Origin of the sequence: Sulfuricystis multivorans, assembly GCF_003966565.1 — a bacterium.
GTDB classification, from domain to species: domain Bacteria; phylum Pseudomonadota; class Gammaproteobacteria; order Burkholderiales; family Rhodocyclaceae; genus Sulfuricystis; species Sulfuricystis multivorans.
Genome location: NZ_AP018720.1, coordinates 1 through 53,702, shown reverse-complemented (window position 1 = coordinate 53,702; position 53,702 = coordinate 1). Strand labels below are relative to the sequence as shown.

The 53,702-nt window shown below is 56.7% G+C and carries 65 protein-coding genes, 2 pseudogenes and 1 CRISPR repeat array (1 of these 68 running past the window's edge); of the genes and pseudogenes, 11 read left to right on the top strand and 56 right to left on the bottom strand.

All coding sequences use genetic code 11. The features are described from left to right. The 9 genes from EL335_RS14400 to EL335_RS13960 all read right to left on the bottom strand — a co-directional run. Positions 1-146, bottom strand: the 5' portion of a protein-coding gene (locus EL335_RS14400; protein ID WP_172600138.1) for a hypothetical protein. 124 nt of this gene lie to the left of the window's left edge; 146 of the gene's 270 nt are visible here — the first part of the coding sequence; it begins with the start codon at positions 144-146; its stop codon lies off the left edge, out of view. Next, positions 146-643 carry a S26 family signal peptidase gene (locus tag EL335_RS13995; RefSeq protein WP_126448333.1) on the bottom strand — a complete coding sequence of 166 codons (498 nt, stop codon included), beginning with the start codon at positions 641-643 and terminating at the stop codon, positions 146-148. Before EL335_RS13995 ends, EL335_RS14400 begins: the two co-directional genes overlap by 1 nt. An 80-nt stretch (positions 644-723) precedes the next feature. Beyond that, positions 724-1,179, bottom strand: a complete 456-nt coding sequence (locus EL335_RS13990) for a FlhC family transcriptional regulator (RefSeq protein WP_284155524.1) — start codon at positions 1,177-1,179, stop codon at positions 724-726. A gap of 308 nt (positions 1,180-1,487) precedes the next feature. Continuing rightward, positions 1,488-3,590, bottom strand: coding sequence for a helicase C-terminal domain-containing protein (locus tag EL335_RS13985; RefSeq protein ID WP_126448329.1), 2,103 nt, complete (start codon positions 3,588-3,590; stop codon positions 1,488-1,490). 17 nt (positions 3,591-3,607) lie between these two features. Continuing rightward, positions 3,608-4,657: an RAMP superfamily CRISPR-associated protein gene (locus EL335_RS13980; protein WP_126448327.1), complete on the bottom strand. Its 1,050-nt coding sequence runs from the start codon at positions 4,655-4,657 to the stop codon at positions 3,608-3,610. A gap of 14 nt (positions 4,658-4,671) precedes the next feature. Beyond that, complete coding sequence (locus EL335_RS13975) at positions 4,672-5,340, bottom strand: hypothetical protein (protein WP_148103026.1); 669 nt, start codon at positions 5,338-5,340, stop codon at positions 4,672-4,674. Further along, positions 5,337-5,846 carry a hypothetical protein gene (locus EL335_RS13970; protein ID WP_126448323.1) on the bottom strand — a complete coding sequence of 170 codons (510 nt, stop codon included), beginning with the start codon at positions 5,844-5,846 and terminating at the stop codon, positions 5,337-5,339. The genes EL335_RS13975 and EL335_RS13970 overlap by 4 nt, the downstream gene beginning before the upstream one ends. After that, a complete protein-coding gene (locus EL335_RS13965; RefSeq protein ID WP_126448321.1) occupies positions 5,830-6,471 on the bottom strand; it encodes a hypothetical protein in 642 nt (213 codons plus the stop codon). The genes EL335_RS13970 and EL335_RS13965 overlap by 17 nt, the downstream gene beginning before the upstream one ends. 281 nt (positions 6,472-6,752) lie before the next feature. Next, positions 6,753-7,025 (bottom strand): hypothetical protein, encoded by a 273-nt coding sequence (locus tag EL335_RS13960; RefSeq protein WP_126448319.1) that lies wholly within the window; start codon positions 7,023-7,025, stop codon positions 6,753-6,755. Between the two features lie 87 nt (positions 7,026-7,112). Between EL335_RS13960 and EL335_RS13955 the strand changes: the two genes are divergently transcribed. Next, positions 7,113-7,517: a helix-turn-helix domain-containing protein gene (locus EL335_RS13955; protein ID WP_126448317.1), complete on the top strand. Its 405-nt coding sequence runs from the start codon at positions 7,113-7,115 to the stop codon at positions 7,515-7,517. Here EL335_RS13955 and EL335_RS13950 read toward each other — a convergent pair. The 4 genes from EL335_RS13950 to EL335_RS13935 form a co-directional block, all read right to left on the bottom strand. Then, the gene (locus EL335_RS13950) at positions 7,489-8,283 is read right to left on the bottom strand and encodes a nuclease-related domain-containing protein (RefSeq protein WP_284155522.1); all 795 of its coding nucleotides are present in this window, start codon (positions 8,281-8,283) and stop codon (positions 7,489-7,491) included. The genes EL335_RS13955 and EL335_RS13950 overlap by 29 nt on opposite strands. A 65-nt stretch (positions 8,284-8,348) precedes the next feature. Continuing rightward, positions 8,349-8,573, bottom strand: a complete 225-nt coding sequence (locus EL335_RS13945) for an antitoxin MazE family protein (RefSeq protein ID WP_126448315.1) — start codon at positions 8,571-8,573, stop codon at positions 8,349-8,351. Between the two features lie 21 nt (positions 8,574-8,594). Then, positions 8,595-9,050, bottom strand: a complete 456-nt coding sequence (locus EL335_RS13940; protein ID WP_126448313.1) for a hypothetical protein — start codon at positions 9,048-9,050, stop codon at positions 8,595-8,597. A 61-nt stretch (positions 9,051-9,111) separates the two neighbouring features. After that, positions 9,112-9,324 (bottom strand): hypothetical protein, encoded by a 213-nt coding sequence (locus EL335_RS13935; RefSeq protein ID WP_126448311.1) that lies wholly within the window; start codon positions 9,322-9,324, stop codon positions 9,112-9,114. Positions 9,325-9,635: 311 nt separating this feature from the next. On the opposite strand from EL335_RS13935, the gene EL335_RS13930 reads away from it, so the two are divergent. Both EL335_RS13930 and EL335_RS13925 read left to right on the top strand, forming a co-directional pair. Then, entirely contained in the window at positions 9,636-9,917 is a 282-nt protein-coding gene (locus EL335_RS13930) for a plasmid mobilization protein (protein ID WP_126448309.1), read from the top strand. After that, entirely contained in the window at positions 9,917-10,132 is a 216-nt protein-coding gene (locus tag EL335_RS13925; protein ID WP_126448308.1) for a hypothetical protein, read from the top strand. The genes EL335_RS13930 and EL335_RS13925 overlap by 1 nt, the downstream gene beginning before the upstream one ends. A 118-nt stretch (positions 10,133-10,250) precedes the next feature. Here the strand turns inward: EL335_RS13925 and EL335_RS13920 are convergent, their stop codons facing one another. Continuing rightward, positions 10,251-10,577, bottom strand: coding sequence for a type II toxin-antitoxin system PemK/MazF family toxin (locus EL335_RS13920; protein ID WP_126448306.1), 327 nt, complete (start codon positions 10,575-10,577; stop codon positions 10,251-10,253). Further along, positions 10,564-10,794, bottom strand: a complete 231-nt coding sequence (locus EL335_RS13915; protein WP_126448304.1) for a DUF8778 family protein — start codon at positions 10,792-10,794, stop codon at positions 10,564-10,566. Before EL335_RS13915 ends, EL335_RS13920 begins: the two co-directional genes overlap by 14 nt. A 570-nt stretch (positions 10,795-11,364) precedes the next feature. Between EL335_RS13915 and EL335_RS13910 the strand changes: the two genes are divergently transcribed. From EL335_RS13910 to EL335_RS13900, 3 genes are all read left to right on the top strand, one after another. Next, entirely contained in the window at positions 11,365-11,610 is a 246-nt protein-coding gene (locus EL335_RS13910) for a type II toxin-antitoxin system Phd/YefM family antitoxin (protein WP_126448302.1), read from the top strand. Next, entirely contained in the window at positions 11,607-11,993 is a 387-nt protein-coding gene (locus EL335_RS13905) for a type II toxin-antitoxin system VapC family toxin (RefSeq protein ID WP_172600136.1), read from the top strand. Before EL335_RS13910 ends, EL335_RS13905 begins: the two co-directional genes overlap by 4 nt. 121 nt (positions 11,994-12,114) lie before the next feature. Continuing rightward, positions 12,115-12,795, top strand: coding sequence for a hypothetical protein (locus EL335_RS13900; protein WP_126448300.1), 681 nt, complete (start codon positions 12,115-12,117; stop codon positions 12,793-12,795). Positions 12,796-12,797: 2 nt separating this feature from the next. On the opposite strand, the gene EL335_RS13895 is transcribed toward EL335_RS13900, so the two are convergent. The 36 genes from EL335_RS13895 to EL335_RS13725 all read right to left on the bottom strand — a co-directional run bounded on the left by EL335_RS13895 (position 12,798) and on the right by EL335_RS13725 (position 42,410). Further along, a complete protein-coding gene (locus tag EL335_RS13895) occupies positions 12,798-15,716 on the bottom strand; it encodes a conjugal transfer protein TraG N-terminal domain-containing protein (RefSeq protein ID WP_172600135.1) in 2,919 nt (972 codons plus the stop codon). Between the two features lie 12 nt (positions 15,717-15,728). Beyond that, complete coding sequence (locus tag EL335_RS13890; protein ID WP_126448297.1) at positions 15,729-17,159, bottom strand: conjugal transfer protein TraH; 1,431 nt, start codon at positions 17,157-17,159, stop codon at positions 15,729-15,731. 87 nt (positions 17,160-17,246) lie between these two features. Beyond that, positions 17,247-18,074, bottom strand: a complete 828-nt coding sequence (locus EL335_RS13885) for a conjugal transfer protein TraF (RefSeq protein ID WP_126448295.1) — start codon at positions 18,072-18,074, stop codon at positions 17,247-17,249. Then, complete coding sequence (locus tag EL335_RS13880) at positions 18,041-18,394, bottom strand: hypothetical protein (RefSeq protein WP_126448293.1); 354 nt, start codon at positions 18,392-18,394, stop codon at positions 18,041-18,043. Before EL335_RS13880 ends, EL335_RS13885 begins: the two co-directional genes overlap by 34 nt. Further along, positions 18,391-20,958, bottom strand: a complete 2,568-nt coding sequence (traC, locus tag EL335_RS13875; RefSeq protein WP_126448291.1) for a type IV secretion system protein TraC — start codon at positions 20,956-20,958, stop codon at positions 18,391-18,393. Before traC ends, EL335_RS13880 begins: the two co-directional genes overlap by 4 nt. Before the next feature lie 2 nt (positions 20,959-20,960). After that, the gene (traV, locus tag EL335_RS13870) at positions 20,961-21,524 is read right to left on the bottom strand and encodes a type IV conjugative transfer system lipoprotein TraV (RefSeq protein WP_126448289.1); all 564 of its coding nucleotides are present in this window, start codon (positions 21,522-21,524) and stop codon (positions 20,961-20,963) included. A gap of 2 nt (positions 21,525-21,526) precedes the next feature. After that, on the bottom strand, positions 21,527-22,261 hold the full coding sequence (locus EL335_RS13865) for a DsbC family protein (RefSeq protein WP_126448287.1): 735 nt from the start codon (positions 22,259-22,261) through the stop codon (positions 21,527-21,529). 5 nt (positions 22,262-22,266) lie between these two features. Continuing rightward, positions 22,267-23,523, bottom strand: coding sequence for a TraB/VirB10 family protein (locus EL335_RS13860; RefSeq protein ID WP_126448285.1), 1,257 nt, complete (start codon positions 23,521-23,523; stop codon positions 22,267-22,269). After that, positions 23,520-24,221 (bottom strand): TraK domain-containing protein, encoded by a 702-nt coding sequence (locus tag EL335_RS13855; RefSeq protein WP_172600134.1) that lies wholly within the window; start codon positions 24,219-24,221, stop codon positions 23,520-23,522. Before EL335_RS13855 ends, EL335_RS13860 begins: the two co-directional genes overlap by 4 nt. Next, the gene (traE, locus tag EL335_RS13850; RefSeq protein WP_126448281.1) at positions 24,154-24,747 is read right to left on the bottom strand and encodes a type IV conjugative transfer system protein TraE; all 594 of its coding nucleotides are present in this window, start codon (positions 24,745-24,747) and stop codon (positions 24,154-24,156) included. Before traE ends, EL335_RS13855 begins: the two co-directional genes overlap by 68 nt. Continuing rightward, positions 24,747-25,031 (bottom strand): hypothetical protein, encoded by a 285-nt coding sequence (locus EL335_RS13845; protein ID WP_126448278.1) that lies wholly within the window; start codon positions 25,029-25,031, stop codon positions 24,747-24,749. The genes traE and EL335_RS13845 overlap by 1 nt, the downstream gene beginning before the upstream one ends. 9 nt (positions 25,032-25,040) lie before the next feature. Next, on the bottom strand, positions 25,041-25,337 hold the full coding sequence (gene traL / locus EL335_RS13840; RefSeq protein WP_126448276.1) for a type IV conjugative transfer system protein TraL: 297 nt from the start codon (positions 25,335-25,337) through the stop codon (positions 25,041-25,043). A 10-nt stretch (positions 25,338-25,347) separates the two neighbouring features. Then, positions 25,348-25,635, bottom strand: a complete 288-nt coding sequence (gene traA / locus EL335_RS13835) for a TraA family conjugative transfer protein (RefSeq protein ID WP_126448274.1) — start codon at positions 25,633-25,635, stop codon at positions 25,348-25,350. Continuing rightward, positions 25,625-25,822, bottom strand: coding sequence for a hypothetical protein (locus EL335_RS13830; RefSeq protein ID WP_126448272.1), 198 nt, complete (start codon positions 25,820-25,822; stop codon positions 25,625-25,627). The genes traA and EL335_RS13830 overlap by 11 nt, the downstream gene beginning before the upstream one ends. Then, positions 25,819-26,427 (bottom strand): OmpA family protein, encoded by a 609-nt coding sequence (locus EL335_RS13825; RefSeq protein ID WP_126448270.1) that lies wholly within the window; start codon positions 26,425-26,427, stop codon positions 25,819-25,821. The genes EL335_RS13830 and EL335_RS13825 overlap by 4 nt, the downstream gene beginning before the upstream one ends. Continuing rightward, entirely contained in the window at positions 26,424-26,849 is a 426-nt protein-coding gene (locus EL335_RS13820) for a lytic transglycosylase domain-containing protein (protein WP_126448268.1), read from the bottom strand. Before EL335_RS13820 ends, EL335_RS13825 begins: the two co-directional genes overlap by 4 nt. A 69-nt stretch (positions 26,850-26,918) precedes the next feature. Beyond that, positions 26,919-27,302: a hypothetical protein gene (locus tag EL335_RS13815; protein ID WP_126448266.1), complete on the bottom strand. Its 384-nt coding sequence runs from the start codon at positions 27,300-27,302 to the stop codon at positions 26,919-26,921. Beyond that, the gene (locus EL335_RS13810) at positions 27,295-27,810 is read right to left on the bottom strand and encodes a metal-dependent hydrolase (RefSeq protein WP_284155523.1); all 516 of its coding nucleotides are present in this window, start codon (positions 27,808-27,810) and stop codon (positions 27,295-27,297) included. Before EL335_RS13810 ends, EL335_RS13815 begins: the two co-directional genes overlap by 8 nt. Beyond that, a complete protein-coding gene (locus EL335_RS13805; protein ID WP_126448262.1) occupies positions 27,810-28,442 on the bottom strand; it encodes an EAL domain-containing protein in 633 nt (210 codons plus the stop codon). The genes EL335_RS13810 and EL335_RS13805 overlap by 1 nt, the downstream gene beginning before the upstream one ends. 129 nt (positions 28,443-28,571) lie before the next feature. Continuing rightward, on the bottom strand, positions 28,572-29,171 hold the full coding sequence (locus tag EL335_RS13800) for an IncC plasmid conjugative DNA transfer DtrJ family protein (protein ID WP_126448260.1): 600 nt from the start codon (positions 29,169-29,171) through the stop codon (positions 28,572-28,574). 3 nt (positions 29,172-29,174) lie between these two features. Then, positions 29,175-29,693, bottom strand: coding sequence for a phospholipase D family nuclease (locus tag EL335_RS13795; protein ID WP_126448258.1), 519 nt, complete (start codon positions 29,691-29,693; stop codon positions 29,175-29,177). A 9-nt stretch (positions 29,694-29,702) separates the two neighbouring features. Next, positions 29,703-31,493 (bottom strand): conjugative transfer system coupling protein TraD, encoded by a 1,791-nt coding sequence (traD, locus tag EL335_RS13790; RefSeq protein WP_126448256.1) that lies wholly within the window; start codon positions 31,491-31,493, stop codon positions 29,703-29,705. A gap of 3 nt (positions 31,494-31,496) precedes the next feature. Next, complete coding sequence (locus EL335_RS13785) at positions 31,497-31,835, bottom strand: hypothetical protein (RefSeq protein WP_126448254.1); 339 nt, start codon at positions 31,833-31,835, stop codon at positions 31,497-31,499. Positions 31,836-31,856: 21 nt separating this feature from the next. Continuing rightward, entirely contained in the window at positions 31,857-32,240 is a 384-nt protein-coding gene (locus tag EL335_RS13780) for a hypothetical protein (RefSeq protein WP_126448252.1), read from the bottom strand. Between the two features lie 27 nt (positions 32,241-32,267). Then, positions 32,268-33,608, bottom strand: a complete 1,341-nt coding sequence (locus EL335_RS13775) for an RNA-guided endonuclease InsQ/TnpB family protein (protein ID WP_126448250.1) — start codon at positions 33,606-33,608, stop codon at positions 32,268-32,270. Between the two features lie 3 nt (positions 33,609-33,611). Next, a complete protein-coding gene (locus tag EL335_RS13770) occupies positions 33,612-33,815 on the bottom strand; it encodes a hypothetical protein (protein ID WP_126448248.1) in 204 nt (67 codons plus the stop codon). A 387-nt stretch (positions 33,816-34,202) separates the two neighbouring features. After that, positions 34,203-35,153, bottom strand: a complete 951-nt coding sequence (locus EL335_RS13765) for a helix-turn-helix domain-containing protein (RefSeq protein ID WP_126448247.1) — start codon at positions 35,151-35,153, stop codon at positions 34,203-34,205. A 340-nt stretch (positions 35,154-35,493) separates the two neighbouring features. Continuing rightward, positions 35,494-36,495, bottom strand: a complete 1,002-nt coding sequence (locus tag EL335_RS13760) for a ParB/RepB/Spo0J family partition protein (RefSeq protein WP_126448245.1) — start codon at positions 36,493-36,495, stop codon at positions 35,494-35,496. Beyond that, positions 36,492-37,559: a ParA family protein gene (locus EL335_RS13755; protein ID WP_126448243.1), complete on the bottom strand. Its 1,068-nt coding sequence runs from the start codon at positions 37,557-37,559 to the stop codon at positions 36,492-36,494. The genes EL335_RS13760 and EL335_RS13755 overlap by 4 nt, the downstream gene beginning before the upstream one ends. A 240-nt stretch (positions 37,560-37,799) precedes the next feature. Then, positions 37,800-37,970: a WGR domain-containing protein gene (locus EL335_RS13750; RefSeq protein WP_126448241.1), complete on the bottom strand. Its 171-nt coding sequence runs from the start codon at positions 37,968-37,970 to the stop codon at positions 37,800-37,802. A 34-nt stretch (positions 37,971-38,004) separates the two neighbouring features. After that, positions 38,005-38,655 (bottom strand): uracil-DNA glycosylase, encoded by a 651-nt coding sequence (locus EL335_RS13745; RefSeq protein WP_126448239.1) that lies wholly within the window; start codon positions 38,653-38,655, stop codon positions 38,005-38,007. Then, positions 38,618-40,423 carry a site-specific integrase gene (locus EL335_RS13740; protein WP_284155521.1) on the bottom strand — a complete coding sequence of 602 codons (1,806 nt, stop codon included), beginning with the start codon at positions 40,421-40,423 and terminating at the stop codon, positions 38,618-38,620. Before EL335_RS13740 ends, EL335_RS13745 begins: the two co-directional genes overlap by 38 nt. An 86-nt stretch (positions 40,424-40,509) precedes the next feature. Continuing rightward, positions 40,510-40,821, bottom strand: a complete 312-nt coding sequence (locus tag EL335_RS13735) for a hypothetical protein (protein ID WP_126448235.1) — start codon at positions 40,819-40,821, stop codon at positions 40,510-40,512. Between the two features lie 7 nt (positions 40,822-40,828). Next, positions 40,829-41,176 carry a hypothetical protein gene (locus EL335_RS13730; protein ID WP_126448233.1) on the bottom strand — a complete coding sequence of 116 codons (348 nt, stop codon included), beginning with the start codon at positions 41,174-41,176 and terminating at the stop codon, positions 40,829-40,831. A 259-nt stretch (positions 41,177-41,435) separates the two neighbouring features. Beyond that, positions 41,436-41,660 carry a hypothetical protein gene (locus tag EL335_RS14530; RefSeq protein WP_348541433.1) on the bottom strand — a complete coding sequence of 75 codons (225 nt, stop codon included), beginning with the start codon at positions 41,658-41,660 and terminating at the stop codon, positions 41,436-41,438. Positions 41,661-41,681: 21 nt separating this feature from the next. Beyond that, positions 41,682-42,410 carry a ParM/StbA family protein gene (locus EL335_RS13725; RefSeq protein ID WP_284155519.1) on the bottom strand — a complete coding sequence of 243 codons (729 nt, stop codon included), beginning with the start codon at positions 42,408-42,410 and terminating at the stop codon, positions 41,682-41,684. Positions 42,411-43,091: 681 nt separating this feature from the next. Here EL335_RS13725 and mobI point away from each other — a divergent pair. The 5 genes and pseudogenes from mobI (at position 43,092) to EL335_RS13700 (ending at position 46,333) form a co-directional block, all read left to right on the top strand. Then, a complete protein-coding gene (mobI, locus tag EL335_RS13720; RefSeq protein ID WP_126448231.1) occupies positions 43,092-43,520 on the top strand; it encodes a conjugative transfer protein MobI(A/C) in 429 nt (142 codons plus the stop codon). A gap of 18 nt (positions 43,521-43,538) precedes the next feature. Further along, a complete protein-coding gene (gene relB / locus EL335_RS13715) occupies positions 43,539-43,769 on the top strand; it encodes a type II toxin-antitoxin system RelB family antitoxin (protein ID WP_126448228.1) in 231 nt (76 codons plus the stop codon). A gap of 77 nt (positions 43,770-43,846) precedes the next feature. Further along, positions 43,847-44,323, top strand: a pseudogene (locus EL335_RS13710) (protein NO VEIN domain-containing protein); the annotation flags it as partial. A gap of 206 nt (positions 44,324-44,529) precedes the next feature. Then, positions 44,530-45,290: pseudogene (locus EL335_RS13705) on the top strand (DUF8807 domain-containing protein); the annotation flags it as partial. Between the two features lie 14 nt (positions 45,291-45,304). Continuing rightward, positions 45,305-46,333, top strand: a complete 1,029-nt coding sequence (locus EL335_RS13700) for an AAA family ATPase (protein WP_126448226.1) — start codon at positions 45,305-45,307, stop codon at positions 46,331-46,333. A gap of 112 nt (positions 46,334-46,445) precedes the next feature. Here EL335_RS13700 and EL335_RS13695 read toward each other — a convergent pair whose 3' ends face one another. The 5 genes from EL335_RS13695 to EL335_RS13675 all read right to left on the bottom strand — a co-directional run bounded on the left by EL335_RS13695 (position 46,446) and on the right by EL335_RS13675 (position 52,753). Continuing rightward, positions 46,446-49,700: an Eco57I restriction-modification methylase domain-containing protein gene (locus EL335_RS13695; protein WP_126448224.1), complete on the bottom strand. Its 3,255-nt coding sequence runs from the start codon at positions 49,698-49,700 to the stop codon at positions 46,446-46,448. Between the two features lie 59 nt (positions 49,701-49,759). After that, the gene (locus tag EL335_RS13690) at positions 49,760-50,020 is read right to left on the bottom strand and encodes a hypothetical protein (RefSeq protein WP_126448222.1); all 261 of its coding nucleotides are present in this window, start codon (positions 50,018-50,020) and stop codon (positions 49,760-49,762) included. Further along, on the bottom strand, positions 50,020-50,580 hold the full coding sequence (locus tag EL335_RS13685; protein ID WP_126448220.1) for a DNA-binding protein: 561 nt from the start codon (positions 50,578-50,580) through the stop codon (positions 50,020-50,022). Before EL335_RS13685 ends, EL335_RS13690 begins: the two co-directional genes overlap by 1 nt. Next, on the bottom strand, positions 50,580-50,981 hold the full coding sequence (locus EL335_RS13680) for a hypothetical protein (RefSeq protein WP_126448218.1): 402 nt from the start codon (positions 50,979-50,981) through the stop codon (positions 50,580-50,582). Before EL335_RS13680 ends, EL335_RS13685 begins: the two co-directional genes overlap by 1 nt. Positions 50,982-51,496: 515 nt before the next feature. Next, entirely contained in the window at positions 51,497-52,753 is a 1,257-nt protein-coding gene (locus EL335_RS13675) for an RNA-guided endonuclease InsQ/TnpB family protein (protein WP_126448216.1), read from the bottom strand. A gap of 173 nt (positions 52,754-52,926) precedes the next feature. After that, positions 52,927-53,626: a CRISPR direct-repeat array (repeat unit 36 nt; unit sequence GTTGTAATCCCCTCTAAGAGGGGACAAAGCTCCAGC). Between the last annotated feature and the right edge of the window lie 76 nt (positions 53,627-53,702).

The following is a 53,702-nucleotide window of genomic DNA, read 5'->3' as shown; positions in this document are numbered from 1 at the left end:
GCGAAGCTCACACGACCCGACGGGATGCCACCGAACATCCACGCCAAGGCGGAATTTTGTTCCTCCTTATCCCCGGTTTCGACGTCGCGGATGGCTTGAATCAGAACCGCCGTCCAGAGCCGAAGAAAAGTCTGATTCTGGCTCATCAGAAAATCCTGATTCCCCGCCCAACAATCTGGCTGTCTCGGACCCACCCGACCAAGGCATAGCGAGAGTCGAGGCTGTCTGGGTTGGGCGCGGCCATGTAGTAATGCCCCTCTGGAATGAGCCCAACCGGGCCAGGCTTAAGTGGTTTGCCGGCCTTGGATAGTGGCTTTGCTCTGCCTACGAATTCGCCATCGACGAAATAATCCCGGTAGCCGTAGCCAACATCATGACTAGTCACCGTCGCCCCAGACATGCCCGCCACCCGTTTAAGGAATAAGCTACCCCGCTCATAAGGCCCACCGCCGTTGTACCGAAAAGCCGCCAGATCGCCTTTGCCTGGTTTCGCGCCTTTCTGGACAAGAAAGACCGTGCCAGGCAACGAGTCCGAGACGTTGATAGTCAGGGTGAAATACCGCCCGAACGCCACGAAGACAACCAGCATCCAGAGGTACATCGCAGCGCGGCGTGCAAGGTGGGAATAGATCGCTTCGAGCATGCCAGTATGGTACGCAGGCGGTGCCGGAAAATCGCCCCGAAAAGCGCACGGAGATGCGCTGTTTCGCTGCCACCATGCGATCAGGCTGCGATATTCGTTCCACAGAACGGGCAGCGATCAGTATGCCTGCTGCCCCTGTCGTAGATGAAACTGGCGCTGCATTGAGTGCAACGCGGAAACGCCACGATCCTGGCTTTCACGTCACGGGCTGCGAAATACGCCGCGTTGATGTCGATTGGGCAGCAGATATCCTGAAACTCTTGCCACGTCGAGAGCAGCGTTTCCGGCGTCAGTGTAGCCCCATACAATCGTCTGTGGATAGCGGCGAATGCGGATAGCCTGGCGGCCGAATCCTTGTCCTTTATAAAGGACAGGACGGACTCCGGCAGCTTGCCGTTGGACGGCCGCACACCGTGGATATCCTTCCACCATTGCCGCAGAGTGCGCGTCCCGATATCCGTCATGCTCCGGACAACCGCCAACCGTAGCCCCGCCTTGATGAGATCGCGGGCTAGACGAAGTCTATCAAGCTCCATTAGTTCAACCATAAGCAATCCTTCCTTGATCGGACTTACTGCTCGACCTAGCGGCATGACTGCGACACTAAGGCCGAATCCCCTCTCAGAGGGGACGAAGATCCAGCGGGCGGGGGCAAGCCCCCCCGCCAAGGTCGTGTTGTAATCCCCTCTAAGAGGGGACAAAGCTCCAGCACGACCCGCCCGGCCTTGCCGGGGCATCGAGTTGTAATCCCCTCTAAGAGGGGACAAAGATCCAGCAGACCAAACTAAACCCCGCGCACGGCCAGATATGCCATCGTCTTGCTGTGCGCGAGAGTTTTTTGAATCTAGCTCAAGAGCGTCCCGTCTTTCAGCAAGATGCGAGTTGGTACATCGCTGAATCTTTGCGGAATCGCCGACCTGAACTGGTTGTAGGTGCGGTTTACCGGGTCCGGGATGATGTCGTCCGTCTCGGTCACGCTTCCGAATACAGCGATTCTCGGGTCGCCCAACCAAAGAGAAAACTCATCCGTCTCAGACCGAATTCCGCGACCAATGCCTTGCTTCATTTTTCGGAAGGCAGAAGAGATGGAATCTCCGTACACGATGCCAAGCGCCTCTTCCCTGCTCTTTCCTTTGCTGATCAGGTAGTCCACGATCACTTTCCTATGCGCATCGTTACTAACAAGCGGAAGCTGACAGATGACAACGTTGTCCCATGAAAAACCGAAGCTACGAGCATCCAACCCTTCCCAGCCGGCCGGGGTGACGAGAACACCATTCCCCTTCGCAAGAAGCGCTTTCACGGCGCTATCGAGTCGAACGCCCCGATGCTTGAGGACGACGGGAACGGATACGCCGGATTTGTCCAGCTCGATCTTGATTTCTGAGGCAACTCGGTAGCTGTTAACCAGGGCGAGCGTGAAGCGGCCAGTATTTGCCGCAGATTTCACCATCCTGGCAATGTAGCCCAACCACTCTTCGTTTACCTTGACATCCTGTTCCCCATCGTCCGCGATGTCCGAGCCGTCATAGGGTTTGTGGACGCTTGGATCGGCCAGGACGATCTGCTTCAGCTTACCGAATTCGCGTGGCGAAAAAGCCTTATGCAGATCGGCACACGGGTTGACGGTATCGAAAATGCCCAGCTTGTTTGAGATTTCCCAGAATTTGCTCTTTTGATTTGCACCCTGGAGAGTGGCCGACGTCACAATGAAAGCTGCGCAACCACTTGTCATGCGATCATCTGCATCGCGCCATCTTTTGATGGCGCGACTCACGACCCGCGCCGGGTAGATCGGCACGACTTCAATTGACGGGAAGTGCCTTTCTGGTGAGTAGCTCAAAACACCCTCCGCCGGAACCGGCAAAGACTTCTCTCCTGTCACCATGGCAAGCGTACTGATATAGCTTTCGATATCGAGACAGATGCTAGAAAGAGAAGCCGACATCTTGAGCGACTTCCATTCTTTCGAGGCAAAGATTTCCTTGACCGAGTGGTAGTACTCCTTTACCTTTTCTTTGAGCTGCTCCCCGACATCGGAATACATGATCGCGTCACCATCCAGCCTGTGCTTGAGCCCATGGTAGCTTTCGCAGAGATAGTCGTAGATATCCTGCGTTAGATTGGACAGGGACGATGGCCCGCCAAGATTTTCTGCTTTTTGCGAGAGAGTCAGGATTCTCCGAAACGGAGCTGAAGAAACAACGATATTTTTTGCAGCATCCGTTAGGCGATCCCCTTCATCCGCAATGACGGCACGGATCGGCGTCTGGTTTTCTTTGCCGTGAAACAGTTCCTCGATGTCCCACGCCGCCGCCATGCAAAGCATGGCGTGATTCGTGATGATTACGTCCGCATCAATGACGGATTCGACCATCTTTGAATGTTTAACGGAAGTCGTTGCCGCGTCAGCGCAAACCGAAGACTTGCTTACACCTTCCGGAAGGCGGCCGTTCTCTTCGAGATAGTCGTCGATCTCGCCGGAAGTGCTCAAATCATTGAGCCAGTCGATCAAAGCATCCCATTCTTTGACGACGTCATCCGGCTTCCCGCTCATGGCAGCAGCATCACGATACTCGATGACGCGATCGATATCGAAAAAGTTGCCCCTGCCAATGAAGCGGGCCACCTTGAGACGCTTCCCCGTCACCTTCTCGATGCCGTCTGCAACAATGGCGGCGTCAGCCTCGACCTGCTTTTGCAATGACTTCGTGTAGGTCGAGACAATTACCCGACCGTTCTGGGTAGCTGCCGTCAGCATGGCTGGGATCAGGTAACCAATGGTTTTCCCGACCCCGGTACTTGCCTCGATCAGCACTTCCCCGCCGTTTCTTTCCGCCGAGCACTCGATAGACCGCAGGACATGCCTGGAATAGTCGATCTGCACCTGCGTTGGCGGCCGCAGACCATCGCAGGCCGCAAAGACTTCCTCGATACTGATTCCCATATCCAGTCACCCCCTTTTTACTTAACGGCCTTGCGCAGCGCCTCGTAACTGAAATCAAGAACACCAAAGTCGATGGGCTTTTCGAGCCATTCCTTGGCTTTTTCGGTTGCCGTCAATGACAAAGAAAAGGCATCCCACCCAAAAGTGCCGACGTTTTTGATCGGCTGGCCGGGTCGTTCGCAGGTAGACACGACGAACTCGCCTGAAACCAGACCATTTCCGGCTGCCTTTCGGCCGCCAAACACGGGATTGAAGGCCAACCGCTCAAATGCTTTCATGAGCAGCGCTATTTCCACATCGGACGCCCGCTGCATGCGCATGAAGACAGCCAGATTCGTTCCTGGCGCGATGGCGTCGTAACCAAGCGCCGGATTGGAGATGGAAACCGGTTTCTTGTTCAACTCCTCGTCTATCTTCTTGATCTCTTCGCGAATTGCTTGCGCTTCTTCGGCAGAAGAGGCCTTTTTGATACGCTTATGAAGGTCATCTTTTTGCTTCTTGAGTTCAGAGCCGCGTCGTTGAAGCGTGCTTTGCCGATGGTATTCCTCAAAAAAGTCCTCAGACACGAGCTCATAGGTCTCTGCGGGTGAAACGCGGGCATCGTCCGTTCGACATGGTTCGATGCGGCACTTGACTTTCAAGGGATCGCCAACGGCAATGGCATGCGACACGATCAACTTCGAGGCGATCGCTACCGGCGACCCAGGTCCACAACCGAAGATAGAGATGAGCGGATTGATCTTTTGCGCAGCCATCGCGTAGTCGATGGCCTGGGATTCGAGATTCTCGCCGGCACTGTTTTCTTCCTCTTCCTTGGATTCCTTGGAGGCCTTGCCCTTGCCCTCGTTGTTGAGGCCACCCACGGACAGGAAGTAGAAGTCGAGGAAGTTCAGCTTTTTCCCGGTCGCGTCGACGATGTAATCGCGCATGTGGCGACGCAACTTGCCACGAATGGCAGAGGAAGGCAGATACGGCTGCCCGCCGATAGTCGGCAAGCCTTCGAGGTTCGGAGCGGTGTAGGTCAGAGGAGTTTCGGTTTTGAGATGACCATTGATGATGATGTCCATGACTTTTCCTTTCTTCAATTAGGGATTTGTGAAAAACGAAGAACTTTCGCGGTAGGCACCACGCATTCCACCTGCTTGGAAGACCAGTATGGGTACCTGATGGCGCAATACCGCCGTTGCTGTGGCCGGCCTTGCCACATCTCCACAGGAATCGGCCGCGCAGCGTTGCCATGAAGAACGAACGATGCGTCTTCTTGCAGCGTCGTGATCGACACGTTTTCGTGATCTACGCTTCCCCAACCCATGCCAATCTTTCGCCCAATGCCCTGAACGTGACCGAGAAGATCGAGCGTCTTGTCGGGGTCGCCAAAGCAAAACCACATCACGAATGGAGTATTGACGGTCTGGAAAGACCCCTTCGGGGCTTTCATCTCTCCGCTAGCCGATTCATAGGTATAGCGCCCCCCTCTCTTGGGAAGGGCTCTTTCAGGAAGGGAGCGAAGCTCGTCGTGTTGCAGCCTGCCGTAAAGGGTCAGATTGCCATATGCAAGATCCTGCAACGGAAAGAAGCAGGCGCTTGCGTGAAATACCTCGCCTTCCTTCGCGAAAGGCATCTCGTCATCAGACAGAAGCCTTCCGGTAGACCGGAAATAGGCATCCTGGATAATGCCGTCCAGCGTCAAATAGCCCCCGGTACGGAGAACTGGGGTAAGCACCGGCACCTTAAGCATGAATGGAATCACAGCGCCTCCAACTCGATCATGCCAAATCCAAATCGCTTGCTCTTGCCAACGCCATGCCAAAATGCCTCCTCGGCAAGCTTGCCATCCTTGACAAACACATCTCCGGTTGCCAGGAAGGGCAGCATGTAAACCTCTTGCAGACCTGGCTTACCCAAGGGGATGGGGTCGCAGTAGGCGCCGTCGATCTTTTCGACCTCGAACCCGCGCTTTTCGAGCGACTGCCTGATCTTCTCGATCGCCTTTTCTCTCACCGAGATACGCTTGAGCCTCTTTCCGTCCGTTGTGACGGGATCGAAGAGGATGTCGAGCCTGTACTTCTTGCCTGCTTCGGGAACGATAGGTTTGCGGCCGATCTCGAACGAGACAGACCGAACCTTCATCAGGTCATCGACTACCCTGAAGACGAATCTGTCGTCCCCATTGTTCCTGCGAATGATGTCCCACGCGATCTGGTGGGCCTGGTAAAGGCTTTGCGGCTTTGCCCTGAGCTTAGCCAGCAGCTCCATTTTTTCCTCCTGTGAGATATTTGACGCAGTCGATCAACCCACCAGGCGCATCGACGATTTCCGGGTAGTGTCTGATCAGGTTATTGATCTGCCGCAAGGCTTTTTTTTGCGACAGCGATGCCTTGGGATCGTTCGCGCCCTTGATGGCCGATACAATGAGTTTTCCAGCCTCGATCTTCTTGTCACTAAACGCTTCGAGAAGAATCCCCGCGACATTCTGGGCCAGCGATTTCGACCACCAGATTTCCTGGCGACCAGAATCGTCATATAAGACCAGCATATCGCCAGCACCATTGACGGGTTTTCCAGGCAAAGCCTTGGCAGGATCAAAGTTGCTGAGCCTGACGTATACCCAATTCGTGTCACCTGCCATGTCGAAAGCCATGGCACGGAGACCAGGGCTGTGCCCCCAGGTGATGTGCGACGGGAGATTCTCCGGCCGTCTGAGCTTGGTGCTAACGAATACGGCACCATCGGTCACCAGCAAAGAATTCTTTGCTGGCCCACGAAGACCGGAAACGGTTACCCCGGCCTCGTTGGTGAATTTGGCTGTCATTGCCCAGCCGAATTTCTCGTGAGACAGATGTCTGCCGAGCATTTCGTAAATAAAATCTGATGCGTCCATTGGCTCTCCTTATTCTTGCCCACCCATTCGCGGCCGCCCACGCGGGCGCTTAGCTATGACTTCAGCATCATAAGATGCCGATGTCGTTTTGAAATTCCGGCGGGATTCGACCCAAGCCTCAATGTCTGCGACCCACCAGGTCAATCGCGGCCGGGTTGATGCAGGTGCCGGCAGGCCTTCCAAGAGGGGGTGGGGTTTGACGGAGCACCTGTGTTGCCGGATTGCGTGTGGGCGAACACCCAGAGCCTCGGCAAGCTCTTGAATATCGATTGTGAGTTTTTTCATCCACCCTCCTTCAAAGCGACTACCGATAGCGAATACGCCATTCTCTGCCTCATAGCTAGCAGCCGATCCAGCTCGGCTTCGTTGAGCCTGAGGGTGATGAGACTGACCCCCACCTCTTGAGCTATCGCCTCGATCTGTTCAAGGCTTAGGGCGGCCAGCTTGTCCAGCACAGGCCTGGGCAGCCCGGTGATGACCTCACCAGCCTGGGACTTCGCCGCCTCCCGCGCCATAATGAGGAACTGCCTGTTGATCGAAATGATGTCGTTCATGTAGCTTTTCCAACATACCTAATGAGCACAGTATATACCGTTTTCGGTTACTGTCAAGAGAAAAGATAACCAAAAGGAGCTATTTCAATGTCGGCCATTGGAGAACGATTAAGGAAGTGGAGAAAGCATCTTGGGCTCACCCAGGAAGAGTTCTCCAGCCTGACCGGATTGCATATTGGTGTTATTCGTAAGTACGAGCTCGGAATCAACGTCCCTGGCGGGGAAGCGCTTGTCGCCATCGGACAGACTGGCGTCAACCTGAACTGGCTCCTTCTGGGACAAGGAGACATGTGTGCGGAGGCAGAAGCCAAGTCCTCCGCCCTTGATGATGCCTATCTTCGGAGACTTGAAGCAGTGAAAGGGCTACTCGACGGACTGGGCGAGGATAGGCGGAGCGCCGTTCTTGAGGAGATTTTTTCTCGCGTTCAGGAGGCGAAACGAGTAGCCGGCCTGGAAGAGCTCGTCAGGGAGATGGCGAGAAAGCTTGGTTGAGCGGCTCGTCGTCGCGCCTTGCGGACTGCTTTTCTTTGCGTTCGAACCACTCGTGGTGGCGGCGGATGGTCGTGGCGATCTTGCGTGCCTGATCAGCTGACAGCGGCGCTCCGCGTGAGAGCACTCGCTGCATGTATAAGTCTTGGACTCGCGCCAACAGATGGATGTTCAGTCGGCTGATGTTGCCAAGCCTGGCTCTTGGGTGTGTAAGCACGACGATACGTACGACTGCCGCGTCGTGTCCATTTCCCTTGAGCAGTCGTTCCAGAGCATCCGCAGCGTCGTTGATCTGTCGCGAGGGGCTTCTTCCGCCGTTGTCCGCAATAGGAACATCTCGCTCGATGATGTTGCCGCGCCGGTCGGTCTTGTCGCGCCACCAGCGGTCGCCGTCGCAGTGGATGATTCCGCCCACGTTCTTGACCTCGAAGGCGAACACGCCTTTCGGCCCAACCAGGATGCGATCGATCTCGCCTTCATGGGCGCGGTAGCCGGCAATGATCGTCCATGTGTCGTCGAGACGGCTGCGGAGAAAATCGTCCAACCTTGACTCCCCTTCCAGCCCAGACCGGATCTTGGCTTCCTCGACCGCGATCTCTTCCAGCGCGGCTTGGTGTTTGCGGATCGCCTCTTCGGATGCTTGCCGCTTGCGTTCTACTTCTGCAAGCAGGTGTGTTCCGTAATTCGATAGCGCCATCACGCTCGGTGAAGGCCTTTCTGGGTAATGCTCCGCTTGTTTGTTCGCTGTCGGCGCACGCTTGCGCTGCAAACGCTCGGCAATGATCGCGGCGATGGCGAACAGGCCGGCTAGCGCGAATAGGATGACAACTACCTTCACTCCGTCCAGCCGTCCTCTTCTGCCAAGGCTTCATCCATGAACTGCTGCATGGCGGTATCGGCACTGTCGGCCTGAGCAACAAGCAGGCATTGGCGGCGACACTCCTCCTCAAAGCCCGGGCGACGCGTGTCAGGCACCCAGAGTTGAACCGGACGAAGCCCAGCCCTGCGCAGCGCATCACGGTGTTTTTGAACGCGCTGATTAACGTGTGTAGTTGGCATTTCCGAACCCCATGGCTCCCTTTACGGGCAGACTCTCGGTTGCCCGTTATCGACCATTAGGTCGCCATAGGTCACGGTGACATCCACGGTGCCGCAGCCGTCACGGCCGGACCAGCCCACTCGCCTGGCCTCGATGACGTAACCTTCGAATCGCCCTATGGCTGCGCCCGCCAGGAGCGCCTGCCTGCCGACGGCAACGACCGTACGCCGGTAGTTCGGATCATCGGTTGGCGCTGATGGCTCGACATCTTGCCTCTGCTCGATCACGCCGTCGCATACGCGGTAATGCTCACGACTTCGCTTGTCGCTGCTCTCGACAGCCACATTGCCGCAACCGCCCGAGTCGCCCAGATAGTAAGCCGTGACGCGACGCAGGTTGTTGGCGGCATAGGCTCTTTGGTGGAATTGGACGGCATCCATGATGGCCTGGGAGACGAGATTGTCGATGGCATATGCCTGGGCGGCTACGAATGCCATCCCAATGAGCATTACACCGGGCCATACCTGACTGCAGCTGACGTGCTGCCGGATTCCGGCTTCAAACGTCCGCGTATTCACGGCGCATTTCACGCACGCGGCTCATCAGCGCCTCACGGGCCGCCTGGTATTCCTCCACGAGAAAATCCAGCAGCTCGCGCACCCCGTCCGGGTCACGGACTTCTTCGTTGGGATCCAAAAGACCAATCGCGGCCTGGAAGCACTTGAAGATGCGTTCCTCGCGATCAAGGAGATCGAGTTCGTCTTGGCTCATTTTTACGCTCCTATCTAGTCATTACCCACGAACGACCGTGGGCGGCCGGGTGCTCGTAACCGCTGCAAGGCGGCGGGCGTATTCCCCCGAAGGGTCTTTTATTAGCCGCACACCCGGCCATCGACTCGACCCGGAACCCGCCCAAGGAGGCGGCAGGCGGATTACGGGCGTAAAAATACCGCGAACTATCGGGCGCGGAGAACCGCTTGCAGAGGTGTTACGAGCACCTGATGCGCTTTGTACAGCACTTGATAGTTCCTGTCAAGCGCCTATAATGTGCATGTGCAGGTTATGTGTATACAGGAAGCAACATGGCTACCGCAACCCAACGAATCCATGTCCTGGTTACCCGGCAGGAAAAGGCGTTCATCACGAAAGCCGCGAAGTCGGCCGGCATTTCAGTCGGCGAATTCCTTCGCCGTGCCGCCGCTTCGTTCAATCCGTCCGAGAACGATGCGCTCCTGGAAGGTCTGATCGACCAGATGGTTAAAACTACGGCGCAAGCAAGCGCTGCTATCGATGACGCCTTGGCGTTCGTCGAGGCATCGAACCAACGCATCGCAGCCCTCGAATCGAAAAGGGAGGCAGTCTGATGGGGGTCACTGACAAAATGTGGGATGCCATCACCACGGTTATCAAGATGAATGACAAAGTAGAGCGTATGGCCGAAACCATCAAACTGCAACAGCAAAGGATCGAATTGCTGACGGAGCGCGTCATTCGCCTGGAAACGGTGTTAGGAATCGGCCTGGTACGTGGAGACCATGCCAACCCGCAACTGCTCAAGGAGATTGGCGATGGCAGTTAAGCTCTCTACGCTCTGGCTGCACGCGCAAGCCCGAGAAACGGAGCGCGAAGCCCAGACTGCAGCCCCGGCTTAGTCGTGGGAGGATTCACGTCGCACACCTGGTCGATCTATTTGGCCGTTACCTCGGTAGCGCCAAATGCACTTTGATCGCATCCTCAACGGCCAACATATCCGCTTTAGATAGCACACCGAGCTGACTCTTGAGCCGCGACTTGTCTGCGGCCATGATCTGGTCGGCCATAGCTTTGCTGCTCTGCCCGCCAACGGTTACAACGGCCTCACCGGGGTACTGCCTTCCGGTGTTGCTGGTCACAGGCACCACCACTACCCGCGACAGGTTCCTGTTGGCCGCATCGTTGCTCACGATCACCGCCGGGCGCGTCTTGCGGATTTCGCTACCCACAGCATGGTCGAATTCCACCCACCACACTTCACCGCGCCGCATCGGCCATGTCTCCGGCAAGGGCGTTGCACCACTCCACTGCTTCAGCTTCTCTTTCCCTGTCAGCCGCCATTGCCCGGTAGCCGTCATCAAGCGACGTGTCGAGCACATGCGGACGTAGCAAGTCCTCGATGAACTGGCTCATCTTGCGTCGTCCGACCGTCCGGCAAAGCCCCTCGTAAACCGCCTCATCGAGCGTGATTGTCATTTTCCGGTGCATACCAACCCCTTATTTAACACTGATTACGTATTACATCATAACACAACTTGACCTGGTGCGCGGCAAGCTAAAGTGTGCACAAGTTCAGAAACCTTTGGCACTCCTTCGATGACGGAGGAATGCCATGCAAGTGCAGCACATTGGATACAGGGTCAGGGGGTTTTGACCTCCTAGCCAAACTGGGGCATCTTTGGGGGATGACCCCGAAAGAAGCCCAAGAACGACTCAAGATTCTCCGATTTTTCGACAAACACGGCCTGGCCGCCACGGTGGATGCCGTAGGCGTCCCGCCGCACCCTCTACCGCTGGAAAAAGGCCTTGAGGGAGAGCGGCGGCAACCCAGCGGCACTCATTCCCCGCTCCTCGGCGCCCAGACGCAGGCGAACACCCCGAACCGATCCTAGGCTCATCGCCTACAACACCGTGATCCCCCACCATCGCGCAGGCACGCTGCCTCCCGTAAAAGGCTTTTCACTCACCACCCAGATTGCCAAAGGTACTGGACGAATACATAGACTTGACTTGTCTACAAGACCAGACTAGACTAGGATTTGTCTTAGGAGAAACGCCATGCCGCACGTCAACATGCTACAAGCGAAGTCATCTTTGTCTCGTCTGGTGGAATCCATCGAGCAGGGGCAGGAGCGCGAGATCGTCATTGCCCGTAATGGGCGTCCTGCCGCCAAACTCGTGCCATTAGACACCATGCCGATCGGCAAGCGCATCGGCGTTGCCAAGGGTAAGTTCGAGGTGCCGGACAACATCGACACGCACAACGATGAGGTGGTCCGCATGTTTCTGGGGGGACGATCTTGAACCTGCTGCTCGATACGCACGTCGCCTTATGGGCGATCACGGACAGCCCGAAGCTGCCGAAGAAGGCGCGCGAGATGATCGAGTCACCCAAGTCGTCGGTGTGGATCAGCGCCGCGACCGTCTGGGAGATCGCCATCAAGCACAGCCTGGGGCGCGGCGACATGCCTGTGTCCAGTCAGGACGCACTACGCTATTTTCGTGAATCGGGCTACCGCTTCTTGCCAGTGGAGCCCGAGCATGCGGCAGCCGTCGAAGACCTGGCGGCGCACCATGCCGATCCGTTTGACCGCATCCTGGTCGCGCAGGCGCTTGTCGAGCCAATGCGGCTCATCACCCATGATCCGATGATGGCACGCTACAGCGATACAATCATTGAGATTTAAGCGGTTCCTGATTTGGATGCTGCGGAAGCTTTAGCACGTGGATGGACTTAGGGGCGAGCAAGGCAATTGACATCCCCCGCCTGAAGGCGGGTGATTCCTACGGCGACCTGGAGGGGGAAACGTGAATATCGAATCCGTACTGCTGTATTCAGCTTTTGCTGGCGACTTGCTGATGATCGGCTATGGCATCAAGAAACTCATCGACGCCATAGGAGATCTGCGCAATCGCCGCCTTTCGCCAGCCCTTTGGGGGCTTTCCAAGGCCTGCGCTCTGTTTGGTCTGGGGATGCTGCTGCCGAGCCTGCTGGTTTACGGTGCTCTTACCGGGGATAACCAATACAGAGAGCTGGGGAAAATGGCTATCGTTGTCAGCCTTCTTGCAATACCATCAATACCATTTCTTATCCTGAAAAAATGGTTCCGTTTGCAGGCGATCGTCTTGGCGTCGTTTGGATTGGTCACAGCCATCGCTTTCTCTGTAGATGGCAGCTTCTTATGGGCAGCGTTTTTTATCGTCGGTAGCATCGCCGCTCTATACGAAGGCCGTCAGAAGCCCATAGAGCAGCGCAAGCCAACCGTGGCGTGGATGGTCGTCCATGGCCTGTGGGATCAACTGGAGAAAGAAGGGCTGCCGGCCGACGAGATCGAGCGGCTCAAGAAGCTGACGCCGGAAGAACGGGAGCGGTTGATGGCGTTCATTCGGCGACCACAAATCAAGTCACAGAATACTATGCGACGCCGCTCAAGCGGCTATAGCATCTATGGTGACGATATCCCATCGCTGTACGATGGCAGGTGGTAGATTCAGCGGGCGCGCGGCGGCGGTGTATCGCCATTCTGTTGGCCGTCCGATCCCGCCGTGGGTTGCGGCTGCGTCGTCGTAGGTTGATCACCAGAACCCTGCACCGGCTGCTGAGCGGACGGCTGTTGAGGCGCATTTGGCGGTTGGTTGATTAGTTCCCGGGAAGTTTTTTCCCCTTCGCGCCATGAGCCACCAAGCGCTTTCCAGGCTCCTTTCGCCGTGTCCCTGACGGCCAGAGCCGCGCCTTTTCCTGCCCTGATCATGAGCGAGCCTGGGTTTTTCACGGTACCATTGACATCCTGCCGGAGCGGCTTGCCGCCGGCTTCGACCTGTCGTCCGCCATTATTGACGGCGTTACCGGTCTGTTCCAGACCTTTATTCACTTGCCCAGGCAGATTACTCGTGACTTGTTTGTCCGGATCTACGCCAGCACGGGCGGCATCCCCGTGGACTTTTCCGAGCCATTGCTCGCCTTGCGTAGCGACATCGCTATTCGTCTGCAAGCCTTCTTGGCCTTGTTTGAAGAACGCCCACACGTCCTTGGGCCGCTGAATCCCACCGTATTTTTCTTCAAGCGCTTTTGCTGTTTCTTCATCAGCAAGTCTTTCCAGCAGCGCCAGCATTTCGGGGTTGTTCAGACGCACCAGCGCATCGACATCTTCTCTCTTGAAGCCGTTATATTTCTGCCCGTCGATCGTTGCCCGCTCATTGGCAAGGCGATTCATAAGCCTAGTCGTCAGATCCACATCGAATGTCACAGACCCTTCACGCGCTTGCTTGGCATGTTCTTTATAGTCAAGCGATTTCTGATAGTTGGCCGATGCCAGTTCGGAATGGCGTTGCGCCTGATCCAGGCTGGCCCGGATGCCACGCATTGCCTTCGCTTCCGACGACTCGCCGGTATCGTATTTGGACTGGCGCGACACTTGATGCGCGCGCTCCATCGCGTCCTTGAAAGATTTGGCCAGTTTGAACGCCTCAGACATTTTCTTTTCGTTGGATAGCGTGGCTTCGCTGAAGCCGGCTGCTTTTAGGCTAGCTTCTACACCAACGCCCAATATTTTGCCCCCGCCGCTTACAGACAATTCCCCAAGCACACGAGCACCCGTCCCCTCCCTGAGCCCAAACTGCTTCTCGAAATTCTTTGCAATGTCCTGCGCTTGACTATAGGCCTGACTGATTTTTGCCATATCGTCTTCGCTAAAGCTGGTGCCCTTATTCGCGCCCTTGGCATGTGCCCGAACGAAGTCGGCCACTTGCTGGAATGCCGCCGCGGTTTCCGTGCCTGCCGATACCATATTGCCCACGGCCGCCGTTTCCGCCTGCTCGGACATTTGCTCAGCCACCCGTGATACCCTTCGAGCCGTTGAAACTTTGAAGCTGGCTCTGTCTATAGCGGAACCGACATCGAGTCTCTCGGAACCGTCCGCATTTGTGTACGTGACAGAGCCGTCCGGATTGACAAAGGCTCGCACCATGTTGCCTTGCCGGATAGTCATCGCCGCGTCCCAATGCCCAATTGTCTCGTTGCCCTTGGCGTTGGCTGCTGCCTGTTGCTCCGCTGTCTTCGGGGCGGACACAAGCCCGGCTACAGCCTGCAAGCCGACCTCTCCACCTTTGACCAACGCGGCAGCGATGGGTGGGATGACCACGACGAGCATACCCGCCACGGCCTGGTCTGATATTCCCATTTGCAACAAACTGGCTTGCCCTGCGAGGGTGTCGCCAAGCCCTGCCAGTTGGTTTGCATACTCAGGCAACCTCACGGTCTGGATGTAGTGGATCACCGCGTAGAGCGGCGCCCACAACTGAACCCACACCAGGCTCATGACGTAGGTCTTGAGCACCGGCAACCCCATGTGCCCGGCAACGATCGCGAATGCCAGTATGATCGGGAATACAGCATACTGGATCATTTCGATGGCGCTCTTCAACTTCGGCATCGAGCTTTCCGCGATCTTGGTAAGCACCTGGTAGGTGTAGTTCGTCTGGTGTGCCCCCATTGCGCTCGAATAGCACAGTGAAGCCTTGTTGGCATCCCCTAACTGTGCAAAAGTCTCACAATACGCCGTGATTCCGGCGTTGATGGACACCTGCTGCTTGACGATACTCTCTGCCGTGTTCGTTACACCAAGGCCGAAGGCATAGGCCTGCGTCAGCGCATTCTTGAGATTGGTCGCATTGGCGGGTTGTCCCGGGAAATACATGTCGGCTTGAAGCTGTATGACGGCAGGGATGACATTGGTATTGAGCCGGTTGGTCAAATCCGTATAGGCGGACGGGCAGTTCACCGTGCCGACAGTGGATAGCGTGACATACAACGCAGGGTTCGTATTGTTCAATTCACCCCAGAAATCATGCGAGTTGCGAAGCGTATCGATGGGCAGATAGTTAGAGGCTATGTCTGGCATCACGCATTCCCGCCAGAACTCCTGGAAATCGCGCATCCATCTGCCGTTCACTATCTCTGGTGTAAATTTGACGCTCTCCGTAAGCAGTCGGTGACCGAACATCAGGCCGTTTTTCTGGAACTGAAGGTCATTGGGGAGCGCGAAAACCGTCTCGTAGGCCCGCGTGAGCCAGTCGCCGATTTTGCTGGTGCCGTGCGCCAGCGCGGCGAGTCCGATCGGGACGTTGGCAACCACCCTGCTCGGCTGCGAGGATGTGCGATCGACGAGGATGACCGTCGCTTTTGGTACCAGGAGCATGCCGTTGATCAAGGCGAGCATGATGACCCAGCGCCAGAAGTCTTCGTGCCTCGCCCGGCCCGACAACACTGCCAGCACAAGCGAGATGATGGCTACCATCGCCAGCAGCCGTAGCAGGCCCGTAAAGTCCGAGGAGGCCGTCAGCGCGGCGATCGCATTGAATACCCCTTCGAGTTCCAGGATGTTCCAGTAGGAATAAACCTCGTAATTCAAGGCCAGATCCTCTTATTTGCCAGCCGTGTTGAACGCAAGCTTCTCCGTAAGGCCCGCTGCCCGCAGGGCGTTATACATTGTGCTTACAAACCATTGGATGTTTTCCTGCTGTTTGCTGACGGCTTGCGCCTTTCTTAACACCACACTGTATTCATTTTGTGACATGGTGAGCAAATCCTTGACGTTGTCCATCAGCTTGCGCGTGGCGGCCACGGCTTGTTCATCGAGAGATCCTTTGTTCGATGCTAGCCCCTTGTTCGTCTCGCGAGCTATTTCAGCGATGTAGGCATAAGCCAGTTGCGCGGCCACCACTTCCGCATAGAGGTCGTCATGTGTTGCCACCGAACCATTCACCGCGCTTGACGCCACAATCTTCCAGAGCGGAGTGGTGCTGTTTGCGTAGATGGCTTTGTCAACATTGTCGCTGAAATTCACGTTCGAGCGGCTCAGCACGGCGAAGCGGCCATCTTCCAGCAGTTTGCGGACACGGTAGTAAAACGAGTACAGGGTCGTATCGACCTGATCAACGCTCAGACACCCGTTGAGGGATGTGTCATTATCCATGCACCAGTAAATCTTCACTGGCGTGGCTGCCTGGTCTGGCTTGCCAACCAGTTGCGCATAGCTGATGGTCGCTGGCTTCTCTATTACCTCCGCTCTGCCTGATTGCGTCTTCGTAGAATCCAGCAGGATCACCGTCCCAGTCAAACTCATCATGAGTTCGATCATGTCTTGGCTCACATTGAGCTTGCGGAGCGCCATCCAGGCCACATTTTTTGATTCCAGCAAGTCTTTCATACCGGGATCAGCGTTTTTCATTGCCATCATGGCGTTTTTCTTGGCGTTGAGGTCATTCAGGAACTTGGTGCCTGCATCCAGCGCGTCCGTGAAAATGTTTGTCGTTCTGGCCGCCTCGGAACGCCCTGCCGAATTCTCCTTGGACATCATGCCCTTAACACTATCAACGGCGAGGTTGGCTAGCGCTTGCCCTGCTTCGCAGCTATTGATGTTCATGGCGTTTGCCGCCTGCGCGAATTGCTGTAGTGACTTCAGGATGCCGGCCAACTCTGGCGATACAGACTCTACAGCCATCATAAAAGCCGCACCAATGGCGACATTGCCGATATTCCTGAGCAGCGCAGTAAAAGCCTCCGAGTTAATGAAGGAGAACGAGCCTGCATGTAGATCGATGCCGCCGCATCCAGCACGAACCGTTGGCGGCTGGAACGCAAAGAGCTGGTAGTTTCTGACCGGTGTCCGCATGAAGAGCGACCCGCCGGTGAACGTCGTTCCCGTCTGGCCCTTGATCGCCTGCGGGCCCGTGATGTTGCCGTACACACCAATTTCGTCGAACCAGGATTGCATCTCCGAATAAACGGACGCATTGGCTGTGATGGTAAAGGTGATCCCCATCAATCCGGCAATGATGCGCTTCTTGAACATGGTTCGCCTCGCTTCTGATTTGTTGATCAAAATTAGCACGCTCAAGCGGCGACTCTGCTGTCAAAAGAGGCTATATCGCGCGCTTTTCTAATACAGATCGCCCGGCTTGGTCTGGGTCAGGACATAGATACGCTGGATCAAGTCGTCGATCGCAACTACCCCAGAGCCGACGATGATCATGCGGCGATCTTTGACGTTGCCAAGCACCATCGTTGGTACTTGAGTGATGCCGAGTGCCGAAGCAAGGCCGTTGTCTGGCTTTGCTTGTGGGTACTCAGGCAGGCCGCCTCCGTCAAGAGACACAGGGAAGACGGTGATGCCGTATAGCTCCGTCATCAGCTTGAGTGTCGTCGACATTCGGTGACAAAACGGGCAGTCTGACCGGAAAAAGAAAAATATCCCCCACTCGCGCGTCAGATCGTTGAGCGTCTTGATTTCCGCGCTCTTGCGCTCCTTCTTTAGGACCTCGATCCCCGCCGCATTCACCGGTCGCTTCAGCTCGTAGTTGAGATCAGGGCTCTGCCAGATCACGCGTCGCCATACATCCGAATAGACCGAAGCCGTCTGCATGAGCTTGTTTTGCTCCTTGATGTACTCCTTGACGTTTTCCGGTGTTGGTTCCATGATCGACAGAGCACGCTTGGCTTCCAGTTCGCGCTTCCATTGCTCAAGACGTTGTAGCGCCTGCTCCTCTTTCGTAAGAGGCTTCTTTGTCTTAGCAGCAGGATCGAGCTTCTGGTCCTCAGCAGGAGGCTCGACGACGCAATACCAGTTGAATTTGGTAGCGTCGCATTCCCAGGCCGATGGATAGTCAATGCCATTCGAAGTCGCCGCCCACGATGAGTGGGACACCCACCACGCGACGGCCATTGCCACCGCGATCAGCGCGCGGCAACAAGTTCTTTGACTCGCCATGTCAGATCTTGCACTTTCCCGCCATTGGCGACGACAGCGGCTGCGGTGAAGATTGTGCAGTCACATTCCTTTCCAACCTGCTCTGTCGCCAGCTTTACCCTTTCAACCATCTTCTCGGCCCTGCCGGCAATCTCACGTTTCTGCTGTTCGGTCATGTCCGGCTTGATTTCCTTGTCCAGCTTCAGGATTTCGTCTCGCAAAATTGATTCCAATTCCACCACTGCGATTTTCGTTGGCGAAGGATGCGTATAAACCCATGCAGCACCAATGATGCACGCTGACAACACCGATAACGTCCATGTGATGATGTGAGCTTTCAATGCACTCCCCTCTGTTTCAAGATCGTCTCGATCGCTTCGATCACGGTCATGCCTTGCTCCTTGAGCATTTTGATGGCCTGGAAGTCTTCCGCCCTCGTTGAGTACAGGAGCATCGAAAACGGATCGAGGATCAGCCGCCCGACACCCGACCCCATCGGCCCGTGCACAAAGATTTCCGAGTAGTAGCCGTGCTCGGTCGCCACGCTCGACAGTTGCCGTTTCATCCATTCATCAACATGGAGCTTGCCTTCCTTACCCAGCCGGTCGATGGATTCTGGTTTCTGCCTGAGCAGGAACAACCAGTCCGCGTTCTGGATCGCGGCCTTGGTCGCGTCGTTCTTGTAGTAGTCCTCGACGGACTGTGTGATGGTACCGAATGCACCACCATACTTACGCGCCCGCCGGTATCCGGCCTCGATGAATGAGGCACTCGAACCGCTGCCCATCAAGTCCCACGCCTCGTCGATGATGACGAGCTTCCGCCTGGAGCGGTCGAGATACATTTCCTGGGTGATACGGTACATCATCAACTGCATGACTACGGCCTGCAGGTCTTTCTTGCTCTTGAGCTCTTCGAGTTCGAGCGCAACCAGGTTCTTGTGGAACTGGATGTTGGCCTTACCCTCGAAGTAGCTTGCGTATACCCCGTACCTGGTATATGGCTCCAGCGCGGTGGCCAGGCGCGAAAGATCGCGCTCTTGCTCGCCTTCCTCGGACAAGCGGCCCGTCTTGAGCAGTTCATACACGTCTGTGATGGTCGCCTCCTTGCCTTTGGCGTCCCACACCCGCTTGATCGCCGCAGCGAGTGCCGAGTAGCCGTAGTTATCCAACGGTTCTCTCGGGCTTGCCATCTGGGCGACCAATGGCAGCAGCATCTCCATGTCATTGTTGATGTCCACGACCATCGAGAACGGATTAAGGCAGATCGTGTTGCTGCGTTCGTCCGAGAACTCGATGAACTCCCCGTCGAGAAGCTCGCACAGGTTGCGGTATGACCGGCCCACGTCGATGATCCAGACTTTGGTGCCCGCTCCGAGATAGCGGAACGCCATCTCATTGACGAATACCGACTTGCCGGAACCCGACAGCGCTGCCACCGCGAAGTTGTAGTTGCCGCCCTTGTTGTCGAACAGGTCGAATGTCATGATCTGCCCGCGCCGACCGAACAGGGTGAACACCGGAGTTTCCGTCCCCTTCCATTCGGCAATCAGCGGGGATGTCATGACGGCGTTGTCCGTCGTCTTGTTCCCGATACGGCCAAACATCTGCAAGTCCTTTTGCAGCGCCGGGGTCAGCGTGCACGGCATAGCCGCCGTGAGCGCCTGATGCTGGAGATAGACATCCTTCGCTAGGTCGAAACCCCGCGCCCGCCAGACGGAACGCACTGCATGTTCGCTCCTCGCTGCGTCTTCCAGCCGGGAGATCAGGACGATCTGATGGTACATCTGGACGACGTTGCGCCCATTGTCGAATGCTCGTAGCACCATGTCCCAGTCGCGCTTGCGGTCTTGCAGGTCGGGCTGGAAATGGGCCATGTAGGAACCAGCAGCCTGAGTCGCGCGTGCCGCCTTCATCTGGGCTTTGGCCCGCGCCGACTCGTAATCGAGGATGATGGCGCCCATCGTGACCAGAAATGGGCACGGGATAGAAAGAGCCATTTGGTAATAGTCCCCGATCAGGGCGCCCATATTCCCAAGGCGGTAGTACTTTGGGTACTGCCGCACGGAAAAACATTGCAGGGCGGTTTCTTCTCCGCTCCCCTTGCGGAACTTGATGAAGCTGTCGGCGACGCTCGACGCAATCTCCAGGTTCGATAGTTGAGAACGCAGAGGCCTCGACTCGTCGTATTCGATCGGCTTGTCTACCACCTTCCCGATTACCCGCTCGTGGTCGAAGAAATCAACCACGAAGTTGAGCAGGTCATTCGGGCCCCAATCCCAACCAGGAAGGTGGGCCGATCGCAGGGTCGCGTGGGCGCTTTCTCGGATGCGGATCGCCTCTTCCACATCCGCTGGGATCGAAGGGCTCAGGGGCATCGTGATGGAAATCACGCAACGGTAGTTGCGCAGCAGATAGACGTGGTGCGAGAACAGTGACTTCCCCGTGCCTTTCAGGTAGTAATCGATTCTCCGACGCGCCATTGCGCGAAAGATATTTTCGTTGCGCTTGTCCTTCCATCCCGCGTCGGCCTTGTCGCTATCGACGGGGAGCTGGTTTGCCTGATCCCGCAGCACCTGAAGAATGTGCGGACTTGCGTAGAGAGAAACCTGGATGCCCGTGCCTGTAGGGCAGGACATGAACAAACTCGCCAGCACCCGCTCCATTTCCTCGCTGGCGCCGGTCTGCGGCGTGGTTTCAATGCAGAAACCGATGTTTTGCTCGGGCTTCCCGCCAAACGCGCCTTGGTCAAGAACGAACAGTTTTTCTTCCTGCATCCACCCCAGATACGGCAGAATCCCTGTCAGCCGAGGGATGGTGGCAATTTGCTCCAGCAGTGAACGTGGAACCGCATCGGCAGGAGCGAACCGCTCGCCGTAGAAGATGGCTTTCAGGACATCGAACATACTTATTCCTGCCCCCCCGCATTAGGTTGCGCAGGCAGAGCTGGTGCAAGCCCTTGCGCACCTGGCAGCACGACGCCGCTACCGGCAGATTGTTGCGAAGGCTGGGTCTGGCCCTGCGTTTTGCCGGCCGTTCCTGCCTGAATGAAGGTTGGACGGTAGCGGTCGACGATCCGCTTCTGATTGTGCTCGATCATCCAGCGGCCAGGGTCGGCCACGACGTAGATGTACGACTGGTCATGAAGATCGCCTTCGCTGTCTTCCCATGGAGCGATCCAGATGCGCAGCACTTTCGGTTGAGTGCGGATCGGGTCACCTGATGACGGCGCCCGCCCAATGATCTCGCCGGACTTCGCAGGCGCTGCCGCCCGCGCCTCGCCCTTCCCTTCCTTGCGCAAGGCTGGCAGATTGTTGGCCACGGCATTGGCATAGACGCCGGACAGCGATGCGCAGCTCACGCCCTCTGGCGCTTTACAAGCAAATTTGGTCTCTCCGTCCAGCCCCGACATGGTGCTGGCGCAGCCGCCCATCAACACAGGTATCAACAATGCAAGGAGAAGATTCCGCATGATCACCCCCCTTTCTTGCTGGTTTGGACCATAGCTTTGCCGCCGCCAAGCCTTCTTTCAATTTCTACTGCTGGCAGAGCACCCGGGGCAATCATTCCGCCATCGAAAATGATGGTCGGCGTCCCATTGATTCCAAGACTGATCCCGAGACGAATATTCCGTTCTACCGGGTTGTCGCACTTATCCACGCCCTCCGGCAGCTTGCCGCTTACCATGAACTCATTCCAAGCCTTTGCGCGGTCTTTGGCACACCAAATGATCTCCGCCTTGCGTTTGGCGTCGGGATGTAGTCCCTCCAACGGGTAGAGGAAGGTGTAGATCGTTACGTTATCGAGTTTGGCGAGCTCCGGTTCAAGCCGCTTGCAGAACGGACAATCCGGATCGGAAAACACATAAATCTTCCGAGAACCGTCGCCCTTGACGGTCTTGATGGCATCCGTCAGCGGCAACGCAGACACGTCGATTTTGTTGATTTCATCGAGGCGCTGGGCGGTCAGGTCCTTTTGTTCTTTCATGTCGAACATGTGACCGAAAAGCATGTATCGACCAGACTCATCGGTATATCCGATGTTTCGCCCCATCACTACCTCGTAGACGCCATTCATGGGACTCTCCCGGACTTCGGTGATATTGGTTGCTGGATACTGTTCCCTGAGACGTTTTTCTACGCCGGCCGTGCCAGCAAACACCGTAGAGGCGGCCGCGAAAGCAATGATCGAAACAACGAGTTTGCGCATATCGGTTACTCCAATGGGTTCAAAGATTTCTTCATGATCTGGCGGCCACGCTTCCAGATTTCGGAGTAGTCGCCTTCGTCGGCAACCGATCCGAGGCCAAGCGTCACTCCCTTGGTCAGAACGACATCTACTACTCGACCCGCATCGACCTCGATGATCGGGAACATCTTCTCGGCCAAAGTGATGTAGTACTGTGAGAGCCTGTCTAGCGCCTTACCAACACCCGTGCCAATGCCAGCCTGGATCTGCTTGCCTGATTCGACGGTGCCTACCGTGCCCAAGGCGCTCGTAGAATAGGTCGTCGATGCTTGCTGGATGCCATGCCCGATCCCGGCCACCACTCCGGTCAGCAGCGCATTTGCCAGCACCTGGCCCTGCTTACTCACCAGCCGTCCACGCATACCTGCCTTACCGTCCTCGCCGACCACATACCCTTTGGCATTGGTATCGACCACTTCCCCGTTGTTGAGAACGCAGGAAAGCGATTCGAGCCGGAGATATGCTCTCTCGGAGCTGATGTCGCCGTAGCCCGATCCGAGCAAGAAGCACTCCTTGACCTTGGCTCGATAACGGTTGGGCAGGAAAGCGTTGTCCTGAACCCGCAGTAGCACCGGCCATGGGTTGTTCTGAGCCTGGCCGCCCGTCGGCGCATCGAGCCCGCCCAACAGCACAGCACGCATGAAGGAGCCTGACGGAACATAGGTTCTCCCTTGCTTCTCGTTGTCCTTGTCTTTCGCCGCTTGATTACTCGCCGCATCACTCACCTCGAATACAGCGATACCCGGTTCCTTCGGTTGCGGAGGCGGCGGAGGCGGCAGTTGTTCTTTCATGGTTCCGGTATTCGGCGATGCGGCCTGCGGCTGCGGCTGCGGCGCCGGTGGTGGCGGAACGGGCGGTAATGGTGGCAGAACGCTCGTTTGTCGCGCTGGAGGCTGCGGCGCATTCTGCTTTTGTTCCACTTCAGACAGCTTTTGCTTGAGCCCTTGAATGGCCGCATCCATTTCCTTCAATTGCTGAGAAGATTGCGCCATCCAGACATCGCGCGGATCGACCTGCGCCCCAGGTGTTGCGATGTTCTTGGTGGGATGCTCTTCCTTGCCGGATTGCGGCACCATCGAAGGTTGGTTGTTCCAGATAGCGACACTGCCAAAGACGAGGCCGAGGAAGATCGTGCCTAGAGTGCCAAGCACGAGATACTGCTTGGCTTTTGGCGACATGTTCTTGAAACGATCAGCGAAGGAAGGCTTCGTTTCTGCGCTCATTGCGCGATCTCCGAGATCACGTACACGGCCGTCGTTTCCGCAGGCTTGAGTTCTGGCTGTTCAACCGACACAGCCACCACGCCTTTCCGGTAAAGCTCCCGCTCGTCGATCACCATGGGTTTGTCGGAGGTATTCGTGAGCATGTATTTCTCACCCCTAAGCGAGCCTTCGACGACCTTGACGAGCACGAACATAGCCTCTTTCCAGAGAGGCACTAGTTCGTTCGTTGTGCGAGATTCCATGTCTGTCTCATCAGAGGATTCGAGGGCAAGCAACACGCGCTTAATGGCTTGGTTACGCACCACGTCACGCCACTGCTCCTTATTGCCGGGTTCCGGCTTGCCCTTGATGATGATGGAATCTGACGGGCCGTCTGTAACTGCCAACAACAGCTTCCAGGTGCGTCCACTCTCATCCGACACAAACACGCTGAGAACCTGTTTGTCGGTCGTCGGCTTGATATATGCCGTGCCAGCATCTTTGTCAGGCGTGACCGCAAAATCGCCTTCGGCACCGAACACGCGCCGTATGCGATGACCCTCCACGCGGATCATGGTCGGCTCCGACCGCGACACTCTGGCACTCATGGTGTCATCCGGTTTTCCGGTGAGAACCTGGGCGCTGTACGCATCAAGACTGATTGCCAGCAGGGTTGCCGAAAGGATTTTTATCGCTGGTTTCTTTGAAATCGGACACATAAAGTTTCCCATTCATGAATTTGAAGCCCACCATGTAGGTCGCGGTCCGCTCGCCTGCCTTCTTATCCGAAGTCCAGGTCACGAGCATCCCGGAAAGTGCTACCCGTAAATTCTTGTCATCGGTCGTAATGTTGCGTACTATGAATTGGGTCGCCGCATTGTTCTTCTTGAGGAACTCTGCACGCGCTCCCATTTCAGCCTGCAAGCGCCCGTATTCTGAGGGGGCCGCATACTTGAGGAACAGGCTGTTCTGGTAATTTGAGACAGTGGGCGTGATGTTGAGCGCCAACCCGGCATACCAGTACGCCATCTCTTCCAGGTATTCCTTGGAGACGGCGTTCCCTGACACCCAGAAGCTACGATTGATTTCGGGAGGGACGAGGATGGTTTTCTCCGCCCCCGCGAGCCTCGACATTGTGCCTGCCTCGATGAGCACCGCCACGGTCAGCATTGCCACCAGAAGGCGCATGAAGCGGATTTCCCGGTTGGCGTTGTCCTGCTCTGAGAGGTATTTTTTGAAGAGCATCAGTCTGCCTTCTCGATAAACACTACTGTCGATACCTCGCTCATCTGATGCACAGCATTGCTTGCTGTCACCCTGTAGCCAGCATCGAGCACTTTCAGGATCGTGGTCTCGCCGAGACGGAGGCACTTGATATAGCGATCCGGTTTGTTACTGAAAGCCCAGGCATATCCAGGCGACATGCACACGTCGCGCTTAACCTCGCCTACGGCAGCCTTCGACTCGGGCTCAGCCGCTAGCGCTTGCGCAGAAAATATCGCAAGCAACAGTAGTATTGATTTGCGCATTTTGTTCTCCTATCCAAGGAAATAGCGTTGATCCGAAGGCGGCGTGACGCGCGGCTTCACGAACAGACCGCTCGGCATCCACCAGTAAATAGCATGGACGGCGAACTTCGGATGCTTGCCAGCTTTCATGCGGCCGTATTGCCATGCCGCAAGACTGCCTGCTGCTATCCCTAAGAGCATGGAGCCAGAAGCTATCCCCATGCCGATCAACATGATTGCAATCACCGCCTGATCCATTTCCCACCACAGGAAACGTTCCTGCGCATCGAGTGATTTCGGGATGTATCCGATTTCGTCGCCGTCCATACTTTTTCCTTTAGATGGTCGCCGACAGGACGCCGCTGATGATCGTCGGCGTGTACTGCAGGAAGACCGCAAAGCCGACGCCAGCCAGGATGGGGAGGGGGTTGACACGGGCAATGGAGACGATCGCACCGATACCAACCGCGGCCACGGCGACGGCACGGCCGAAATAGCCCGTCACCACGTCGTTGAGCCATTGGTACAAGTTCTGGAACTCCGTGCCGGTCGTGCCTGCAAAAGCGCTTCCGGCAACCAGAGAAAGGGCCAAGGTAGCGAGAAAAATTTTGGTCTTACGATTCATGTTTTACTCCTTTCGTGTTGTTAATGATGGATTTGATGAGCCAGCCAATGCCGACGCCAAGCGCGACGCCACCCACATGAGCCTCAAAGCCCTTGTCGAGCAGCGATCCAGGGAGCAACGCCCCCATGGCGATGAACGCTCCAGCGATCAGCGTGTCCCGTACTGCTTCTTTTGATTTGGGAATCACCCTTTGATCTCCTTTCGGTTGTTGACGAAATGAATCTCCGCGCGCCTGTTGGCGGCGCGGCCCACATCCGTGTTGTTCGGGGCTATGTAGCAGCATTTGCCTTTAGCCTCGACTTCCATCGGATTCTTGACGCCTCGCGCCTTGAGCCACGACATCACGTATTCGGCGCGTTGCCGCGCGAGGCGATTGTTTAATGACTGGCTCCCTAAGTCGTCCGTGTATCCTTCAATGCGCAGAGCAGCATCCACAGCAATGCTCTGTATGACATTTTCGAGTTCGAGAGCGCCTTCTTGGGTCGGCGTTGCCAGCGCCAGCTTGAAATGAACGATTGCGGGCTTGCTTGGTATCGCAGGTTTGGTTTCCTGAACAGCAGGTTGATGCTGCACGACATCGGGATAAACAAAGACGGGGGCCGGAGCAGGAAGAGCAACCGTCTTCGGTGTTGGCCGTGAACACGAGTCATCGGCCTCACAAAGCCGCCAATCTTTTTTGATCCACCCCACAACCAACCGCTTCGGGGTTTTCGATGGTGACTCGACTTCCGGAGTCGATGCGCATCCAGCTATCCCTATCGCCGGAAGAACAACAAGAAGAAATCGTTTCACAAACGCCCCTCTCTTTTCAGAACCTGAGCTACTTTTCTTGCGTAGGCCATTCGCTTGGCCTGGTTGCTGGCGTTATATGCGCCTATCGCATCCCAGCCGTAGCCGAGCCGATGGATGTTTTGGGCTAGGATCCACGCTCCGACGTAGGTGTTGGTACAGGCATCAAAAAGATTCCGCTCGGTAATGCCGTACCGCTGAAGGACTGGTATCCACCGGCTGTTGATCTGCATGTGGCCGATGTCGTAGCTGCCGTCGCTGTTGCGGTTGATCGCATGCGGGTTGCCTGAAGACTCCACTCGTGAGATCGCCATGAGTAGCGAGGAGGGAATCCGGTAACGCGCTGCGGCTTCATCAAAGCACGCAGCATTGGCAGAAACGTGAACAGCCAGAGCCAGGCTAAGGATCGTCCATGTCTTACGCATGGACGAGATGCTACGAATTCAGAACGCAAAAAAAGAGGTTAAAAGCGCACGGAATTGCACTATTTCGCGCTACCTGCGTTTCTGTTCCGCGACGCGCTCCGGAACCGAGCACGAAACATTGCCGGATGCCGGGTCGATGACCTTCTCCCAGTGGCACTCCTCTGGGAGCTTGTTGTAAAACGCCTTCGGGTGCGCTGTCTGCTCTTCGGGAGCGACCGTGCCGCGCTCTGGCGCCGCGTTTGTCTGCGCGTGTGCCGCCGATTGCACTGCGCTAGCGGCTTTATCGACCCCAGATGCCGCCTCTTGGCTTCCTGGCAATCCGCTTTGCCTGAACATCGTCGCAAGATCGCGGATCGAGGATTTGACCTTCTGCAGGGTCTGGCTGTCCAGGCTCGACGCTGTCAACCCGATGCCGGCGGCAAGTAGGCCTAGTTGTAGCAGCATCCTAAGCATGGCCGAACCACCTGAGGAAGTTGACGCCAAACCACACGTAAATCCCAAATGCGATCAAGTATTCAGCAGCGCTTCCTGTCTGAAGCGTTATCGGAGCGGCAAAGCGATCCCGGTTGGGCCACAAGAGAGGTATCCCAGTGTTTGACATCCAGTCCGCTACGAGATGGGACGCATAACCAATACCAGCCGCAATCAAGAACGGAGCCGCGAATGCTCTGTCTTGTGTCGCCCTCAGATAAGCTATCGCTGCCAGCACGATTGATTGCACTACAATCAAGGCAATCATGCTGTGCGTTATACCCCGGTGCCCGACGAGGTTGGATAGCGGGATAGAGATGAATGGAATGCGTCGGCCCAGCCAGCTTTTGGGATGATCGATATCCGGCAGTAGGCTGCCTATGGCCCCACCAGCGAGGAACATCAAGACTGTCCGTGACTCATGCACGTTGAGCCATTTTATGGTTAGCAGCGCAGAGGCAGCACCAAAGGCGACGTGGGTAATCGCCATCACGATGCGCTCTGCCCCAATCCAGCCAGATGCGCATTCGCGGGCACCCATTGTCCCGTTTGCCGGTCGCACCAAAATCCCTGGATTTCTCTAGCACCAAGCTTTCGCGCCAACTCTGCATGGTGGCCCGTTTCGATGTGCTCGGCGATGATGGGTGTGCCCTTCACTGCGTTACGCATTTCGGCCAGCGCGTCCCTGTTTTCAACCTTGATGATTTCCGGCCGTAATGTCTTGATGAGGTCTCGTTCTAGCGCGGTTGGTGTCACATCGTCCAGTGCAATCACTCCTCCTTTGCTGCGTATCCTGGTGACAGCCTCTGCGATCCGGGTGTGAACTTCACTTTTCTCGAATATTTCGTGACGCTCCACCAGTTCGATCACGATGCCTGGTCTAACTTTTTTCCAGACAAAATGCGGCATTAGCACGAGTGTTGAATATTCCATGTTGCAGTGAATGCGAAGGCCTGTGAGCGCAGTCAAGCTAACCGCATACTCGATGGCTGCTAGGTCAACGTAAGCCATGCCAATTTCATCATCCAGACTCAACGGTGCCGCGCTTAACACTTCCAGCGCCGTGACCTCCAATGTCGCGGCATCGAGGATTGGTTGAGTGCGATACAGCAGGTTCCCCATAATTTACTCTCGAGGCAAAGTCCTTGTTTTTGTTTGCGATCTCCAGCAGGAGATCGTGCAGATTTACCTTGTTATAGCGGCAATACGACCTCGCCCAATCGAGAACAAAATCAACGAACCGATCCTGTCTCAAAGCCGCTTTTGCAGGTTTCCCATCCACAACCAGAGCGATAACGCCATGAAGCACACCACAGCAGGCGCTGCGATGATCGGCATTGGAGCCGGCAAAAAGAGCCACAGAACCATCGCAACGCTGACGAGCCGGAAGAAATGGACACCGATCTTGTGGCGAATCGGACTCTGGGAAATGAAGGCTGTCTTACGAATCTCACGCACGTAGAAGCCATCGATCGATGCAGCCAGAATTAGCGGCATACCAAGAAGCGCCCACATCATGAGCGTATAGGCGCGATAGACAACAACGTTTGTCCAGAGCAGGCTTGCGTAGATTCGATCAGTCAACCATTTCTCGATCTGGCTGCCGCCGAGATCTTTGGCGGCCTTGGAGGCTTCTTTTGCTGTGTCTGCCATGATCCCGGCCGCCTGCATGGTGATCCATCGATGGGTTGCTTCACCGGCCCACGCAACCAGTTGGCTCTGTTCTGCTTGCCATGTTTCTTCAAATGCCCGAACTGGAATCAAAGCCCATGCGGCAATGAGCGCCGCAATCAACAGAACGGCAATGAAACTGCCCCATTCGCCGCGCTTTTGGTGTTCCTGACGCGCCATACTTCAGTTATCGCTATGGGCCTGGTGTTGCAACCAGTTGTTGATATAGATCCGGGCGAGCTCCGGATTACCGCGCAGGACGATGACGTTTTCGGCGTTGTCGTTCTCTGCCGCCTTCGTAAAGTTGAAACTCCCCGTGATCACCGTATCGCCATCGATTACCATCACCTTGTTGTGGGCGATCGCGTGGTCGCTGTCTATCCATGTCGGGATGCTGTGGTTGGCGAGATAGGTCGCGACGGTATAGCGCTCGCTTTTCTGGCTCTTATCCAGGATGACGCGCACGTCCACACCCCGCTCCTTGGCCTGTGCTAGCGCCTGAGCGATGGGCGCAGACGTGAAGCTATACGCCTGCACCAGGATGGATTTCCTGGCCCCAGCGATCGTTTTTACAACCAGGGCTGTGGCACCGCCGTTTGGTGAGAAAGCTACGTCGATCGTCCCCTTGGCTGGTATCGTCGAGTTTGCAACGGCCGCATGAGCCGCGCAGAGGAACGAGAGAGCCAGCAAAAATCGCCGCATACACATGCTCTACACCAAAATCGGAATCCGCCCCTTGATCGTCTTGCCGCCGGACAAGCGGGCGAAGAAATGAAGCGGTGGAAGTTCGCTGAGGATGGCGGGGGGTATCAAGTCGGCCTCTTCCTCTGTCGCCTGCTCCTGGTAGGAGGCGCTGTAGGCGTCATGGATGTTGGAGTCGACGTTGTGACCGTAACGGACCATCATCGACCTGGCCTTGATCTTCGGAATGCCGTCCGCGATGTACTTTTGCGTTTCCGCATCCTGCACACGCAGGGTGATCTTATTGTTGGTGTTGGCGAGCACCTGGCGGGCCTTGTTCTCGTCTCCAAGACGCGAGGCGAAGTCGGCGAACGTCTGGGTTGCAATGGTCATTCGAAACCCTGCGCCGCGCCCCTTGTTCAGGAGCTGGATGGTCGGGTTGTTGATGACCTCCGCCGCTTCATCCACGAACACGTTGATCGGTTTGATCGAGTCGATGCCGTAGTTGTACCGATCGCCGGCCACTGCGGTTAGGTCAGCAAGCAGGATAGAGCCGATGGCGCTGCCCACCGTGGCATCGGCCAGAGAGTCGAGGCCAACGTAAAGCACTTTGTCGGCCCGGATGATGCGCGCCATGTCCGTTACCAGCTTGTCGTGGCCGACCTCGAAATCCGGCGACAGGAGCTCCGTCAGCGGATCGCTGGTAAGCATCGACAAGATCGGAATGAGCGATGCCACCATTTTCTGGAAGTGCTCCCGGTTGTGCTCGTAGGTCGAGATCAGGCCGTCCAGATCGACGGATTGAGCGTCATGGATCACAACCTGCTTGTAGAAGCTGATATAGGCCAGTAGCTGGTTGCCCTTGTACTGTTTCACAAAGCTGCTAGAGCGAGATTCCCAATCCTGAACGTGGTGTTTGAAGTGGAGTCGCAGCGCTTTGAGCAATAGTTCATCGGGGCCGCCTTCGATGTAGCGTCGCAACTGCACGAGATTTGGTCTCTGGCCGGTCGCGATCAGACCATTCACGATGTCGTTGAGCACTTTCCAGCCGAAGGCCGTGAACGGGTCTGCGCCTGTCTCGGACGGAATCAGCGCAGCGATCCGGCTCGCAAGCTCCGTTTTGCGGTTCCAGTTGCGTAGCGGGTCGATGCAGGCAGATTTTTCAGGGTGAGCGGGATGGAAATAGACGAACCGCTCCGGTTGCCCGATCGCCTCACAGACCTTGCGAGCATTCGAGGCTAAGCCGTGGTCACCCTTGGGGTCGATGATGATGACCGGTTCACCTCTGACAATAGCTTGAGCAATCAGAAGGTCGAACAGGCGGGTCTTCCCCACGCCAGTAGATCCCACGATCAGGGTATGCCCTTCCAGCAGACCGAGATCAGCATAGACATCCTCTTCCTTGGCTAGTCCATGCAGCCAGTGAGCGCCGTCACTCACGAACTCTTTACCGAAGGTTTCGGCCGCACCTTTCCCAATCAGGGCGTGCATCTTTCTCGCCTCGATGTCCGTCCAGACAAAACCTTTACCCAACCAGAACTGGCCTGGCTTCTGTTTCGAGATCAAGTCTTGCGGTTTCATGAAATCCTTTCTTGTTTTGTCCAATGTTCTTGCTTTGGCTTGGCTTCGCCCCCATGCTTGGGTTGCCCGCAATGCGGCAATTGCCAGACAGGTGAGTGATGCCACAACCCCTGCCTTGGTAGGTACAGGCAGGGTGGCCGTCACGGCGAGCGTCATGGCCGATGCTGACAACCAGGTGAGCGCCATCGGCCATTCATGAACCTTGCGCCAGGGTTCCTCGAAATCTACTGATTCGAACATGCGTTACCTTGGTTGCTGGCGATAGAGTTGTCTGAGTTCCTGAAGCTGCGGTTCTGCCAGTTGGTGATTGGCACGTGTCCGCTCGGAGACGATCTCCCGAGCCCGCGCCTCGCGTTCCTGGCACCGCTGCTGTTCTTCTGGCGTCTTGCCAGGCCGATTGCAGGCGTAGGCATCCTGAAGCAGCTTGTCACGCTCCTGATCCGAGAAGGTGGCACGCTGTCTTTGTGGTTGCGTCTGATCCTGGAAGAAGAAGCTGCCATCCGCATGGGCGGTTCCCGCACCAACCAAGGCAAGCACAGTAAGCCAGCCGAGCCTATTAGCAAAGTCGAAGACAATCGGCATGACCAGCTATCCCATTTCTGGTTACATTCCTGCCACGGAGAGCACTTCTTGCGCCTTTTCCGTAAGCGTCCTGGCATCCAGCCGATACACATCCGTGTTTTCGTCCTTGTATTCGATCAAATTGCTCGCGATCCCGCGCTTGACCGCCTCGTAACGCAGATATGACTTGGACACCAACACCCGGACGACATCTGGCAGACCGTAACGCTTGACGTTGTAGCGCCAGGCAGTGATGTACTTCGCAGGATTGCGGGTCGCGGCCAGCCGTATCGTTCCGTCAGCGAGTTCCAGAGCAACGACATAACCGCATCCAACCTGGGAAGCGGCTCCGACCCTTATATCCAGGTACTCTGGCTTCCCATCGTATAGCCAGATCTTGTTCGCGTGTTTCTGATTGGTTCCCATCTTTATGTTTTCTAATTTGCCCTGCTATCAAGAAAGTGCGCCGATGTGCGCACTGTTCTCTTCCTGCCCCGAACCGTCTTGAAGACCGCATTCGTATCTGACAGGCGTAACTTTCCCGACTACAGCAGAGACCCCCTCTGCCGCAGTGCCGCCATTACCGGACGGACTCGCCACGGGTATGGCAGTTGCGGTTGCCAGCCGTTTGAGGTTCAGCGCCGCATTGAGGTTGCGGTCATGGTGTGTGGCGCAGTGCGGGCAGTCCCATTCCCGATGACCCAAGGCAAGCGCCTCGTTCTTCCAACCGCAGACGCAACACTGGCGGCTGCTTGGATACCAGCGGTCAGCGACGACCAACCGGGTTCCGTAGCGCTTGGCCTTGTATTCCATCTGCGAGCGGAACATGCCAAAGCCCACGTCGCTGATGGCGCGGGCGAGTTTGTCGTTCGCTAGCATTCCCTTGACGTGTAGATCCTCGATGGCCACCGCTTGGTTTTCACGGCAAAGACGAGTCGTAAGCTTGTGCATAAAATCCGCTCGGAGATTGGCAATGCGAGCGTGAAGCTTTGCCAATATCGCAGCAGACTTCCGACGATTGTTCGAAAGAGGAAGGCGCGCTCCTTTGGGTAAGTGGGCGTGACGCGCAAAGCCAGCGCGCACCTTCGCCGCTTCCAGCTTGCGGCTATGGCGTCGGCTGCGGATTTTGAGACGGCGCAGCGCATGCTTGAGCGGTTTAGGGGCATCAATAGCCTCGCCACTGGAGAGTGTCGCGGCAGCCTTGATACCCAAGTCAATGCCGGTCATGCCGTGCGCCGTCCTTTCCCGATAGAACTGCGTATCTAGCACTTCGACCTGAACGGCCACGAACCAACGATCTGCTGTGCGGGAAACCGTTGCGCCAAGTATCTTTCCATCGAAACGCAGCGATTCAGTCATGGCAACGCTACCGACCTTGGGGAGACGAATCGTCTTGCCATCCAGCTTGAACTTGTCGTTCGCCACATAGAAGCTGTCACGGCAACGGCCCTTTTTCTTGAACTTGGGCGGATGCGCCGGTTTTGCATTCTTGAGGTCGGCAAAGAACCGGTTCCACGCCTTGGCGAGATGGGCGAATGGCTGCGCGTGTGCATCGCGGTGGATGTTACGCAACCATGGCCTACCGTTCTCATCAAGCCACTGCGGATCGCTGTACTTGATGGCATTGAACTGTTTTTTCAGGGCCATCGCATTTGACTTGTACCCTGCCGCGTACTGCTTGTACCACTCGTTCAACGCCCAGTTCCAGACACGCCGAACCGTTCCACAGGCGCGCTTGAAGTATTCCGCCTGTTCCAGCGTTGGGCAGAGGGCGATCTTGTGCGTGAGTTGCATGACTTACTCGTACTCTTCGTCGGTCGAACGCCACACCACTTCGCCAGTTTCCACGCAGATCGCTCGCACCTCTTGATCGTCTGGGTTGTCCACGCCTTCGATGGCGATCGCCTTGGCTTCGGACGTACTGTCATAATGCTGCGTGAATGCCTTGGCGGGCAGCCAATCACTTTCCAACGGAAAGTCCGATTCAATTCTGTATTTCATGGACTCCTTTGAGGCTCACATCCGAGAGAATAGCGCCCCGTCTCCTCAAAACTTGTCCGAAAAACGCACCAAACCGACCTGTTTCGCTATCTCGCGAGGGTTTCTAGCTGTTCACCAAGAACTTGCGCAAAGTTACCTGTTGCCATCCATACAATTTGAGCCTGCCAAGAATCTCTTGGCGTATGGACTGGCCGCCCCAAGCGGCCCTAAGGCGAGTTTCGCCGGATGTGAAGCCTGTGGAGAGGAAGGCTCTGGATTCGGTCGCAAGATCGGAGTGAAACCGGCCTCGGTGAAGCAGGAAGTCAGCTTCGTTCCTACCGAGCAGGAATGAGAGGAATGAGTAAGTCTGATGGAACGGAGGCGTCGTCCTTTAGGCCGGCTAGGATGTCAATGTATTGGCAGCAGCCTACCGGCCTCGATAGCGTCCAGAAATGGCATGTTGATTTTAGTGCTTGTTACCACGCCATCACGTTCCTCCAGTAGGACTCCATTCCCCATCACCTCAACTACAATCCGGCCATCCTTGGAGGCAAAGCGCCTGCCGCGTAGCTCCAGAGCCTTACGTTCGAGTCGTTCGCGTTCCTGATTGGCCGCCAGAGCCTTAGATTCTTCCTTGACCAGCCAGGAATAATCCTTGTCCTTGCCAAGCAAGGTCTTCACGTAGGCAAATAGGGCGCGCCCCTGCAGTTTCTCCAGGTATTTGCGGGAGGCGCTGACTACGTGAGACAACCGCTGTCTGGCTTGGCGTGCCAGTTTCATTAGCGCAAGCAATGCTGTCACAGCAAGTCCTTGACGCCTTACCAGCCACGCCAGTTCTGAGGGTACTGTTTTCCCTTCGATGCGCACAAAAGGTCCCGCGTCTGGCTGTTCTCTCGTAGAGACTGCTTGGAGTTGAATCCTTGATATAGAGCCGTCTGACTTGACCGATGATTTGTCGGCCGGCAAGCCGGCCTTGCTTTGGTCAGCATTACGCCGGCTAGGTGCCAAGCCAGGGGAGATCAAGAGCGCATCAAGAAGCTTGCGGGTTGGAATGATGGGTGAGCTTGATCCGCGCAGGCCAGGCCTAGCTTTCCGTTCCCGCTGGATCAGGCCGCGATCTTCCAGCCACTTCACCACGCGACCAACGGTTTCGACGGATTTTCCTGATTCCCGCGCCAATGTCGCGCGGCTGGCAAGAATGGGGGCCTTAGCGTGCGCCAGGTTGATTTTCTTGATGATGCGGACCACCACACGGAAGTATCCGTCTGGCAGGTCGTGAAACACAGGGGATTCATCCAGGGCGGCACAGGCCCTGGCGATCACGGAGGGATACGTGACAATAGGGACAGCAAGGCTCATCGCAATCTCCAAGGAATACGATTCCACTTGACGATTGCTGGGAAATTCCTTACGATTCGCCTTGTTGCTTTGGCTTATGGCCGGTTGGCGCCGGTTGTAGGGAATACTCAGTAATCGTCAAGACTCACAAGGACCCGGGGAGTTGGCGCTCCTCGGGTTTTTTTGTTTGTCTGACGGCTTGTGTGGTTAGCTCATGACAAAATCTCCGATTGTCGGCGTTCAAATGAACGAAGCCCCGCGTGTGCGGGGCTTCTGGGTAGCATGTTTAGACGTCTAAACATCATCTCTTGCGGGGTGCCACCCGCGAGTGTTTAGACGTCTAAACTCAAGCCTGAGTGTCTTACTGAACATCTTTAGGATCCTTGGCTGCCTGCACGGCTACGGTATCAAGCAATTTTTCCATAGCTTCTGCGAAGCTGACCTGTTGCTCTGGCGAGACGGTGATGCTTACCTCGAAGGTATCTCCTTTTTGCTTGTAATATCCGTTCGCATAGCGAACCTGTTTCGTAGCAGACAGCTGCTTATGCTTGGTTGGGTTTAGATGAGCCTCCACCTGCCCAAGCAGCCACCGATAGGTATGCTCTTCTTCAGCATACCGACTGGCCAGGGTTACAGCCTTCCGAATACCGGCCATCTCATGAAGCCTGTACAACTGGTAGGCCACGCTCGCACTAAATTTCTTTGGGTTCTCCCTGGCGACAAGCAGGATCTCTTCCGGTAGTCGAGTGTAAGCCATATAAAAACTGAGCATGGTTTTGGATAGTTTTTGGCGTTTTGCCACAACCGTTGCCGACTCACCGCCATCGATCATCTTTTTATAGAAGAACGCACGGTCCAAGTCGCTTTGGTTCTTTCGGCCTTCGTTTTGCTCATAGCCAAACCAGGCTGCCTCCTTGATGGTGAGATCGTAATGGATTTCTGCGAGCAATGAGTCCATAACCTTGTGATCTAGGCACGCGCGCACCCGTGTCCAGCCATCGCTGATAATGAACCGTCCATGAACATCGGGATTCGGAATTACATGGATGGGGTCATGTTGCCCTTGGCTGCGCAGATCCTCAGCGCGCTCCAGAATCATTTGCGTTGTGTAAATCTCGCGCGGCGCCAACGGGTTTGGGTCAATCAATTCAACATTGATTCGACGGTAGAACCGGCCATCAACAACGGTGTCTTGGTCTGTTGCAGCGATTATGTTTTGGGTAACAGGAGGTGCCGGCACACGTGCATCTTCCGCTTCCGGCACCATGCCGACATCCGGAAGTTCAGAGCCTTCCGCTGGTGCGCGAGCCACCACCTTGCCAGTCTTGATCAGCCCTGACAGCTTAATGGGTCCGCGCCTCATGGCTTTGGCTCCATACCAGGCAGCGTGATGCGATAGCTTTGAATGAGTGCCTTGGTTAGTTCTATCAGCGCCATACCGCCCGGGCTGGATGGTTCAAGTTCGACCAGTGGAGCATTACGCCCAGAGGCAGGGTTGATCTGCCGGCCAAAGCCTGAGTATTGCGGGATGATTACATCCAGAAGCTTGGTGCCATACTTCGAGTAGAGCAGTCCCATGTTTTCGCGCACATGCTTGATGGAGGGGTGGTACCGATTCACCACTACCTCCATATCCACGTTAGCTCGCGTCAGCATGTTGATCTCGGTAAGGTTGGAGGCCAGCGAGTCAAGTGCGCGCAGGCAGCTCCCCTCAGGCTCAACCACCGCCAGAATCTTTCCTGCCGACTTGCCTGCGTAGGTGCAAGCCAGTCCAATGGGTGTTGTGCCTGGTGCCGTATCGAACACAATCACCTCGAAGTTCTGCGAAAGATACCGGACATTGCGTGACAGGAACAGCGCCACCCGCTCATGGGAGGCCATGGTTGCCACCAGAGCCGCATCCGTTTCAGACAGGGTAATATCCGATGGCAGCAGGCTCAGGAAGCCGTTGGCGTAGATCGGCAGGATGGCTTGGGGTAAGTCAGCATCCGGAGTGTTCGTGGCGCGTGTCAGGAACTTCCCAAGATGCGTTATCGTGGCGTCGTAAGCAGACTCCACACCAAGCATGTTGGATGCAGTGGCTTGTGGATCAGCGTCGATCAACAAGGTGCGGTAACCCATCATGGCCAGTGTCGCCGCCACATTGACCGAGATGCTGCTCTTTCCTGCCCCGCCGCGCGTCATGCGCGTAATGATTTGTGGTGGCAGCTTGTCGGCCGCAAACAGCAACGAGTTATCCAGTTCGGCTGGATCTAGGTTGGCATGCCGATAACGGGCTGCGCGCAAATCAGCAGGGGTGTATTTCATGTGGTGTTGGCCAGGGGGCTTTTCACGCCCAACCAGCGACTGCAACACCTTAGCCGAAACATCCAGGCCAGAAAGTGCCAGCGCTACCGAGGTCTTGAACTCTATCTCACGTGCGGCCACACATTTTCTCCACTACAGGAATATTAAGAACATATCAGCATTGAGGTTAGATTTCAAGTTTTTTTCGATGCGGACAGAAAAAAGTATTCATGTTTGTTGTTTATAGAGCGGCGCGGGAATACCCATCACCTTCAGTGGATGGGATGAAAGTGCCTATTTGCCTTGGCAATCCTGTATGTATCGACGGATAACCTCTGCTGACGAGACGAAGAAACTCGTAGCCAACGATCCCGAAACGAATTAGCCGACCGCCACATACCCATGCCTTTTCCGTACGCGCATGATCCGGCGCACTTCTCTTAGTGCATCCTCTTCGTGCTCGAACACCTGGCGTTTCATACCGCCCCGCCGGTTGTTGAGGCCATACCAGCGCCGATACAGCACGAATGCGCCGAACAGGTCTCGTTCCATCCATAGGGTGTAGCCGCGCCGATCCGTCCTGTACTCAATTAGCACACGCACTCTCCAGACACTCGACGGCCAACTCGACCTGTCGTCTGCCAATCTCACGCCACAACTCACCGCTGGGTGACTTGCGGTTCCACGCCATGCCGGAAGTGTGCGGCATGGGAATGGCAAAAATTCCGCCCGCAGAGCCATGCAGTCTCCGGATCGCGGGCTGAAGGATGGGGTGCGCGTCCTTGGCAAGCAGCGCCGGGGATTTTCTGGATCGCTCGATCTGCCAGTAGAGCGGCCCAGAACCTAGAAAGACTTCCGTCGCAGTGGAGCCGACCAGCAACAGCACCTTTGGTCGGACATCCAGCAGGAAATCCGCAAGACTTGGCAGACATTCGGCGATCTCGGTCTTGTCCGGCTTCCGGTTGCCATCCGGACGGCAACGGATGATGTTGGCTACGCCATAATCACGGTTTCGCTCCAGTCCGTGCTGGACGAGCAGGGCATCGAGCGTGCGGCCAGCCTGGCCGACAAAGCCCTCGCCCAGCTTGTCCTCCTCTGCACCAGGCGCCTCCCCGACCGCGAGCAGACCGCCCGGCGGGGAGGGCGTAGGAAAGACGATCTTGGTGCGGCTTGCGGAAAGCCTGGGGCACAGCCGACACTCAAGCTCGTGACTCAATCTCTGCCCACAGTCGTTCATCGTCCGTCTCCGTGTAGATGCTGGTGGTCGCCAGACTCGCGTGACCCAGAAGCTTTTGCAACAGATTTACCGGCACGCCGCTCGACGCGAGATGCGCGCCGCAGGTATGCCGCAGCCAATGGACGGTCGCCCGGCGGAAGGCTTTGGCTTCCTGGTCTTTGCCATCCGCCGCCAGGCTTTCTGCTGCCTGATGGAATACCGTCCGCAGCGTCTTGTACAAGGCGCTTCCCGTCACGGGCTCCTGGCTTCCAAGCCGGGAAATCAAGGGCGTCTCGGGCGGATTGGCGAGCGGATCGGGATCGAGGCCTCGGTATGCAAGGTATTCCCGGAGGCGATCCATGACCCGGCTGGACAAGGGCACGGCCCGCCACTTGCCGCCCTTGCCCAGCACTTTGAGCATCCAGCGCACGCCCAGGCCATCCTTGAGCGGCATGGTATAGAGACGCCCGATGCTCGCATCCACGAGCTCCGACAGACGCAGGCCAGTGGCCTGGGCGAATGGCAGCACGAAACGTAGCCGTGAAGTCGCATCGTCCGCAGGCAAGGCGTCGAGGAAAGACATCAGGTAGTCCCATTGGCCGGTCGAGAACACCCGCGTCAATTCCACGTCATCTGGTGTGTCTGGGCTTGCGGCCAGCTTCCGGCCCACGGCGCTCCAGGGATTGAAGGCGCAATACTGCACCTGGACGAGCCACTCGAAGAGACCGGAGATGATGGTGAGCGCATGGCGCACGCTCGATGCCGACAGCGGGCCGTCGAACGGTCGCCAAGCGGGACTGAATCGCGGCGTGTTTCGGCGACCAATCCATTCACCCTGTGGAATCCGGAACGGCCACTGTTCCGGATTCGTCCGTCCAAGCATGGACAGCCAGTTCCGGTAGGCCGCGCAGTCCTCGACGCCGAGATCGGAAAGCGCCTTGCCGCGCTCGATCACGGCCCAGAGAAGGAGCCGTTCGGCTTCCTTGCGGTAGGCCCGTGACGTGTTCGGGCTACCCGATTTCGTGGCAAGCCAGGACTCGATGGCCTGATGGTCATTGGTGGCCTGAATGCGTGGCCGTCCTGGATGTCTGTTGGAACCCGTCTCGCCGGCGAGCTCCTGTGGTGCCGTGAAGACCTCGATGGGCACGATGGCGGTTTCACGGACGCGGATCTGGGTAAGCATGGAGACGGGTAGGCTGCGAACCGGCGCAGTCGCATGGTCCGGCAATGGCCCCAAGGACGACTCATATCCACGCAACCAGGCGACGATCCGGGCAGCGCCTTTCTCCCCGAGCTTGGGCACGGTGATCCACCAACGGTATCCGCGTTCCCGGATTCGCTCCAGCAGGGCGCCGATGGTCGGAATGCCGGCAAGAACCAGTCGATCGGCAACAGGCTTGTCGAACCATGCGGAGACCAGATCCCCCGGCACGGGGTCGGTGGCGAGAAGCCGCTCGATTACATCGAGCGCTTTCAGTTGGCGCTCCATGAGGCGTTGGCGCTGACGGATTTTCCGGTCGGCGGCCTGGGGGAACGTCTCCAAGTACAGCCTGATCAGCTCTTCTTCTCGATAGAACCCGTCCGGATCGTGCTCGGCTCGGAAATCGTCTAGCGATGGAACGGCTGGTGTAGCGGCCTGCGGGTTGGGTGCCAGATGGAGACGCAGCAATCGCGCCTCACCGCGCTTGCCCTGCCTGAGCGCCGCCTGGCTCAGGGTATCGCGCAGCCAAGTGAGCGTCCCTTTGGCTAGCCGCAGGTCGAGTCCTGTTTCGAGGTAGCGGTCGGCCATGTCTCTGAGTTCGAGACCCTGGAGCCACCCCCGGTAAAAGGCGATGTGATGGCGGCCTACTTTTCGATCGACACAAGGCATTGCAGTTAGAACAAGGAAAGCTGTCCGCTCTCTATCTCGTGTCGACGCTTTTTCCCGTCGCGGCGCATTTTTGCGTCGTGGCGGTTGTGGCAAAGCTGGCAGAGCGCGGCCAAGTTCAGCAAACTGGCTGCTTCAGGCCTGTGGTCGAACACGTGGGCCGTGGTCAAAACCACTTTGCTACCGGTCACCGGGTGCGGTTTACCGTTCTCGGCACCGCACCACTCGCAACGGTTCCGTGCCCGGACAAAGCGCACGAACCGGCTGCGACGCGCCCAGTCGGCAGGATAACGATCTTTATTCTCTTGGCGAATCGGCATGATTCGTTCAGTCCAAACGACCTTGCACTCGACGCAGTAGAAGTTCTGTTTCCTTGGCCGCTGCCTGATCCATGGCAAACGAAGGGACATGTGCCCAAGCAAGGATCGCAGTAATCTCGAAATCGGCTTGATCGCCTTCCTCGTCGAGCACGACCAGGCCGTCACTATCTTCAACGATTCGACCCATTCTCACAGTCTGCGACGGTTCGACTTCTCGGCACTCAAAGAAATTACGCTCGATCACCTCCAAATGCTCGACAGGATCCGACGCGATGAAACTCATTCTCAGGCCGCCACCGATATCAACTAGCCACTTGCGCACAACGAGCGCGACCAGCATGTTTTTCGGAGGCATTCCAATGTTCCAGTTCACAACCCTCCACCTCCCAACGACCTGGCGAAGCTCAGTGCTCGATTCGGAGGCTCTACAGCCTGTGGAGCTGCCTCGGTGGCCGGGCCAATGGCCGGCCTGCCGATCACGCCAGACACGGCGGCGAGCCCAAGCGTTGCGAGCGTCCTGACACGTTCGGCCCGTAGCCGCGCCGGCACCTCCTGCAACGCCGCGAAAAGCTCAGGACTGGCGGGGGTGACGGTGAGAACGACCCGGATGCCACTCACAAAGCCACCCCCATCAACCAGAATCCACGAGCGTTGGAGAACACAGGATCCTTCGGCGTGACCACGGTCAGACGTGGAAACGCGTTCTGCACGGCCTCGCGGAAGAACATGGCTCCGCCCCCGACGAGGACCACGAGGTCAGCCATCTTGCTTTCTGTCCGTAGCGACTTCTGGATGGATTCGACGACGACCGGACCGACCGTCTTCGCGGCCTGCTCGATGTAGGGAGCCAGCTCAACTCGCTAACCAAGAACGAGCACGGTGGGTTTGCCGACCCGGACGGCGTTTTCCAAGGTTTCGGTATTGACCGACGAGCCGTAATCCTTGGCAATCAGCCTGGAAGCCTCTTCCAAAACGACAGAGGAAGCATTGAGACTGGTGCCGGAAGACTGGCGATGCAGGTCCTTGTTGGCAATCACAACCCAATCGACCGAAAAGAACCCCGGATCGATCACCAGCACCCGCGCGTCCTCGATGTCGGCATCTTCCTGGGAGATGTAGTCGAGCAGCCCACCAACCGGTTGCGGGATGACTCTGACCTTCTCGACCGTTACGGTGCGCTTGGCGGTGACCTGGTGAGTCCCTTGCATTTGCTCGGCCACGGCCTGCTTGCGAGCCTCGTCCAGATACTGGGACACAGGCAGCCCGGTGACGAGCATGTCGATCCTATCCATCTCGGAGAGAAGAAGGCCAGCGTGGAACAGTGCCTTGTAAGACGCGCTGGATGGGTAATCGGCATGAAGAGAGCGGCTCCACATCTCCGCGCGATCAGGAGACACGCCAGCGATGAATTCCTGCCCGTCCACCATCACATGCAGGAAGTCATCGTGCGCCTTCCCATCGAAGCGCGACCCAAACCTGTCGGCGGGCGCGGCCCCGGCAGGGCGAAGATGGGTTTTGGGAGATTCGCCTTTCAAGCCATAGGCGAGCTTCAGATTCGAGTAACCGATGTCGATGCCAAGAATGTTCAAGTCGTTCTCCTTTGAGAGCACCGCTAGAGCACTGCTAGTAACAAGCCGCGCCTTGGCGGTGAGGTTAGGTATTCCAGTGAATCGCCAGTGCACTGTCTGTGACATGCGCCAGCCAGAGCGCCTGACTACACCTCCAGCGCACCGCCAGAAACATAGCAAGCAGAGGAAGAAAAATTCGGACGAAAAGCGCACAGAAATGCACTATTAAGCAGAAAAAAAAGATGGGTGTTGATGTATGGTCTTCCTCACCATTATGGTGAGGAAACGCGATTTGTCTTTCTACACGGAAAGCCGGAATATGCTTGTTTGGCCGATTCCTCACCATTATGGTGAGGAAACAACGGTATGGTTCCTTTAACTTAAGGAGGTGGAAAAAATGAAGACCCCGGTACATGGCGACCTGCGCTTCGAATCGATGCAGAATCTGGGCTAGGAATCTATGCGCGCTTTCCCCACCATTATGGTGAGGAAACGCGATTTGTCTTTCTACACGGAAAGCCGGAATATGCTTGTTTGGCCGATTCCTCACCATTATGGTGAGGAAACAACGGTATGGTTCCTTTAATTTAAGGAGGTGGAAAAAAAATGAAGGCTTGAATGACGACTTTCATTGATTTGGCTATATAAGGAATGGCGATCGGATTCCAATTTGTTAAAGATAAGGAATAAGGAGTATTGTTGATGAGTAACGAAAACGCGCTAGTCGGAGCAAAAGATGCCCTGGAAAGACACATGGTCGAACTCTACGAACGCGCCATGGAAGTGGTCGATGAGTACTATCGATTCGCAAGCGAGATGAACAAGCAGAAGGACTGGCCGCAGAAGAGCTCGCTCAAACCAAGGGCGCGTCAGCAAGGTTTGTCACTGTCGATCGAGTGGTACGACAAGAAGTGGCATGGCCCTAAAACAAACAGACGCGCGTTTTTGACATACATCGCAAAGCCTCGTGGAGCGCGTGGTTATAACTTGAGCAAGCTGCTGAAATACGCCCAAGATTGGGAGAAGGACAAGGTGATAGAAACCGAGAATGCTCTGGCTGCGATCCGGCACGAAGCGGGCTGCGTCATGAAGGCGCTGTCCTACCTGAATAGCGCCATCAAGAAATCGTAACCAGATCGAGGAGGGAACATGCTCACCATCAGACTGCCTGCTGAAGTTGAAGCCCGTCTTGAAGCGCTGGCCAAGGCCACAGGTCGAACCAAGACCTCCTGTGCCAGGGAGGCTATCATCGAATACCTGGGCGACCTCGAAGATTTGTATCTCGCCGAGAAAAGCCTTGGCGAGATTCGCGCAGGAAGATCGCACACATTTCCCCTGGATGAGATCGGAGAAGAATTCTGGCGTGGCGTGGCGGACTGATCACTCGCGCGGCAAACCCTGACTTTAGGCCCGGGAGGATTGATCAAAGTCAAGGAAGCTCGACGGGCGGTGCGACTGGCGGTGTGCTGGTGATCCCCGTTGGCTTCTTGCTGCAGCGCAAGGGCGAACCCGGATGGTCGGCCGACGCCGCCGTCCGCGCCCGCATCGAGCGCATCGCCATGCAGGCCGTGATGGATGCCGAGCGCGCCCTGGGGCATGAAGTCATCGACGTCTCGGCACAGAAGTGCGGCTGGGACATCACCAGCCTGCCACCCGCGCGCGACGGGCGCATCCCCGAGAGCCGCCACATCGAGGTCAAAGGCCGCGCCAAGGGTCAGAACACCCTCACCGTCACCCGCAACGAGATCCTCTATGGCCTCAACCAGGCCGACAAATTCATCCTCGCCATCGTGCTGGTGGACGGCGAGCGCCATGAGGGGCCGTTTTACGTGCGCAAGCCCTTCACCAAAGAGCCCGACTGGGCGGTGACCAGCATCAACCTGGACTTGGACGCGATGCTGGCGCGCGCCACGGCGGCGGAGGGCTCGCTGTGAGCTTGGGCTGCGCCCGGAAACAGAGACGCCCTCACGGGGAGGGCGTCGGGCCGGAGATGCTATCTCCGGCGGGGTTGACGGGAGCAATTATGGTGACGCAGGCCTGCGCTGTCAAGGCACCGCACCTTGACCGCGTTTTGCAGGGAGCGAGCGATGTCGCGGCAGGCAAAGCCAGAATGGAAGCCGGAAACTCCTTTACCGGAGAAAGCATTGTCGTGCTCGTCTGCCGTCCACGCCCGGCGGACGCGCCGGTGGCCAGCCGCCGCGAGTTCGTGCGCGAGCTCAACGCGGTGCTGCCCGAGGCGCTCGAGGCCATGTGACCCGCGGCGGGGTGAACTCGCCGGTGGCGCCGGTGGATCTTTCCCAGGCCATCATCGGCCCTGGGATGGCGATCTTCTCGCAATACGCCGCGGTGCTCGAGGCCAACGGCACGCCCATGTCCGTCAGAACCGCGCTGCAGCTCATCAACCGTTATCTGGCCGAAGACGATTTCGATGCCGACACCCAGTTCTGCCTGCACTGGTTCGAGCAACAGGACTGGGCCGAGGGCAAGTATGGCGAGGCCGACGTGCTGGCGCGCGCCAAGGGCACCAGCGTAGACGGCTTGAAGGAAGCTGGCGTGGTGGAAAGCGGCGGCGGCAAGCTGCGCCTGCTCAAATTGGCCGAATACCCCGCCGACTGGTCGCCGGAGCGGGATGCCCGCACCCCGGTCTGGGAAGCCTTGCACCAATTGATCCGCGCCTTGAACCAGCACGGCGAGACCGAAGCCGGCCAGCTCCTGGCGCGCATGCCAAGCCGCGCCGAGCCGATTCGGGCGCTCGCCTACCGCCTCTACACCCTGTGCGAGCGGAAGGGCTGGGCCGAAGACGCCCGCGCCTACAACGAACTGGTCACCGCCTGGAGCGGCATCGAGCAGGCGACCAACGAGGCCGGTATGATCGGCGCGCAAGGCCAGTTGGAGATTTGATCGAGGGCCGCAACATGCTGAAGAACACCAGCTTTCAGAGCCTGACGACCGTTCCTGATGGAACGTGGGAGTTCAGCCCCGGCTTGAATGTGATCATCGGTGAGAATGGCACGGGCAAAACCCACGTGCTCAAGGCGGTTTATTCTCTTCTCAAAGTGCAGGCCGACAGCATGAATCTCACCAAGTCTGCGCTTGAAAAAGCCTATGCGCAAAAGCTTGTCCGCGTTTTCCGCGCCGAGAGTTTAGGAAGACTCGCCCGGCGCAAACAAGGGCGGACACGATGCGAACTGGCCTTGCAGTTCGACGACGCAGCACTTGATGCAAAGGTTGGATTTGCGACCAATGCCAAATCCCAGGTCGAAGTCACCCAGCCTCCACGGAAGCGGTTGGATAAATCCCCCGCCTACTTGCCCACGCGCGAACTGGTCACGCTTGCACCGTGGTTCGTCGCGCTCTACGACAACTATCACTTGGAGTTCGAGGAGACCTGGCGTGACACGGTCTCCCTGCTCGGGGCACCAGCATTGCGCGGCCCGCGCGAGCAGCGTATCGCGCAAATGCTCGAGCCCATGGAAAAGGCCATGGGCGGTTGGGTCGATGTCGATTCCGCCACGGGCCGGTTCTATTTGAAAATTCCTGGCGAGGGGCGGATGGAGATGCCGCTGGTTGCGGAAGGGCTGCGCAAGATTGCGATGCTGGCTCGATTGATCAGCACGGGGGTGTTGCTCGACAAGGGATATTTGTTCTGGGATGAACCCGAAACGAACCTCAATCCCAGGCTCGTGCGCGTGGTGGCCCAAAGCATCGTGGCGCTGCCGGCGCAAGGCATTCAGGTGTTTCTGGCCACGCACAGCCTGTTTTTACTGCGGGAGCTGGAGATCGAGCTAGCCGCACGTTCTGTTGGCGCTAGGTTTTTCGCGCTGGCTTCCGGCGATGACGGCGTGTCGTTGTCACAGGCGGATCGATTGGCCGAGGTGGAGCCAATCGTCGCACTCGATGAGTCGCTCGCGCAGGCCGACCGTTACATGGCGCTTGGAGATTGAGCATGGCCGTGGTGATTAAGGAAGGCAGTCTCACCAAAGTCAGTGTGGGCAAGATGTTGGCATTTCTAGCATCTCAACGTCGATGTTGTGGTTGTGTTCGTTATCGAACTCATCACCGCCGACGAGCAATTTCAGCTTCAATGATTTCGTCAGCCGCAATTCTGATTTTGGCAACTACATTGGCTCGCTTCTTAGAGTCATGCTCTTGATGGGCCTGCTGCACTAGTTCAGCAAGCGTTTTGTGCTCGGCCAAACTGGCGTCATACTCAGGAAGATTAACATGCTTGAAGATGTCGCCTATATTGGTTGCCACGTTATGAGCCTCAATCATCTCCTTGATGATCTCCGAGTGCAGCAAACCGCACAAGTAAAATGCTGGCTCCGGCTGGTAGAAGTCGGCAAAGTAGAGTTTGTGGTCAGGGACATAAACACGCGGCCCGCAGCCCGGCACATACCCAGACGTTATGACGGCCGCAGAAAAATCGCCCGTCATCTCGGCCCAAATGACCTTGTAGGGCGCAAAGGTGTAGTCACCCACGTTGTAGATTGCGAAGAACGGAGCACCCTTCATGCGCGTCTTGAAGGTGGAACGCGACTCCAAAAACGACTGGTAGGCTTTGAAAAACCTAAATGTCTTTGGATTCGTATGGCTGTTGTAACGCGCAGCAGCGCTTTCCAACGACGCCCGGTCAATGCCCTTATTCGGCACAAACGCATAGAGCGTGTTCTCCGGAAGAAAATAGCAGGGATGGATGTCGCCTGCGCCCTTCGCCAAGGGAAACAGGCCCTCAGCCTCAACCCAGAATTCGCGCGGCTGCCCCAAGTCTGTTTTACCTTCATGTGGCCGAGTTCGCACCTTGACCGTCTTTGTTGCAGGGTTCGAGTCGATGACATCCACAAAATAGACGCCATTCAGGTCAGTCGTGATGCCCTTGCGGCCGTTGACCCAAGTAGAGGAGCCAAACATCGACTGACATGCGGCGAAGCGCCCAGGCTTCATGATGGCCCAAGGGGCCCCATCCATAGTTTGCGAGACGGGGTTGGCTTCCATCTGAATCACATCCACAAGCTCCGCCACTTCTGCAAGATGTAGACGTGGGTCGATTGCCTTCAAGCGAGCCACCTGACCGCCGTGTCCCTTCTTGGGGTTGCCTGCATTGTCGGTCTTGGGCTTGCCAAGCCAGACACGGTAGTCCAACGGATAGCGGGTCGTGCCCCATATCTTCTTCGTGAACATGGCGACTGCCGTTTTATTCGCCGCGTCTGGAAACGGCTTTAGCCCCTTCATGTCATCGATGGAGATAGGCACCAAGCGGTCGGTTGCATTGATGCGAAAGCGCCGAAAGCCTTGCGACGAAGGCGACTGGAACAACGTCTGCGTGATGACAAACACCAACCGTCCATCTTCGACCAGCCACTTGTCAGCCGTCGTGTAGGTAATGATGGCGGAAATGTCTAATTCGTTGCCACCGTGGAACTTGGTGTCCGAGAAAATGGCGTACTTTTCGCAGATGGGCTTAACTCGGTTCTGGTATGCCTCTGGGAGATTCGACCATCGAACCCAAGGCGGATTACCAACAATGGCATCAAAGTGTCCGGCAGTAGCTGACCAAAAGAAGTTGCGCACAATCCTGAACCAAATGCCGTTCCAGTTTTGTCGATGCAGTGCGAGCACTTGGTCATAGGTCGTCTTGAGGTGGTCATTCCACTCATCGGCCTGCGCCTCGCTCAGTATCTTGGCTTTCACCAGCGCCTTAGAGACGGGCGGGAATTCAGTGTCGTTTTCAACCTCTTCTCCCATGAGCCGGAATACTTTGTCGAGCAACACGCGATCACGCGCCAAGTCGGCGGGTAGAACAACTCGCAGATTTGCTTGCTGACTGCCAATGTTGTACTCAACCACTTTTTGATCGCCGTCAGGGTGGGGGGCAGGGGAGTACACCGCATCAGCCAAGAGGACGGGGATCTCAACGTCTTTACCCTTGCACTGCTGCAACAGGTCTGCGATAGCGATCAGGAAGTTGACGCGAGAGGCTTGCACAGCCAGCGGGTTGATGTCGAAGCCCCAGACCGTCGTGGTCAGCATGTCCACGGTCTGCTCGGCAGTCCAGCCAACCGCTAAAGCTGCCTCACGCTTGCGCTCAATGACTTCCAGAAGGAACGACCCCGAACCGCATGTCGGGTCCAGGATGCGAGCAGAACACCACTTACTTGGTGCGTATCCGAGCTTAGCCACAGAGTACTCGACCAGCCAGTCCGGCGTGTAGAACTCGCCAATGCTCTTGCGCAATTCCTCCGGCACCAAGTCCTGATAGAAGTCACGCAGAACATCGCGCGAGCGACCGGTCTTCTTGATGGTATCGAAGCGATAGACCGAAAGCTGAGCCAGCAAGGTGCGAATCGCCAAGCATATCGACGTGCGGATCGCCTTCTTGGTTGTGGCATCCAGATACCAACTAAAGATGGCTTCTTCTACGAAGCCATGCAAGCCGACCGCGTTGAAGAATCCGCCGTTCTCGACATCCGAGCGTAGGGCCTCAATCAGAGCTTCGTCCGTTCCGAGAGCTAGTAGCTCATGGATCAGGGAGGTGCTTGATGCCATGCCATGTGCAGCCACTATCTCGGCCGCGATCAGCTTCATTAGCAGAGAATGAAAAGTGTGGATAACAAAAAGCTTGGCTGACAAATTAATGCCGGCCGGGCCTACGAAGTCAAATCCCAACGACCCATTGATCTTCTTGCGCTGTTGACTGCTGAGGTCAGCAGCCTGTCCATACAAAGTTGCCCATTCCTCGAAGAGCATCTTGATTTTTCTGTTGCCGGGCTGCCCAAGAGCGTCAGCAAGAGCATTGGACAGTTCCTGCATGAACTCGCGGCCTGTCTCGGATAGATGCCCAAAGTCCTCGACAAGGTTCTCCGATGTGATGGCTCGCCGGAAATTTGCTCTCAGCGCATTGACCACCATCTGGAAGGTAATTGGCGAGAACGGTATCAGTGGCTGGCGAACGATCTTGCCGTCTTGGACTTGAACAAAGCCCACATGATCGCCATCGATGGCAATACCGATATAGTCCTTCTCATCCAGCCCTTGCTCATCAGCCAAGCGGGAGATGTATTTCAAGAGACGACCTTCGGTCGCCTCAATGAACTTCGGGCTTGCCTCACTGCCCTTGAAGAGGCCTGGGCCTTTGAACTCGATAATGACGTTGTTGTGGCTGGAGTCGCGCTTGGCTCTCTCCGCGTCCAAGTCGATCTGCAAGGCCTCCTCAAGCCCCTTCATCCATGCGTGGCGCACCTCTTCCTCATTGGCCCACTGCTTGCGACGGCGATTGATGAGGTCGTAGCCCCTTTTGGTATTGGCATCCATTCTCGTTCTTCTATTTTCAGGCGCCGCCTTTGGTGCTCATTTATGCACCATTGAACACATTAGGCAAGGCTAGAGTCGACCTCTTCAAGCCTCCATGCCAGCGTTCGGGGATGCACCGTCCCCGCCGCATCGATCGTCTTCACATAAACGGTTTTGATTGGCATCCCAACCTTTCTCCGAAGATGTCGAATAATCCTGTCTGGATCGCCGCCACCTAGGAAAATTCCTGGATACGTGAGCGTCTTCCCAGCCAACAAAGCATTGCGACACCACTCAGCCTGCTCCTCGAACGTCTCGCAGTAAGCCAGTTTTTCTTTCATCACGCTTCCCCTTTGCCTATATGCCGTAACAGATCATGCAGGCGCTGGTTTTCCTGGCGCAGCTCTTCGATTCGCGCCTCGTTCTCCCTCACCTGCTCCTTTAGTTGAATCACTAACGCTTCCATTTCGACGCGTTGGCGAACAAGGTCGTTGAATGCCGCCCGATCCTCTTCCATCTGCGCATGACACTCATCCAAGGCGGATGACATATCCTCGGCCACCGCTTCCAGCTCCTGCCGTTCGTTGTCCCATTCTTTCCTGGCCTCAGCATACTCGTGCACAAGCTTCGCCACTTCCGCTTTCGCCATCTCCGTGGCTTTCACCCAGACTTCCTGGGCGAAGCGGCTGACGGCATCGTCCAGGTCGGGCGGCATGGGGCCGGCCTCCTGCGCCCTGTCCGCGACCATCTTCTTCCGCTCACGCCACTCGCGCATGGCTTCGGAAATCGTGGTGAAGCTCCCGCTGCCAAGCGCTTTACGAACGGCTGCCAGGGTCGGCGTTTTGCCTTCCGCGTCAAGACGGTCAGCGACCGCCCAAATGTCTTCTTTCGTTAAAGCCATCACATCCACTGCTTATGCTGCTTTGCAAGAACGTTGAGCATGACCACAGCGCCCCATGCAGAAACAATCCACTCCATCGGCTCGCTGCCGGCGACCAGTACCAGAATGACGCACACAGGAATCGATCCGAGCAGCAAGGCTGAAGCGATGCGATAGTCGATCTGTCCCTCTACCCGCGAAACCGTCCAGATCACGAACAACCAGACAGCAGGGATGATGATCATCCCTGCGATGCCGTGGCCGCGCGCCAGTTGCTCGCCAGCGACGAACGCGGCTGACAAGACAGATACCGCCATGGCAAAGCCCCTCGCGTTCGGAAGGTCGGCACCGACAGACCGAAACGTCGCGATTTCAAAAGCTCGCACGATGGTCTCGCGCACGAGTAGAAGCAACTCTTTCATGTACGATCTTTTATGTATTAATACGATACTACCACAACATACAACATTATTCAAGTTATCATGGGCCGGTTTGTGTGGCATGCGTTGCGTAGCACTGACGGTTCTCTACAAGTGCACTCTCTGACGGCCACTCAGAGAGAGTTGCTGCGAGTCGGTTGCTGACGGTGCACTAGCGGTTTACTGCATGGCTTCGTAGCGGCGGCCTGGTGCCGTTTGTTACTGGCGGTGCACTGGCGGTTTACTGTGCGCCGTGTCGATGTGACGATAGGCGGAGCGGAGAGAAAGTGTAGCGGGCTGTGCTTCTGGCAGCACGGATGATGGATGGCCGTGGCGCGGCGGGATATACCGCGCAAGGAAGGTGCTTGCCAGGATTGACATCCTCCCCGACCTAAAGGCCCGGGATTCCCATGCTATCGGTGCATGGCCGCCGCGCCCTTGCGAGCACGGATTCCTGCTTCACTGCGGCGCACACTACGCAACAGACACTGCTGCGCCCGCTGCCACCGCTCCACAGGCTACCCCCCAGAGTCCCTGGGTTCGTCGATCCTCAGAGCTGCCGCGCCCGCCTTGATCGCAAGCGCAGCAGCCAGGATGTTTTTCGCGGCATTCAGGTCGCGATCGTGCGCCTGACCACAGGCCGGGCACGTCCATTTGCGTGCAGACAAGGCCAGCTTGGGCAATACGTAGCCACACGCAGAACACCGTTTGCTGCTTGGATACCAGCGGTCGATCGCAATGACTTCTCGTCCATACCACTGTGCCTTGTACTCAAGCTGCCGACGAAGCTCGGCAAACCCCATGTTGAGTACAGCCCGGTTTAGGCCAGCTTTCTGGTGTACGCGTTTGCCGGGTTTCTCTGGCGTGCCCCGCGCACTTGCCGTCATGCCACGCAAGGCTAGATCCTCGATCGCGATCACTTGGTTCTCGCGCACGATCGAGGTCGTGAGTTTGTGTTGCCAGTCGCTACGGATCGCAGCGATATGTTCCTGCACGCGACCAACTTTGCGACTGGCCTTTCTCAAGTTGTTGGACACCGGCAGGCGAGCGCCTCTGGGTAGTGGCGCGTTGGGTTCCAGTCCCATGCGCACCTTGGCCGCGGTGATCTTGCGCCGTTGCGCACGCTGATACCGGCGCTTGCGTGCCTCCAAATCGTTGAGACGTTGCGGTAGTCGGTGAACGCGCCCTTTGGAGTCCACAATCGCGCCAGCGTTGAAGTCCAGCCCAATACGCTCATTCGTCTGCGACAAAGGCGCGATGTCCTCTTCCACTAGCAAAGAGACGTAGTAGCGCCCACCAGATGTGCGCGTAACCGTGACGCTGGATGGCTGCACCCCATTGGGCAGCGGACGGCTCCAGCGCACATCGAGCGGCTTATCTTGCTTGGCGAGTGTCAGCTTGCCGTCGCGCAGCGTAAAGCCGTTGCGCATGTAGCTAGCAGACTGTACCGCATCGCGCTTGGATTTGAACGTCGGGTATGCAGCTCGCCCAGCAAAGAAATTCGCGAATGCGCGATCGAGATGCCGTAATGCCTGCTGCAACGCGACATTGCTCACCTCGTTCAACCAAGCGCGCTCAGGGGTTTTTTTCAGCGCGGTGAGCGCCAAAGCCAAGTCCTTGTAGTACAGGCGCTGCTTGCGCTCATAGAACGCCCGCGTGCGCCGCTCAAGCCCCCAGTTGTATACCGAACGCACGCATCCAAACGTCTTCGCAAGCTGTTCCTCTTGCTCAGGCGTCGGATAAAAGCGGTAACGATACGCACGCTGGACTTTCATTGCGTTATGATAACACCGAATATCGCAAGGTGTCAAGCTTATCTATGGGCGCTATCCTTCCCCGCCCTGAAGGGCGAGGTCTGCCGCGCGAGTGATCAGACTGTTAGTTGTAATCCCATCTTTGGAGGGAAAGATCCGGCCGGCTTGGGAGGGCAAGCACCACCGTCCAGCCTGTTGTAATCCCCTCTCGGAGGGGACGAAGAGCCAGCCCCTATATCGCTAGATGCTGACGTATGGCAAGTTGTAATCCCCTCTCAGAGGGGACAAAGATCCAGCTTTCGCCGGTGGGCAAGCGCCGCCTACGGCGTTGTAATCCCCTCTAAGAGGGGACAAAGCTCCAGCAGACCTTCGATTGCAGATACAACCGCAGCAGTTGTAATCCCCTCTAAGAGGGGACAAAGCTCCAGCTCGAGACGATGCTGATTGCTGGGTTCGGACTGTTGTAATCCCCTCTAAGAGGGGACAAAGCTCCAGCCCGGCGGCGCGCCTTGCGGCGCTTGCCTCCGTTGTAATCCCCTCTAAGAGGGGACAAAGCTCCAGCCGAGAATCCCATACATGGCTTAGGCTCCCAGTTGTAATCCCCTCTAAGAGGGGACAAAGCTCCAGCCTTGCAGGTGATCGATCCTGCGCGGCTGTCGTTGTAATCCCCTCTAAGAGGGGACAAAGCTCCAGCGTGCTACCCGCACCTGAAGGTTTACGACCCGGTTGTAATCCCCTCTAAGAGGGGACAAAGCTCCAGCACGGCAGCGCGACAAGCGGAAATCGTCGCTTGTTGTAATCCCCTCTAAGAGGGGACAAAGCTCCAGCCGGAGGGCGCTACATCCGGCGTAGCAACAGGTTGTAATCCCCTCTAAGAGGGGACAAAGCTCCAGCAGACCGAACCGAAACCTCGATCACTGCTGGATTTAAAGGCAATCATACCACAAAAAAATCTTGCTGCCAATGCCCT

What these genes read in the sequence shown, in the direction of transcription:
- EL335_RS13890 (WP_126448297.1), bottom strand. Translation starts at nt 17,159, where the DNA reads ATGTTCAAGAAGCGCATCATTGCCGGATTGATGGGGATCACCTTTACC.
- EL335_RS13765 (WP_126448247.1), bottom strand. Translation starts at nt 35,153, where the DNA reads ATGAGCCTTGCTGTCCCTATTGTCACGTATCCCTCCGTGATCGCCAGG.
- EL335_RS13680 (WP_126448218.1), bottom strand. Translation starts at nt 50,981, where the DNA reads ATGAAAGAGTTGCTTCTACTCGTGCGCGAGACCATCGTGCGAGCTTTT.
- EL335_RS13845 (WP_126448278.1), bottom strand. Translation starts at nt 25,031, where the DNA reads ATGCGCAAATCAATACTACTGTTGCTTGCGATATTTTCTGCGCAAGCG.
- EL335_RS13990 (WP_284155524.1), bottom strand. Translation starts at nt 1,179, where the DNA reads ATGGAGCTTGATAGACTTCGTCTAGCCCGCGATCTCATCAAGGCGGGG.
- EL335_RS13915 (WP_126448304.1), bottom strand. Translation starts at nt 10,794, where the DNA reads ATGCACCGGAAAATGACAATCACGCTCGATGAGGCGGTTTACGAGGGG.
- EL335_RS13960 (WP_126448319.1), bottom strand. Translation starts at nt 7,025, where the DNA reads ATGAACGACATCATTTCGATCAACAGGCAGTTCCTCATTATGGCGCGG.
- EL335_RS13800 (WP_126448260.1), bottom strand. Translation starts at nt 29,171, where the DNA reads ATGGCGCGTCAGGAACACCAAAAGCGCGGCGAATGGGGCAGTTTCATT.
- mobI (WP_126448231.1), top strand. Translation starts at nt 43,092, where the DNA reads ATGAGTAACGAAAACGCGCTAGTCGGAGCAAAAGATGCCCTGGAAAGA.
- EL335_RS13965 (WP_126448321.1), bottom strand. Translation starts at nt 6,471, where the DNA reads ATGGACGCATCAGATTTTATTTACGAAATGCTCGGCAGACATCTGTCT.
- EL335_RS13855 (WP_172600134.1), bottom strand. Translation starts at nt 24,221, where the DNA reads ATGTGTCCGATTTCAAAGAAACCAGCGATAAAAATCCTTTCGGCAACC.
- traV (WP_126448289.1), bottom strand. Translation starts at nt 21,524, where the DNA reads ATGCGGAATCTTCTCCTTGCATTGTTGATACCTGTGTTGATGGGCGGC.
- EL335_RS13700 (WP_126448226.1), top strand. Translation starts at nt 45,305, where the DNA reads ATGCTGAAGAACACCAGCTTTCAGAGCCTGACGACCGTTCCTGATGGA.
- EL335_RS13970 (WP_126448323.1), bottom strand. Translation starts at nt 5,846, where the DNA reads ATGGAGCTGCTGGCTAAGCTCAGGGCAAAGCCGCAAAGCCTTTACCAG.
- EL335_RS13885 (WP_126448295.1), bottom strand. Translation starts at nt 18,074, where the DNA reads ATGGCGAGTCAAAGAACTTGTTGCCGCGCGCTGATCGCGGTGGCAATG.
- EL335_RS13740 (WP_284155521.1), bottom strand. Translation starts at nt 40,423, where the DNA reads ATGGCCGACCGCTACCTCGAAACAGGACTCGACCTGCGGCTAGCCAAA.
- EL335_RS13795 (WP_126448258.1), bottom strand. Translation starts at nt 29,693, where the DNA reads ATGCGGCGATTTTTGCTGGCTCTCTCGTTCCTCTGCGCGGCTCATGCG.
- EL335_RS13685 (WP_126448220.1), bottom strand. Translation starts at nt 50,580, where the DNA reads ATGGCTTTAACGAAAGAAGACATTTGGGCGGTCGCTGACCGTCTTGAC.
- traL (WP_126448276.1), bottom strand. Translation starts at nt 25,337, where the DNA reads ATGGACGGCGACGAAATCGGATACATCCCGAAATCACTCGATGCGCAG.
- EL335_RS13695 (WP_126448224.1), bottom strand. Translation starts at nt 49,700, where the DNA reads ATGGATGCCAATACCAAAAGGGGCTACGACCTCATCAATCGCCGTCGC.
- EL335_RS13865 (WP_126448287.1), bottom strand. Translation starts at nt 22,261, where the DNA reads ATGCGCAAACTCGTTGTTTCGATCATTGCTTTCGCGGCCGCCTCTACG.
- EL335_RS13675 (WP_126448216.1), bottom strand. Translation starts at nt 52,753, where the DNA reads ATGAAAGTCCAGCGTGCGTATCGTTACCGCTTTTATCCGACGCCTGAG.
- EL335_RS13985 (WP_126448329.1), bottom strand. Translation starts at nt 3,590, where the DNA reads ATGGGAATCAGTATCGAGGAAGTCTTTGCGGCCTGCGATGGTCTGCGG.
- EL335_RS13820 (WP_126448268.1), bottom strand. Translation starts at nt 26,849, where the DNA reads ATGCGTAAGACATGGACGATCCTTAGCCTGGCTCTGGCTGTTCACGTT.
- EL335_RS13810 (WP_284155523.1), bottom strand. Translation starts at nt 27,810, where the DNA reads ATGGCGATTACCCACGTCGCCTTTGGTGCTGCCTCTGCGCTGCTAACC.
- EL335_RS13690 (WP_126448222.1), bottom strand. Translation starts at nt 50,020, where the DNA reads ATGAAAGAAAAACTGGCTTACTGCGAGACGTTCGAGGAGCAGGCTGAG.
- EL335_RS13730 (WP_126448233.1), bottom strand. Translation starts at nt 41,176, where the DNA reads ATGCCTCCGAAAAACATGCTGGTCGCGCTCGTTGTGCGCAAGTGGCTA.
- EL335_RS13805 (WP_126448262.1), bottom strand. Translation starts at nt 28,442, where the DNA reads ATGGGGAACCTGCTGTATCGCACTCAACCAATCCTCGATGCCGCGACA.
- EL335_RS13785 (WP_126448254.1), bottom strand. Translation starts at nt 31,835, where the DNA reads ATGCCGATTGTCTTCGACTTTGCTAATAGGCTCGGCTGGCTTACTGTG.
- EL335_RS13955 (WP_126448317.1), top strand. Translation starts at nt 7,113, where the DNA reads ATGTCGGCCATTGGAGAACGATTAAGGAAGTGGAGAAAGCATCTTGGG.
- EL335_RS13860 (WP_126448285.1), bottom strand. Translation starts at nt 23,523, where the DNA reads ATGAGCGCAGAAACGAAGCCTTCCTTCGCTGATCGTTTCAAGAACATG.
- EL335_RS13935 (WP_126448311.1), bottom strand. Translation starts at nt 9,324, where the DNA reads ATGAGCCAAGACGAACTCGATCTCCTTGATCGCGAGGAACGCATCTTC.
- EL335_RS13980 (WP_126448327.1), bottom strand. Translation starts at nt 4,657, where the DNA reads ATGGACATCATCATCAATGGTCATCTCAAAACCGAAACTCCTCTGACC.
- EL335_RS13925 (WP_126448308.1), top strand. Translation starts at nt 9,917, where the DNA reads ATGGGGGTCACTGACAAAATGTGGGATGCCATCACCACGGTTATCAAG.
- EL335_RS13775 (WP_126448250.1), bottom strand. Translation starts at nt 33,608, where the DNA reads ATGCAACTCACGCACAAGATCGCCCTCTGCCCAACGCTGGAACAGGCG.
- traA (WP_126448274.1), bottom strand. Translation starts at nt 25,635, where the DNA reads ATGAATCGTAAGACCAAAATTTTTCTCGCTACCTTGGCCCTTTCTCTG.
- EL335_RS13780 (WP_126448252.1), bottom strand. Translation starts at nt 32,240, where the DNA reads ATGGGAACCAATCAGAAACACGCGAACAAGATCTGGCTATACGATGGG.
- EL335_RS13995 (WP_126448333.1), bottom strand. Translation starts at nt 643, where the DNA reads ATGCTCGAAGCGATCTATTCCCACCTTGCACGCCGCGCTGCGATGTAC.
- EL335_RS13910 (WP_126448302.1), top strand. Translation starts at nt 11,365, where the DNA reads ATGCCGCACGTCAACATGCTACAAGCGAAGTCATCTTTGTCTCGTCTG.
- traE (WP_126448281.1), bottom strand. Translation starts at nt 24,747, where the DNA reads ATGCTCTTCAAAAAATACCTCTCAGAGCAGGACAACGCCAACCGGGAA.
- traD (WP_126448256.1), bottom strand. Translation starts at nt 31,493, where the DNA reads ATGTTCGAATCAGTAGATTTCGAGGAACCCTGGCGCAAGGTTCATGAA.
- EL335_RS13930 (WP_126448309.1), top strand. Translation starts at nt 9,636, where the DNA reads ATGGCTACCGCAACCCAACGAATCCATGTCCTGGTTACCCGGCAGGAA.
- EL335_RS13920 (WP_126448306.1), bottom strand. Translation starts at nt 10,577, where the DNA reads ATGCGGCGCGGTGAAGTGTGGTGGGTGGAATTCGACCATGCTGTGGGT.
- EL335_RS13760 (WP_126448245.1), bottom strand. Translation starts at nt 36,495, where the DNA reads ATGAGGCGCGGACCCATTAAGCTGTCAGGGCTGATCAAGACTGGCAAG.
- traC (WP_126448291.1), bottom strand. Translation starts at nt 20,958, where the DNA reads ATGTTCGATGTCCTGAAAGCCATCTTCTACGGCGAGCGGTTCGCTCCT.
- EL335_RS13815 (WP_126448266.1), bottom strand. Translation starts at nt 27,302, where the DNA reads ATGCTTAGGATGCTGCTACAACTAGGCCTACTTGCCGCCGGCATCGGG.
- relB (WP_126448228.1), top strand. Translation starts at nt 43,539, where the DNA reads ATGCTCACCATCAGACTGCCTGCTGAAGTTGAAGCCCGTCTTGAAGCG.
- EL335_RS13735 (WP_126448235.1), bottom strand. Translation starts at nt 40,821, where the DNA reads ATGCCGATTCGCCAAGAGAATAAAGATCGTTATCCTGCCGACTGGGCG.
- EL335_RS13745 (WP_126448239.1), bottom strand. Translation starts at nt 38,655, where the DNA reads ATGAACGACTGTGGGCAGAGATTGAGTCACGAGCTTGAGTGTCGGCTG.
- EL335_RS13940 (WP_126448313.1), bottom strand. Translation starts at nt 9,050, where the DNA reads ATGGCATTCGTAGCCGCCCAGGCATATGCCATCGACAATCTCGTCTCC.
- EL335_RS13945 (WP_126448315.1), bottom strand. Translation starts at nt 8,573, where the DNA reads ATGCCAACTACACACGTTAATCAGCGCGTTCAAAAACACCGTGATGCG.
- EL335_RS13750 (WP_126448241.1), bottom strand. Translation starts at nt 37,970, where the DNA reads ATGGAACGAGACCTGTTCGGCGCATTCGTGCTGTATCGGCGCTGGTAT.
- EL335_RS13770 (WP_126448248.1), bottom strand. Translation starts at nt 33,815, where the DNA reads ATGAAATACAGAATTGAATCGGACTTTCCGTTGGAAAGTGATTGGCTG.